Annotated in this window: 54 protein-coding genes (2 of these 54 running past the window's edge); 7 read left to right on the plus strand and 47 right to left on the minus strand. The window is 74.1% G+C overall.

What is annotated here, in order from left to right; translation table 11 throughout:
- The 7 genes in view from GCU60_RS01365 to GCU60_RS01395 are tightly spaced (at most 25 nt apart) and all read right to left on the minus strand, a layout consistent with a single transcriptional unit that may run on beyond the window.
- A protein-coding gene (locus tag GCU60_RS01365; RefSeq protein ID WP_345770314.1) for an anthranilate synthase component I crosses the window boundary here: on the minus strand, window positions 1-1396 show its 5' portion. Its footprint begins 95 nt before the window's first position; 1396 of the gene's 1491 nt are visible here — the first part of the coding sequence; it begins with the start codon at window positions 1394-1396; its stop codon lies off the left edge, out of view.
- A gap of 8 nt (window positions 1397-1404) precedes the next feature.
- Complete coding sequence (gene hisI, locus GCU60_RS01370; RefSeq protein ID WP_163201843.1) at window positions 1405-1782, minus strand: phosphoribosyl-AMP cyclohydrolase; 378 nt, start codon at window positions 1780-1782, stop codon at window positions 1405-1407.
- Window positions 1783-1807: 25 nt separating this feature from the next.
- Window positions 1808-2509 (minus strand): hypothetical protein, encoded by a 702-nt coding sequence (locus GCU60_RS20855; RefSeq protein ID WP_163201844.1) that lies wholly within the window; start codon window positions 2507-2509, stop codon window positions 1808-1810.
- The gene (locus GCU60_RS01380; RefSeq protein ID WP_163201845.1) at window positions 2506-4176 is read right to left on the minus strand and encodes an FAD-binding dehydrogenase; all 1671 of its coding nucleotides are present in this window, start codon (window positions 4174-4176) and stop codon (window positions 2506-2508) included. The genes GCU60_RS20855 and GCU60_RS01380 overlap by 4 nt, the downstream gene beginning before the upstream one ends.
- A gap of 10 nt (window positions 4177-4186) precedes the next feature.
- Window positions 4187-4627, minus strand: a complete 441-nt coding sequence (locus tag GCU60_RS01385) for a hypothetical protein (RefSeq protein ID WP_163201846.1) — start codon at window positions 4625-4627, stop codon at window positions 4187-4189.
- A gap of 24 nt (window positions 4628-4651) precedes the next feature.
- Complete coding sequence (locus tag GCU60_RS01390) at window positions 4652-6478, minus strand: ABC transporter ATP-binding protein (protein WP_163201847.1); 1827 nt, start codon at window positions 6476-6478, stop codon at window positions 4652-4654.
- Window positions 6475-8250, minus strand: coding sequence for an ABC transporter transmembrane domain-containing protein (locus GCU60_RS01395; RefSeq protein WP_163201848.1), 1776 nt, complete (start codon window positions 8248-8250; stop codon window positions 6475-6477). The genes GCU60_RS01390 and GCU60_RS01395 overlap by 4 nt, the downstream gene beginning before the upstream one ends.
- 147 nt (window positions 8251-8397) lie before the next feature.
- On the opposite strand from GCU60_RS01395, the gene GCU60_RS01400 reads away from it, so the two are divergent.
- The gene (locus GCU60_RS01400; RefSeq protein ID WP_163201849.1) at window positions 8398-9015 is read left to right on the plus strand and encodes a TIGR03085 family metal-binding protein; all 618 of its coding nucleotides are present in this window, start codon (window positions 8398-8400) and stop codon (window positions 9013-9015) included.
- Here GCU60_RS01400 and hisF read toward each other — a convergent pair.
- From hisF to GCU60_RS01420, 4 genes are read right to left on the minus strand one after another with little or no spacing between them, the layout of a single operon-like run.
- The gene (gene hisF, locus GCU60_RS01405) at window positions 9008-9802 is read right to left on the minus strand and encodes an imidazole glycerol phosphate synthase subunit HisF (protein WP_163201850.1); all 795 of its coding nucleotides are present in this window, start codon (window positions 9800-9802) and stop codon (window positions 9008-9010) included. The genes GCU60_RS01400 and hisF overlap by 8 nt on opposite strands.
- Window positions 9799-10191: a Rid family hydrolase gene (locus tag GCU60_RS01410; protein WP_163201851.1), complete on the minus strand. Its 393-nt coding sequence runs from the start codon at window positions 10189-10191 to the stop codon at window positions 9799-9801. The genes hisF and GCU60_RS01410 overlap by 4 nt, the downstream gene beginning before the upstream one ends.
- Entirely contained in the window at window positions 10188-10919 is a 732-nt protein-coding gene (priA, locus tag GCU60_RS01415) for a bifunctional 1-(5-phosphoribosyl)-5-((5-phosphoribosylamino)methylideneamino)imidazole-4-carboxamide isomerase/phosphoribosylanthranilate isomerase PriA (protein ID WP_163201852.1), read from the minus strand. The genes GCU60_RS01410 and priA overlap by 4 nt, the downstream gene beginning before the upstream one ends.
- Window positions 10920-10957: 38 nt before the next feature.
- Window positions 10958-11806, minus strand: a complete 849-nt coding sequence (locus GCU60_RS01420; protein ID WP_163201853.1) for a helix-turn-helix domain-containing protein — start codon at window positions 11804-11806, stop codon at window positions 10958-10960.
- 38 nt (window positions 11807-11844) lie between these two features.
- Here GCU60_RS01420 and GCU60_RS01425 point away from each other — a divergent pair, with 38 nt between their 5' ends.
- From GCU60_RS01425 to GCU60_RS01440, 4 genes are all read left to right on the plus strand, one after another.
- The gene (locus tag GCU60_RS01425) at window positions 11845-12393 is read left to right on the plus strand and encodes a TIGR03086 family metal-binding protein (RefSeq protein ID WP_163201854.1); all 549 of its coding nucleotides are present in this window, start codon (window positions 11845-11847) and stop codon (window positions 12391-12393) included.
- A gap of 28 nt (window positions 12394-12421) precedes the next feature.
- Window positions 12422-13021 (plus strand): nitroreductase family protein, encoded by a 600-nt coding sequence (locus tag GCU60_RS01430; RefSeq protein ID WP_163201855.1) that lies wholly within the window; start codon window positions 12422-12424, stop codon window positions 13019-13021.
- A gap of 72 nt (window positions 13022-13093) precedes the next feature.
- Entirely contained in the window at window positions 13094-14317 is a 1224-nt protein-coding gene (locus GCU60_RS01435) for an aminoglycoside phosphotransferase family protein (protein WP_163201856.1), read from the plus strand.
- A 111-nt stretch (window positions 14318-14428) separates the two neighbouring features.
- Complete coding sequence (locus GCU60_RS01440; RefSeq protein ID WP_204261203.1) at window positions 14429-14782, plus strand: hypothetical protein; 354 nt, start codon at window positions 14429-14431, stop codon at window positions 14780-14782.
- A gap of 61 nt (window positions 14783-14843) precedes the next feature.
- Here GCU60_RS01440 and GCU60_RS01445 read toward each other — a convergent pair whose 3' ends face one another.
- The 10 genes from GCU60_RS01445 to hisD all read right to left on the minus strand — a co-directional run bounded on the left by GCU60_RS01445 (window position 14844) and on the right by hisD (window position 24609).
- Window positions 14844-15506 carry a winged helix-turn-helix domain-containing protein gene (locus tag GCU60_RS01445; protein WP_163201857.1) on the minus strand — a complete coding sequence of 221 codons (663 nt, stop codon included), beginning with the start codon at window positions 15504-15506 and terminating at the stop codon, window positions 14844-14846.
- On the minus strand, window positions 15503-17086 hold the full coding sequence (locus GCU60_RS01450; RefSeq protein ID WP_345770315.1) for a sensor histidine kinase: 1584 nt from the start codon (window positions 17084-17086) through the stop codon (window positions 15503-15505). The genes GCU60_RS01445 and GCU60_RS01450 overlap by 4 nt, the downstream gene beginning before the upstream one ends.
- Window positions 17087-17089: 3 nt before the next feature.
- Window positions 17090-17437, minus strand: coding sequence for a hypothetical protein (locus GCU60_RS01455; RefSeq protein WP_204261204.1), 348 nt, complete (start codon window positions 17435-17437; stop codon window positions 17090-17092).
- An 85-nt stretch (window positions 17438-17522) separates the two neighbouring features.
- Window positions 17523-19865 carry a M28 family peptidase gene (locus GCU60_RS01460; RefSeq protein WP_163201858.1) on the minus strand — a complete coding sequence of 781 codons (2343 nt, stop codon included), beginning with the start codon at window positions 19863-19865 and terminating at the stop codon, window positions 17523-17525.
- An 82-nt stretch (window positions 19866-19947) separates the two neighbouring features.
- Entirely contained in the window at window positions 19948-20586 is a 639-nt protein-coding gene (hisH, locus tag GCU60_RS01465; RefSeq protein WP_163201859.1) for an imidazole glycerol phosphate synthase subunit HisH, read from the minus strand.
- A 170-nt stretch (window positions 20587-20756) separates the two neighbouring features.
- The gene (locus GCU60_RS01470) at window positions 20757-21347 is read right to left on the minus strand and encodes a nucleotidyltransferase family protein (RefSeq protein ID WP_163201860.1); all 591 of its coding nucleotides are present in this window, start codon (window positions 21345-21347) and stop codon (window positions 20757-20759) included.
- Window positions 21344-21520, minus strand: coding sequence for a hypothetical protein (locus GCU60_RS19750; protein ID WP_204261205.1), 177 nt, complete (start codon window positions 21518-21520; stop codon window positions 21344-21346). Before GCU60_RS19750 ends, GCU60_RS01470 begins: the two co-directional genes overlap by 4 nt.
- A 5-nt stretch (window positions 21521-21525) precedes the next feature.
- Complete coding sequence (gene hisB, locus GCU60_RS01475) at window positions 21526-22122, minus strand: imidazoleglycerol-phosphate dehydratase HisB (protein WP_135095638.1); 597 nt, start codon at window positions 22120-22122, stop codon at window positions 21526-21528.
- 79 nt (window positions 22123-22201) lie between these two features.
- Window positions 22202-23308 carry a histidinol-phosphate transaminase gene (locus GCU60_RS01480; protein ID WP_163201861.1) on the minus strand — a complete coding sequence of 369 codons (1107 nt, stop codon included), beginning with the start codon at window positions 23306-23308 and terminating at the stop codon, window positions 22202-22204.
- Window positions 23305-24609, minus strand: a complete 1305-nt coding sequence (gene hisD / locus GCU60_RS01485) for a histidinol dehydrogenase (protein ID WP_163201862.1) — start codon at window positions 24607-24609, stop codon at window positions 23305-23307. Before hisD ends, GCU60_RS01480 begins: the two co-directional genes overlap by 4 nt.
- 118 nt (window positions 24610-24727) lie before the next feature.
- Between hisD and GCU60_RS01490 the strand changes: the two genes are divergently transcribed.
- Window positions 24728-25528: an LON peptidase substrate-binding domain-containing protein gene (locus GCU60_RS01490; protein ID WP_163201863.1), complete on the plus strand. Its 801-nt coding sequence runs from the start codon at window positions 24728-24730 to the stop codon at window positions 25526-25528.
- An 18-nt stretch (window positions 25529-25546) separates the two neighbouring features.
- Here GCU60_RS01490 and GCU60_RS01495 read toward each other — a convergent pair whose 3' ends face one another.
- The 13 genes from GCU60_RS01495 to GCU60_RS01555 all read right to left on the minus strand — a co-directional run bounded on the left by GCU60_RS01495 (window position 25547) and on the right by GCU60_RS01555 (window position 41185).
- Window positions 25547-26164 carry a hypothetical protein gene (locus GCU60_RS01495; RefSeq protein WP_163201864.1) on the minus strand — a complete coding sequence of 206 codons (618 nt, stop codon included), beginning with the start codon at window positions 26162-26164 and terminating at the stop codon, window positions 25547-25549.
- A gap of 76 nt (window positions 26165-26240) precedes the next feature.
- Window positions 26241-29807: a DNA polymerase III subunit alpha gene (dnaE, locus tag GCU60_RS01500; RefSeq protein WP_345770316.1), complete on the minus strand. Its 3567-nt coding sequence runs from the start codon at window positions 29805-29807 to the stop codon at window positions 26241-26243.
- A gap of 199 nt (window positions 29808-30006) precedes the next feature.
- A complete protein-coding gene (locus tag GCU60_RS01505; protein WP_163201865.1) occupies window positions 30007-30462 on the minus strand; it encodes a GNAT family N-acetyltransferase in 456 nt (151 codons plus the stop codon).
- Window positions 30463-30489: 27 nt separating this feature from the next.
- Window positions 30490-31293, minus strand: a complete 804-nt coding sequence (locus GCU60_RS01510; protein ID WP_163201866.1) for a CPBP family glutamic-type intramembrane protease — start codon at window positions 31291-31293, stop codon at window positions 30490-30492.
- Window positions 31294-31304: 11 nt separating this feature from the next.
- Window positions 31305-32252, minus strand: a complete 948-nt coding sequence (locus tag GCU60_RS01515) for an RluA family pseudouridine synthase (RefSeq protein WP_163201867.1) — start codon at window positions 32250-32252, stop codon at window positions 31305-31307.
- Window positions 32253-32290: 38 nt separating this feature from the next.
- Window positions 32291-32860, minus strand: a complete 570-nt coding sequence (gene lspA, locus GCU60_RS01520) for a signal peptidase II (protein ID WP_345770317.1) — start codon at window positions 32858-32860, stop codon at window positions 32291-32293.
- 103 nt (window positions 32861-32963) lie between these two features.
- On the minus strand, window positions 32964-34241 hold the full coding sequence (locus GCU60_RS01525; RefSeq protein WP_163201868.1) for an ABC transporter ATP-binding protein: 1278 nt from the start codon (window positions 34239-34241) through the stop codon (window positions 32964-32966).
- 55 nt (window positions 34242-34296) lie between these two features.
- Entirely contained in the window at window positions 34297-35130 is an 834-nt protein-coding gene (locus tag GCU60_RS01530) for a carbohydrate ABC transporter permease (RefSeq protein WP_163201869.1), read from the minus strand.
- A 3-nt stretch (window positions 35131-35133) separates the two neighbouring features.
- Window positions 35134-36093, minus strand: coding sequence for an ABC transporter permease subunit (locus GCU60_RS20010; protein ID WP_163201870.1), 960 nt, complete (start codon window positions 36091-36093; stop codon window positions 35134-35136).
- The gene (locus tag GCU60_RS01540; protein ID WP_345770318.1) at window positions 36090-37451 is read right to left on the minus strand and encodes an extracellular solute-binding protein; all 1362 of its coding nucleotides are present in this window, start codon (window positions 37449-37451) and stop codon (window positions 36090-36092) included. The genes GCU60_RS20010 and GCU60_RS01540 overlap by 4 nt, the downstream gene beginning before the upstream one ends.
- A 168-nt stretch (window positions 37452-37619) precedes the next feature.
- On the minus strand, window positions 37620-38849 hold the full coding sequence (locus tag GCU60_RS01545; RefSeq protein WP_163201871.1) for a DUF4032 domain-containing protein: 1230 nt from the start codon (window positions 38847-38849) through the stop codon (window positions 37620-37622).
- Window positions 38850-39039: 190 nt separating this feature from the next.
- The gene (locus GCU60_RS01550) at window positions 39040-39636 is read right to left on the minus strand and encodes a hypothetical protein (protein ID WP_163201872.1); all 597 of its coding nucleotides are present in this window, start codon (window positions 39634-39636) and stop codon (window positions 39040-39042) included.
- A 37-nt stretch (window positions 39637-39673) separates the two neighbouring features.
- Complete coding sequence (locus GCU60_RS01555) at window positions 39674-41185, minus strand: potassium/proton antiporter (RefSeq protein ID WP_163201873.1); 1512 nt, start codon at window positions 41183-41185, stop codon at window positions 39674-39676.
- A gap of 86 nt (window positions 41186-41271) precedes the next feature.
- Here GCU60_RS01555 and ileS point away from each other — a divergent pair, with 86 nt between their 5' ends.
- Window positions 41272-44436, plus strand: coding sequence for an isoleucine--tRNA ligase (ileS, locus tag GCU60_RS01560; protein WP_204261207.1), 3165 nt, complete (start codon window positions 41272-41274; stop codon window positions 44434-44436).
- On the opposite strand, the gene GCU60_RS01565 is transcribed toward ileS, so the two are convergent.
- The 13 genes from GCU60_RS01565 to mraY form a co-directional block, all read right to left on the minus strand.
- A complete protein-coding gene (locus tag GCU60_RS01565) occupies window positions 44433-45038 on the minus strand; it encodes a hypothetical protein (RefSeq protein ID WP_163201874.1) in 606 nt (201 codons plus the stop codon). The two genes, ileS and GCU60_RS01565, sit on opposite strands and share 4 nt — an antisense overlap.
- Before the next feature lie 159 nt (window positions 45039-45197).
- Window positions 45198-45929, minus strand: a complete 732-nt coding sequence (wag31, locus tag GCU60_RS01570; protein ID WP_163201875.1) for a DivIVA-like cell division protein Wag31 — start codon at window positions 45927-45929, stop codon at window positions 45198-45200.
- 99 nt (window positions 45930-46028) lie between these two features.
- Window positions 46029-46319, minus strand: a complete 291-nt coding sequence (locus tag GCU60_RS01575; protein WP_163201876.1) for a YggT family protein — start codon at window positions 46317-46319, stop codon at window positions 46029-46031.
- A 63-nt stretch (window positions 46320-46382) separates the two neighbouring features.
- Window positions 46383-47099, minus strand: coding sequence for a cell division protein SepF (locus GCU60_RS01580; protein WP_163201877.1), 717 nt, complete (start codon window positions 47097-47099; stop codon window positions 46383-46385).
- Window positions 47100-47146: 47 nt separating this feature from the next.
- On the minus strand, window positions 47147-47881 hold the full coding sequence (locus tag GCU60_RS01585; protein ID WP_163201878.1) for a YggS family pyridoxal phosphate-dependent enzyme: 735 nt from the start codon (window positions 47879-47881) through the stop codon (window positions 47147-47149).
- A gap of 20 nt (window positions 47882-47901) precedes the next feature.
- A complete protein-coding gene (gene pgeF / locus GCU60_RS01590) occupies window positions 47902-48660 on the minus strand; it encodes a peptidoglycan editing factor PgeF (protein WP_204261208.1) in 759 nt (252 codons plus the stop codon).
- A 94-nt stretch (window positions 48661-48754) separates the two neighbouring features.
- Window positions 48755-50050: a cell division protein FtsZ gene (gene ftsZ / locus GCU60_RS01595; protein ID WP_163201879.1), complete on the minus strand. Its 1296-nt coding sequence runs from the start codon at window positions 50048-50050 to the stop codon at window positions 48755-48757.
- A gap of 381 nt (window positions 50051-50431) precedes the next feature.
- On the minus strand, window positions 50432-51235 hold the full coding sequence (locus GCU60_RS01600; protein WP_163201880.1) for an FtsQ-type POTRA domain-containing protein: 804 nt from the start codon (window positions 51233-51235) through the stop codon (window positions 50432-50434).
- Complete coding sequence (murC, locus tag GCU60_RS01605; protein ID WP_163201881.1) at window positions 51232-52686, minus strand: UDP-N-acetylmuramate--L-alanine ligase; 1455 nt, start codon at window positions 52684-52686, stop codon at window positions 51232-51234. Before murC ends, GCU60_RS01600 begins: the two co-directional genes overlap by 4 nt.
- On the minus strand, window positions 52683-53795 hold the full coding sequence (murG, locus tag GCU60_RS01610; RefSeq protein ID WP_163201882.1) for an undecaprenyldiphospho-muramoylpentapeptide beta-N-acetylglucosaminyltransferase: 1113 nt from the start codon (window positions 53793-53795) through the stop codon (window positions 52683-52685). The genes murC and murG overlap by 4 nt, the downstream gene beginning before the upstream one ends.
- Window positions 53792-55360, minus strand: coding sequence for a putative lipid II flippase FtsW (ftsW, locus tag GCU60_RS01615; protein ID WP_239520277.1), 1569 nt, complete (start codon window positions 55358-55360; stop codon window positions 53792-53794). The genes murG and ftsW overlap by 4 nt, the downstream gene beginning before the upstream one ends.
- Window positions 55361-55364: 4 nt before the next feature.
- A complete protein-coding gene (murD, locus tag GCU60_RS01620; RefSeq protein ID WP_163201883.1) occupies window positions 55365-56798 on the minus strand; it encodes a UDP-N-acetylmuramoyl-L-alanine--D-glutamate ligase in 1434 nt (477 codons plus the stop codon).
- Window positions 56799-56950: 152 nt separating this feature from the next.
- Window positions 56951-57671 carry the 3' portion of a phospho-N-acetylmuramoyl-pentapeptide-transferase gene (gene mraY, locus GCU60_RS01625; protein WP_163201884.1) on the minus strand. The gene runs 356 nt beyond the window's last position, so 721 of the gene's 1077 nt are visible here — the last part of the coding sequence; the start codon falls outside the window, past its right edge — the gene reads right to left on this strand; its stop codon occupies window positions 56951-56953.

Below are 57671 nucleotides of genomic sequence, written 5' to 3' on the forward strand. Positions count from 1 at the left end.
TGTCGGCCACGACGCCGGCGCCGGCCTGCACGTAGGCGTGCCCCTCGTGCAGCACGGCGGTGCGGATGGCGATCGCCATGTCCATGTCACCGCTGGCGTCGACGTAGCCGACCGTGCCGGCGTAGAGCGCCCGGCGGGTGGGCTCCAGCGACTCGATGATCGTCATCGCGCTCGGCTTGGGCGCACCGGAGACGGTGCCGGCCGGGAAGGTGGCGTCGAAGACGTCGAGCGCGTCGCACCCCGGGCTGACCTCGCCCGCGACGGTGGACACCAGGTGCATGACGTGGCTGTAGAGCTCCACCCGCATGAAGTCCGGCACCTCGACGCTGCCGGGCACGCAGACCCGTCCCAGGTCGTTGCGGGCCAGGTCGACGAGCATGACGTGCTCGGCCCGCTCCTTGGGATCGGCCAGCAGACCCTCGGCCAGCCGGAGGTCCTCCTCCTCGGTCGCCCCGCGGGGCCGGGTGCCGGCCGGCGGGTGGACCACGGCGGAGGACCCGGTCACCGTGACCAGCGCCTCCGGCGAGGACCCGACGACGTCGAACGGTGTCTCGCGCCCGGCGAAGCGCAGCAGGTACATGTACGGCGAGGGGTTCGTCGCGCGCAGCACCCGGTAGAGGTCCAGCGCCTCGACGTCGGTCTCGACCTCGAACCGCTGGGCGAGGACCACCTGGAACGCGTCACCGGCGCGGATGTGCTCGCGCACGACCTCGACACCCGCCTCGTACGCGCCGGGGGCGAGGTTGCTGCGCACCGGTGGGGCGTCGGCCCGCTCGAACACGGCCACCCCGGGGGCCCCGGCGGCGGTGAGGGCGGCGGTCATCCCGTCGAGCCGGGCGACGGCGTCGTCGTACCCCTGCACGCCGGCACCGCCGAGCACGTTGGCGATCAGCAGCACCGAGCCGTCGCTGTGGTCGAGCACGACGAGATCGGTCACCAGCATCATCGCCAGCTCCGGCATGCCCAGGTCGTCGGTGCTCGTCTCCGGCAGCCGCTCGAGCCGGCGCACGACGTCGTAGCCGAGGTAGCCCACCAGGCCGCCGGTCAGCGGCGGCAGCCCCACCCGGCGCGGCGAGCGCAACCGGCGGGCCAGCACGCGGACGGCGTCCAGCGGGTCGGCCGGCAGGTCGTCGGTCAGCCCGGGGACGGCGTCCCCGAGCCACTGCGTGCGGCCGTCGCGCTCGGTGAGCACGCCCGCGCTGCGGACGCCGATGAAGCTGTACCGCGCCCAGCGCTTGCCCTGCTCGGCGGACTCCAGCAGCACCGTCCCCGGCCGGTTGCCGGCCAGCGCCCGGTAGATGCCGACGGCGGTCTGCCCGTCGGCGAGCAGCCGGCGGGTGACCGGGACGACCGGTCCCTCGACGGCCGCGAACTCCTCGCGGGACGGGCTGGTCACCCCGAACCTCACGGCCGCGCCCCCGTCTCCGCGGGCAGGGCCCGGTAGAAGCAGCTGCGTTCGCCGGTGTGGCAGGCGGCGCCCTCCTGGTCGACGAGCACCAGCAGCGCGTCGCCGTCGCAGTCGACCCGCACCTCGCGCACCCACTGACGGTTGCCCGAGGTCTCACCCTTCACCCAGTACTCACCCCGGCTGCGCGACCAGTAGGTCGCCCGGCCGGTCGTCAGGGTGCGGCGCAGCGCCTCGTCGTCCATCCAGGCGACCATGAGCACCTCGAGGCTGTCGTGCTGCTGGACGACCGCGGCGACGAGACCGGCCGGGTCCCGGGACAGCAGTTCGGCCACCTGCGGGTCGAGCGCGGGTTCGGCGGGTGGGACGGCGGACATGCCGCCAGTGTGCCGTGCGCGCCGGTCAGACCTGCGGGGCGGTGAACCAGCGCCGTCCGTTGCCGATCAACAGCAGGCCCAGGGCGACGAGCGGGACGGCGGAGAAGAACAGGCTGAACACGGCGAGCACGCCCCCGACCCCCTCGGCCGCCGCGGCGGGGCCCAGGAGGTCGTTGAGCCGCATCAGCCAGTACAGCGCCAGCGCCACCTGGACGGCGTGCGCCGTCACCACCGTCGCGAAGGCGACCCTCGAGCGCCGGGTCAGCGCCAGGATGCCGCCGACGACGAGCAGCACGACCGTGCCGATCTGGATGATCGCCAGGGTGGTCCCGAGCCGGGTGAACTCGTGAGCCATGGCGGGGGCCGCACCCGGGTTCTCCTCCACCGCCAGGCCGGCGATGGAGGCGAAGAACCAGACGTACAGCGAGGCGACGAGCACGATGGCGCCCTGCACGAAGCTGAGCACCGCGGCGCCGACGACCTGCCCCGGGCGCTGCGGGCCGCGCGGCTGGGCCCCGTACCCCGGCGGACCGAACGTCGGGTAGGGCGAGCCGTAGGGCGGCGGAGCGTAGGGCGGCGGCGCGCCGTACGGGGAGCCGTAGGGCGCGGTCGGGCCGTAGCCGTAGGGCGTGCCGTAGCCGGGCGGGGGCGCGGTGGGCGGCGGCCCGGCGTACCCGGGTTCGGCCTGGGTCGAGGGATCGGCCCAGGGGTCGCGGGGTCCGCTCACAGCGCCGCCGCGAGCGAGCGGCCCGCGGTCCGCCCGCTGAACAGGCAGCCGCCGAGGAACGTGCCCTCCAGCGACCGGTAGCCGTGCACGCCGCCGCCACCGAAGCCGGCCACCTCGCCCGCCGCGTACAGGCCGGGGAACACCTCGCCGCCCGGGCGCAGCACCCGGCCGGACAGATCGGTCTCCAGCCCGCCCAGGCTCTTGCGGGTGATGATGTTGAGCCGGACCGCGATCAGCGGTCCCGCCTCGGGGTCGAGGATCCGGTGCGGCTGCGCGACCCGGATCAGCTTGTCGCCGAGGTAGTTGCGCGCCGCCCGCATCGCGTTGACCTGCATGTCCTTGCCGAACTCGTGGGCGATCTCCCGGTCGCGGGCGACGATCTCCCGCTCGATCCGGCCCAGGTCGAGCTCCGGCGTCCCCCCGGTGATCCGGTTCATCCCGGCGACGAGCTGCGGCAGCGTGTCGGCCACGACGAAGTCCTCGCCCTTGTCGAGGAACGCCTGCACGGGCGGGGCCATGCCGGCCTTCACCCGCGTCGCGAGCAGGCGGACGTCCTTGCCGGTGAGATCGGGGTTCTGCTCGGACCCCGACAGGCCGAACTCCTTCTCGACGATCTTCTTGGTCGCGATGAACCAGGTGTGGTCGTAGCCGGTCGTCCCGATGTGGGCGAGGGTGCCCAGGGTGTCGAACCCCGGGAACAGCGGCACCGGGAGGCGGTTCCCGGTCGCGTCGAACCACAGCGACGACGGGCCGGGCAGGATGCGGATGCCGTGCTGCGCCCACACCGGCGAGTGGTTGGCGATGCCCTCCGTGTAGTGCCACATCCGGTCGCCGTTGACCATGCTGGCGCCGGCCGCGACGGCGGCCTGCTGCATGCGGCCGTCGACGTGCGCCGGCACGCCCGACAGCATCCGCTGCGGTGCCGGGCCGAGCCGGGCCGGCCAGTTCTGCCGCACCAGCTCGTGGTTGCCGCCGATGCCGCCGGAGGTGACGACGACGGCCTGCGCGGCGAACTCGAAGTCCCCGACCTCGGTGCGGGAGCTGGCCTCACCGCGGGCCACGGCGCTGGGCTCCAGGACCGAGCCACGGACGCCGGTGACCGCCCCGCCGCTGACGACGAGCTCGGAGACGCGGTGCCGGAAGCGCAGCTGCACCAGGCCGGACTCGGCGGCGGCGCGGACCCGCCGCTCGAACGGCGCGACGATGGCCGGGCCGGTGCCCCAGACGATGTGGAAGCGCGGCACCGAGTTGCCGTGGCCGGTGGCGGTGTAGCCGCCGCGCTCGGCCCAGCCGACGATGGGGAAGAAGCCGATGCCCTGCGACTTCAGCCAGGACCGCTTCTCCCCGGCGGCGAACTGCAGGTAGGCCTCGGCCCACTGCCGGGGCCAGTGGTCGCTGTCCCGGTCGAAGCCGGCGGTGCCGAACCAGTCCTGCCGGGCCAGCTCGAGGGAGTCGTGCACCCGCAGCCGGCGCTGCTCCGGGGAGTCGACGAGGAACAGCCCGCCGAAGGACCACCACGCCTGCCCGCCGAGGGACTGCTCGGGCTCCTGGTCGACCAGGATCACCCGCTTGCCCGCGTCGGCCAGTTCGGCGGTGGCCACGAGGCCGGCCAGCCCCGCCCCCACCACGACGACGTCGGCCTCGAAGCTGTCGGTGTGCGCGCTCACACCGGCGACGCTAGCGGGCGGGACGGGCGCTGCGCGTCCCCCCTGCCGGGCGAGTTGCCGCGCGCCGGGCCGCCACCCACCGACGGACGCCGGGCAGGGCGGCGAGGACGGTGGCCACCAGCGGGACCAGGACGGCCAGCTCCAGGAATCCACCGCCCAGCCCACCGGTCACGTACCCGACGGTCACCAGCACCGCCATCGTGCCGGTGAAGACCGCGAGCACCAGCCAGGAGCGGCCGAGCAGGAGCAGCACGGCGCCGACCACCAGCCCGACCAGGTATCCGAGCGGCACGACGACCACCGCCCAGCCACCGCCGTCGAACCGCCCGCCGGAGAAGGCCACGGCGAGGAAAGCGATGAGCGCGGGCACCGCCGCGCTGAGCAGGCCGAGCACCGCCGCGGCGAGCGCCGCTGCGGGCGGGGTCCGGCGGGGAGCCGTCGTGGGATGCACGGGCGCAGCGTAGGGCCCGGCTGGTCAGGCGACCCGTTCCGGTTCGCCCGCCGAGGAGCGGCGCCACGAGGCGTGCAGCCGCGCGTAGGGGCCCTCGGCGTCCACCAGCTCGGCGTGCGAGCCGCGCTGGACGACGTGGCCGGCGTCCACGACCAGCACCTCGTCGGCCCGCTCGGCGGTGGACAGCCGGTGGGCGATGGTGAGCGTCGTCCGGCCGGCGGTCAGCGCGTCCAGGGCGCGGGTGAGCCGCTGCTCCGTGGCCGGGTCGACCGCGCTGGTCGCCTCGTCGAGCACCAGCAGGTGCGGGTCGGCGACGTAGGCCCGGGCGACGGCGACCAGCTGCCGCTCCCCCGCCGACAGCGACTCGCCCCGCTGGTCGACCGGCGTCGAGACCCCGGCCGCCAGCCCCTGCACCCAGTCGGTGAGCCCCAGCTCGTCGAACGCGGCGGCCACCTCCGCGTCGGTCATGCCCGGCCGCCCGTAGCGCACGTTCTCGGCCACCGAGGCGTCGAAGAGGAAACCGTCCTGCGGGACCATCACCACCCGCGAGCGCAGCGAGGAGAAGGCGACGTCGGCCAGCGGCACCCAGCCGGCCGCGTCCGAACCCAGCAGCACCCGGCCCTCGACCGGGTCCATCAGCCGGGTGACGAGCTTGGCGAAGGTCGTCTTGCCCGAACCGGTCTCGCCCACGATCGCCACCCGGCGGCGCGGCTCGATGGTCAGGTCGACGGAGTCCAGGGCCGCACGGGCGCCCGGCGCGTACCGGAAGGTGACCGAGTCGAACCGGACGCCCAGCGGGCCGTCCGGCAGCTGCCGGGCGCGGTCGGGGGTGGCGACGGCCGGGTCGCGGACGTCGGGCTCGGTGTCGAGCACGTCCAGCACCCGGCGGAACCCGGCGACGGCGTTCTGCGCCTCGTTGAGCACCTCGCTGGCGGTCTGCACCGGCGCGACGAACAGCGTGACGAGGAAGAGGAAGGCGACCAGCGTGCCCGGGGTGATGTCGCCGGCCAGGCCGAGCAGCACGCCGACCACGACGACGGCGGCGTTGGCCAGCGCCGCGACGAACTCCCCGCTCACGAACACCGCCGCGGTGACCCGCTGCGCCTGCACCTGGGCGCGGTAGTGCCGGTCGATCGCCGCGTCGATCCGGGCCGCGGTGCGGGCCCGGACCCCGTAGGCGCGCACCGTCGGGGCGCCGACGACGGACTCGGCGACGGCGGCCAGCACGTCACCGACCCGGACGCGGACGACGCCGTAGACGCGGACCAGCCGCCGCGCGAAGGCCTTGATGGCGATCGCCAGCGGCACGAAGCACAGCAGCACCAGCAGGGTGAGCTGCCACGAGTAGACGGCCATGACGACGGTCGCGACGACGAGCTGGCCGACGCTGACCAGGCCGAGCACGCCGCCCCACTGCATGAACACCGACAGCTGGTCGACGTCGCTGGTCACCCGCGAGACGAGGGAACCGCGGCGCTCGCCCTGCTGGTGGAGCACCGACAGGTCGTGCACGTGCCGGAAGGCGCGCACCCGCAGGTTGGCCAGGGCGGTCTCGGTGGTCCGGAACAGCCGGACGTTCATCCGGTAGACGGCGACGGCGGTGAGCACGACGACGACCGCGCACACCAGCACGAGGTTGCGGACCAGGTCGAGGTCGGCGCCCCCGTCGCTCAGGCCGCGGTCGATGACCTGCTGCACGGCGATCGGCACGACCACCCGGCCGGCCGTGGCCACCAGGGCGAGGGCGAAGGTTCCCGGGAGGCCGCGCCGGAACTCCGGCATCATCCGCAGCCCGCGCCGCAGCGTGGCGAAGCTGCCCTCGGTGCGCTCCCCGGTCGCCGCGAGGCTCATGCCGGCACCTCCTCGTGCGAGTAGGCCCGCACGAGCGCGGCGTAGCCGGGCACCTCGGCGAGCAGCTCGTCGTGGCTGCCGCGGGCGACGACCCGGCCGTCGGCCAGCCACACCACCTCGTCGGCCAGGGCGATGGTCGCCTGCCGGTAGGCGACCACCACGACCGTCGTCGGCGTCTCGCTGCCGCGCAGCGCGTCGAGGATCCTCGCCTCCACGGAGGGGTCGACGGCGCTGGTCGCGTCGTCCAGGACGAGCAGGCGGGGCCGCCGGACGACGGCGCGGGCGAGTGCCAGCCGCTGCCGCTGCCCGCCCGAGAGCGAGGCCCCGCGCTCCCCCACCTGGGTGTCCAGCCCCGCGGGGAGGGCGGCGACGAACTCGTCGGCGGCGGCCACGCGGAGCGCCGCCCACACGTCGTCGTCGCCGTACGGACCGCCCAGGGTGACGTTGTCGCGGACGGTGTCGTCGAAGAGGAAGGCGCTCTGGGCGACGAACGCGGCCTGGCCGCTGACCTCGCCCTCGCGCAGCCGGCGGACGTCCACGCCGTCGAGCAGCACCTCCCCGCCGGTGGGGTCGACCAGGCGCACCAGCAGCCCGGCCAGCGTCGACTTGCCCGACCCGGTCGGGCCGACGACGGCGACGGTGCGCCCGGCCGCCACGTCGAAGGTGACCTCGTGCAGCGTCGGGCGCTCGGCGCCGTCGAAGGCGAAGCCGACGTCGCGCAGCGCCACGCCGGCGCCGGCGGCGTGCGCGACCGCGGCGTCGGGGCCGTGCGGCGTCTCGCCGGTGGCCTCCAGCACGGGGGTGACCCGGTCGAAGCCGGCCAGGGCGCGGGGCAGGTCGGCCAGCACCCAGCCGATGGCGCGGATCGGCAGCGCGAGCAGGGTGAACAGGTAGGCGACCGAGACCAGGCTGCCGGCGTCGGTGGCGCCGTCGGCGACCCGGCCGGCGCCGATGAGCAGCACCGCGAGGGTGCCCAGGTTGGGCAGCGCCTCCATCATCGGGTCGAACAGGCCGCGGACCCGGCCGACGGCGACCAGGCCGTCGCGCAGCTCCTCGGCCCGGGTGCCGAAGCGGGACGTCTCGCTGTCCTCGCGGCCGAGGGTCTTCACGACCAGCCCGGCGTCGAAGCTCTCGTGGGCGATCTCGCTGACCTCGGCCCGCAGCTGCTGGGCCCGCTGCATCCGCGGGCTCATGACCTGCGAGTACACGACGTTGGCCACGAAGACGAGCGGGAAGACGACGAGGCCGACCAGCGCCAGCATCGGGTCGGTGAGCACCAGCGCGACGCTGGTGATGGCGATCATGACCAGCGCCCCGCAGGCGAAGGGCAGCGGGGCGACGAAGAACCACGCCGCCTCGACGTCGGAGTTGGCGTTGGACAGCAGCTGGCCGGTGGGGTGCCGCTGGTGCCAGGACAGCGGCAGCCGCAGGTACTGGCCGGTGACCCGGCGCCGGTACTCCGCCTGGAGCCGGTAGCTCATGACCCCGGCGAACAGCCGGCGGCCGATGATGCCGACGATCTTGAGGACGGCGACGCCGAGGATGGCCAGCGCGGCGAGGGTGAGCGCGGCGGCGGTGGTGGCGCCGTCGGCGAAGGACGGCAGCAGCACCCGGTCGGTGATCTCGCCGATGACCCAGGCGCTGGCGACGGTCATGGCGCCGTAGAGGCTGCTGGCGGTCAGCGCCAGGGTGAACATGCCCGGCTGCTCGCGCACGGCCCGGCCGATGTGGCGGAGCCCGCGGCGCACGACGGCGTCTCGGCGGCGGGACACGGAACTCCTCGGGGTCGGGGCCCGTCCAGCATGACCGTCGATCGTTAGACGCGCTAAGCGGGCCTGCGGACAAACATCGGCCGGCGCCCCCTTCTTCCCGCTCGCGGCCAGGTTTGGCCAGGTGGCGCTCCTCGGTAACTTCGGCCGATGAGCGCCACGCCCCCGTCCCTGCCCGACCGCGAGCGATCGGCGCTGGCCGATCTGCTGGAGGAGCTCGGGCCGGACGCGCCCACGTGCTGCGAGGGGTGGAGCACGGCGCACCTCGCCGCGCACCTCGCCGTCCGCGACCGGCGCCCCGACGCCCTCCCGGGGTACGGGTTGGAGATGCTCCCCGGGGGTGAGCGGCTCGCGTGGTGGTCGCACCGGCTGGAGGACCGCCTCCGCACCTCCGCCTCCTACGCCGAGGTGGTGCAGCAGGTGCGCAACGGGCCGCCGTCGTGGTCCCCGATGGCGCTGCCGGCGGCGGCGAAGGCCTTCAACGTCGCGGAGTTCGCCATCCACCACGAGGACGTCCGGCGCGCCCAGCCGGGCTGGGAGCCGCGCCGGCTCCCCCGGGAGGAGCAGGACCAGCTGTGGTCGGGCCTGGCGCTCCACGCCCGCCGCGCCGCCGGGCGCCGAGGCCTGGTGCTGCGCCGCAGCGACGTCCCCGGTGTCGAGAAGCGCGTCGGCGCGGGCGGCCGGACGGTCACCGGAGAGCCGCTGGAGCTGATGCTGTGGGCCTCCGGGCGCCGCGACGTGGCCCGGGTGGACGTCACCGTCAGCTGAGCGGGGTGTCGGCCTCGGAGCGGACCGGGATGCCGGCCGCCGCGAGGCCGGCCTTCACGTCACCGACGCGGAGCTGCCCGAAGTGGAAGACGCTGGCGGCCAGGACGGCGTCGGCACCGGCCTCGACGGCGGGCGGGAAGTGCTCGACCGCACCCGCTCCCCCGCTGGCGATCAGCGGCACCCTCACCTCGCGGCGCGCCATCCGGATGAGATCGGTGTCGAAGCCGGCGCGGGTGCCGTCGGCGTCCATCGAGTTGAGCAGGATCTCCCCCACCCCGAGCTCCGCGGCCCGCACGCACCACTCGACGGCGTCCCGGCCGGTGCCGCGCCGCCCGCCGTGGGTGGTGATCTCGAAGCCGGAGTCGGTGACCGCGCCGTCGCGCACCCGCCGGGCGTCCAGGGACAGCACGAGCACCTGGCTGCCGAAGCGGTGCGCGATCTCGGCGATGAGCTCGGGCCGGGCCACGGCCGCGGTGTTGACCGCGACCTTGTCGGCGCCGGCCCGCAGCAGCTTGTCGACGTCGTCGGCGCTGCGCACGCCGCCGCCGACCGTGAGCGGGATGAACACGCTCTCGGCGGTGCGGCGGACGACGTCGTAGGTCGTCTCCCGGTCCCCCGAGCTGGCGGTGATGTCGAGGAAGGTGAGCTCGTCGGCGCCCTCGGCGTCGTACACCCGGGCCATCTCGACCGGGTCCCCGGCGTCGCGCAGGTCGACGAAGTTGACGCCCTTCACGACCCGGCCGGCGTCGACGTCCAGGCACGGGATCACGCGGACGGCGAGGCTCACGCTGCCGGCTCCCGCACCGCGTCGGCCTCGATCTCGACCAGCAGGTCCGGGTCGATCAGCGCCGACACCTCGACCATCGTGGCGGCCGGCCGGATGTCGCCGAAGAACTCCCCGTGCACCCGCCCGACCTCCTCCCAGCGGCCGATGTCGGTCACGTAGATCCGGGTCCGGACGACGTCGGCGAGGGTGAACCCGGCCCGCTCCAGCGACCGCTCGATGGTGGTCAGGACCTGGCGGGTCTGCGCCGCGGCGTCTCCCGGGTGGGCGACCGCGCCGTCGACCATCGACGTCGTCCCGCTGATCCAGGCGGTGTCGCCACGCACGACGATCCGGCTGTAGCCGACCACCGGCTCCCAGGGGTTGGCCGACCCCAGGTTGAGGACCGTCACGCCAGCTCCTCGGTCACCCGCAGCGCCTCCGGCAGGGTGAACGCGCCCGCGTACAGCGCCTTGCCGACGATGGCGCCCTCGACGCCGATCGTGGTCAGCCCGGCCAGCGCCCGGATGTCGTCCAGGGAGCTGACGCCACCGGAGGCGATGACCGGCCGGGGCGTGGCGGCGCAGACCTCGCGCAGCAGCTCCAGGTTCGGGCCCTTGAGCGTGCCGTCCTTGGTGATGTCGGTGACGACGTAGCGGGCGCAGCCCTCGGCGTCGAGGCGGGCCAGGGTCTCGTAGAGCTCCCCGCCCTCCTGGGTCCAGCCGCGGGCGGCCAGCCGGGTGCCCCGCACGTCCAGGCCGACGGCGATCCGGTCGCCGTGCTCGGCGATCGCGCGGGCGCACCACTCCGGCGACTCCAGCGCGGCGGTGCCCAGGTTCACCCGGCGGCAGCCCGTCGCCAGGGCCGCGGCGAGGGACTCGTCGTCGCGGATGCCTCCGGAGAGCTCCACGTCGACGTCGAGCTCGCCGACGACGCGGGCCAGCAGCTCCCGGTTGCTGCCCCGGCCGAAGGCGGCGTCGAGGTCGACCAGATGCACCCACTCGGCACCGTCGCGCTGCCACTGCAACGCGGCCTCGAGGGGGTCGCCGTAGGAGGTCTCGCTCCCGGCCTCCCCCTGCACCAGGCGGACGGCCTGGCCGTCGGCGACGTCGACGGCGGGGAGCAGCTGCAGCTTCGGCACGCCGGACAGCCTAGGGACCGGTCCTCCGGCGCCCGGCGTCAGCTCCCGGAGGCGTGCGTGGCGGCGAACCGGCCGGGGGTCATGGCGGTCGCCCGGGTGAAGTCGCGGCTGAAGTGGGCCTGGTCGGCGTAGCCGAGCAGTGCCGCGACCTCGCCGATGCTGGACGGGTTGCCGCGCAGCCGCTCGGCCGCCTCCTGGAGGCGGCGGCGCTGGATCAGCCACTTCGGCGTCAGCCCCAGCCGCCGGTGCACCAGCCGCTGCAGCGCCCGCTCGGACAGCCCGAAGCGCTCGCACACCTGCGCGACGCGGACGACGTCGCGGTCCGCCTCGACGAAGGCCACCACCTCGTTGACCAACCGACCGTCGTCGTCGATCGGCAGGAAGGGCCGCAGCGCGTCGGTGAACGCGGTCATCGCCGCGCCCTGCGCCTCCGGGGAGTGCGGATCGGCCGCCATCGCGGCGCGGACGCGCGCGGTCAGCTCCTCCCCGGCGGCGCCCAGGACCTCGGGAAGGTCGACGTGCCGGTCGGTGAACGCGCTCATCGGCCCGCCGGCGACCAGGGCGCCCGCGGCGGGGGCGCACATCACGCCGACCGCCCAGCCGGATCCGGTCAGCGTGGTCGTCGACATGCCGGAGACCACGCCGTAGAAGCGGGCGTAGTCGGCGGCGACGACCACCAGCGCGACCGGGTACTGCAGGACCCGCTGCGGGGCCTCCTCGCCGGGGGGCACCGTCCACACCGGGATCCAGAACCGCTGGAGCAGGCCGTCGAACCCGGCGTCGGCGGGGTACCGGTACATCACGTGCGAGGCGTCGCCGGGCTCCACGAGGTGCGCGCGCTCGATCAGGTCCATCGCGGCCGGCACCGGGCGGCTGTCGGGTTTCATCAAGACGGAGCCTGCCGCACCGGCCTACGTTCCGGTGCATGAACGCTCCCGCCGCCAGCTTCGCCGCCACCGACCGACCGCTCACCGCGCTGCTCGACACCGTCCCCCCGGCCGGCTGGGCCGCCCCCTCCCCCTGCGAGGGGTGGACGGCCGCCGACGTCGTCGGGCACCTGCTCCAGACGCAACGGGACTTCCTCACCACGCACGGCGTGGACCTCGGCACGGCGCCGGACGTCGCCGCCGACCCGGCCGCCGCCTGGCGCGCACACGCGCAGCGGGTGGCCGCCGCGCTGGCCGACGACGCGGTGCCGGCCCGGGAGTTCGACGGCTTCTTCGGTCCCACCACGGTGGGCGCGGCCTTCGAGCAGTTCTACGTCTGGGACATGGTCGTGCACCGCTGGGACGTCGCCCGCGCCGTCGGTGCCGACCCCGGGCTCACCGACGCGGAACTGGACCGGATCGAAGCCGGTGCGGACAGCTTCGGGCCGGCCCTGCACATGGACGGCATCTGCCGTCCGGCCGTCGAGGTGCCCGCCGACGCCGACCGGCAGACCCGCGCGCTGGCGAGGCTGGGCCGCGCCGCCTGAGCCCGGCCGGGGTGACAGGCTGGAGGGCGTGGAGTTCGCCGACGTCGTCCGCCGCCGCCGCATGGTGCGCGACTACGACCCCGACCGCCCGGTGCCGCCGGAGGTCCGGGACCGCCTGCTCGAGCACGCGATCCGGGCGCCCTCGGCGGGGTTCAGCCAGGGCTGGGCGTTCCTCGTCCTGGAGACCGACGACGAGCGCGACCGCTTCTGGTCGGCCACCACCACCGACAGCGCTCCCGACGCCTGGCTCACCCGCATGCGCCGGGCGCCGCTGTTGGTCGTGCCGCTCGCCAACAAGTCGGCCTACCTCGACCGCTACGCCGAGCCGGACAAGGGCTGGACCGACCGGGACGAGGCCCGCTGGCCGGTGCCCTACTGGGACGTCGACGCCGGCATGGCCAGCCTGCTGATGCTGCTCACTGCGGTCGACGAGGGCCTCGGCGCCTGCTTCTTCGGGGTCCCCGCCGAGCGGGTGGACGCCTTCCGGGCGGCGTTCGGCGTCCCTGACGAGTACCGGCCCGTCGGCTGCGTGTCGGTCGGCTACCCGGGGGACGAGGACCGCCGCTCGCCGTCGCTGCGCCGCGGCCGGCGCGGCGTCGACGAGGTCGTCCACCGCGGCAGGTGGTGAGGCGGCCGTTCCGTGAGAGCCTGCTCATCCGGCTCTCACCGGCCGCTCACCCCGGGCCCGGACGCTGACGCGGTGGACACCGCCCGCTCCCTGCCCCACCGTCCGCCGGCGTGGCCGCCGTCGCTGCAGCTGCTGCTCGGCGAGTCCGCCGCCGAGCTGTGGGCCGCGGTCCTCGCTCCGCTGGCCGGCCGGCTGCGCAGCCTGACGGCGACCTCGGTGACCCTGCGCCCGGACTCGGCGGCCACGGTCCGCCACACCGCCGTCGTGGACTGGGCCGACGGACGCAGCACCCGGGAGTTCCTGGCCGCGACGACCGGCGCCGCGATCCCGGCCGGCGCGGCGGTGGTGGAGGGCTCGACCGCCGACGGACCGGTCGCCGTGGGGCTGTGGCGATGGCCGCTGGATCCCGCCCTCCCGGGGCTGGCCTGGGCGACGTCGGCCGCGGGGGTGTCCGGGCGGTTGACCTCCCTGGGCATCGACCCGGGCGCCGCCCGGCTGCGGCTGCGCGCCTACCGGCCGGGCCGGCGGGCGGTGGTGGAGGTCAGCTCGCCGGCCGGCCGGTGGTTCCTCAAGGTCGTGCGGCCGACGGCAGCGGCGGGCCTCGCGGCCCGGCACACCGCGATCGCGGCCGTCGTGCCCGCGCCCCCGGTGCTGGCCGCCACCGACGACGGCGTGCTCGTGCTGCCGGGGCTGCCGGGCACACCCATGCGGGTGGCGTTGAGCGGGGACGCGCAGCAGCTGCCCGACCCGCTCGCCCTCGAGGCACTGCTGGACCGGTTGCCCGTGATCGGCGGCCCGGCGCGCCGGACCCGGCCGGGCGACCCGCTCCCTCCGATGCGGGCGCACAGCACCGTGCTCCGGATGGTGTGCCCGGACCTGGCACATCGGCTGGAGCGGCTCGACGCGGCCGTGGCGGCGTCGGCCGGCGAGCACCCGCTCGTCCCGGTGCACGGCGACTTCTACGAGTCGCAGCTGCTCGTGCGGGCGGGTGCCGTCACCGGCCTGCTGGACGTGGACACCGCCGGGCCGGGCGCACGGATCGACGACTGGGCGACCCTGGTGGCCCACCTCGCCCTGCTCGAGCGGCTCGTGGACGCGCCCGCGCCCGTCGCCGCCTACCGGCGCAGGGCGCTGGACCTCCTGGCCGGGCGCTGGCCGGCCGGACAGCTCGAGGCCCGGGTGGCCGGTGTGCTCGTCGGGCTCGCCACCGGCCCTTTCCGGGTCCAGCAGGCGGAGTGGGCGGTCGCGACGGAGGCCAGGGTGGCGCTCGCCGAGGAGTGGGCCGGGCTGCGATGAGGCGGCTCTCATGCGGATGAGAGGGGGCTCATCGCCTTCTCCCCGGGGCCTCACGGGCCGTGGGGATGGTGGATCCCGACAGCGCAGGACCGACCACCCGAGGAGAAACCCATGACCAGCACCCCGGCCACCTGGAAGATCGTCACCTTCGGTACCGCGCTCACCGGCCTCGGCATCGTCGGCGTCGGCGTGGCCACCGCCGACGACGGCCCCACGACCGCCCAGCCGGCGGGCATCTCCGTCGCCGTGGACGCCGACCGCGACGGCGGGTCCGACGCCTCCCCGGAGTCGGCCGACAGCCCGGCGGAGAGCGCGACCGACAGCCCCGACGTGCAGACGCCGGACGTCGACAGCCCGGACGTCCAGACCCCCGACGTCGACAGCCCCGACGTCCAGACCCCCGACGTCGACAGCCCCGACGTCCAGACCCCCGACGTCGACAGCCCGGACCGCGACGACGACTGAGGCGCGCGACGGCCGGCGGCCCTGGTCCCCGCGCGGGGTCCGGGGCCGTCGGCCGTTCCGGTCAGGCGGTGACGAGGCGGTAACCCATCCCGCGCACCGTCTCGATGCGGTCGGCTCCGAGCTTCTTGCGCAGGTAGCGCACGTAGACGTCGACGACGTTGGAGCCCGGGTCGAAGTCGTAGCCCCAGACGTGGCTGAGCAACTGCTCGCGCGCCAGCACCTGGCCCGGGTGCCGGAGGAAGGTCTCCGCGAGGGCGAACTCCCGGGCGGAGAGGTCCACGCTGCGGCCGCCGACGCTCGCCCGGCGGGTGCGGAGGTCCAGGGACAGGCCGCCGGCCGTCAGCACGGTCACCTCGCCGTCACGCGGCCCGGCCAAGCGCAGGCGCACCCGCGCCAGCAGCTCCTCGAACCGGAACGGCTTGGCCATGTAGTCGTCCGCGCCACCCTCCAGCCCGGCCACCGTGTCCTGCACGCTGTCACGGGCGGTCAGGACGATGACCGGCACCGGGCAGCGTTCCGCCCGCAGCCCGCGCAGGACCGCGAACCCGTCCAGGACCGGGAGCCCGATGTCCAGCACCACCAGGTCGAAGTCGCCGCTGCGCGCCCGGTCCAGCGCGGACAGACCGTCACCCACGACGGCGGTGACGAAGCCGTTGGCCTTGAGGCCCTTCTCGATGAACGCCGCGATGCGCGGCTCGTCCTCGGCGATCAGGACCCGGCTCACCGGTCTCCTCCCTCGGTCGGTGCGGTGGCGGTCCCGGCCAGCAGGGACGGCGTCGACAGCGCGTCGTCGACGGTGTCGCCCGGGTCGGCTCGCAGGTCGTCCGGCACGGCGTCCGGCGGTGGCGCCGGCCGGGCGGGCAGCACCAGCGTGAAGGTCGCCCCCTCCCCCGGACGGCTGTGCAGCTCGACGTGCCCGCCGTGCCCCGCGGCGATGGCCTGGACGATGGACAGGCCCAGTCCGGCGCCGTCGCCGCGCCGGGCCCCGGAGCTGCCCCGGGCGAAACGCTCGAACACCCGCTCCTGGTCCCCGACCGGGATGCCCGTCCCGGTGTCGTCGACCCACACGAGCAGGGAGTCCCCGCTGAGCCGGCTGCCGAGGACGATGCGGTCCCCGGGGCGGGTGTGCTGGACGGCGTTGTCGGCCAGCGCCACCACGGCCTGGGCCAGCCGCTGCGGATCGAGCAGCAGGTCCGCGCGGGCGACCGCCCCGAGCTGCCAGTCCCGGTCGCCCAGCCGCCGGACGTTGCCGAACACCTCGGCGGTCAGCGCGGCCACGTCGGCCGGCTGCAGGCGGACGAACTGCGGCTGCTCGGCGCGGGCGAGCAGCAGCAGCTCGGTGACCATGCGGTTCATCCGCTCCAGCTCGTCGTCCACGAGGGCGACGGTCTGCCGGACGTCGTCCGGATCGGCCGGATCGAGCACCTCGAGGTGGCCGCGCACGATCGTGATCGGGGTGCGCAGCTCGTGGCCGGCGTCGTCGAGGAAGCGGCGCTGGGCGGCGACCCCGCCCGCCACCCGGTCGAGCATCGCGTTGACCGCGACGGCCAGGTCGGTCAGTTCGTCGGCCGGGCGCCCCTCGACGGGGATCCGGCCGGACAGGTCGGTCTCGGTGATGCCCTGGGCGGTCGTCGCGACCGCCCGTACCGGCGCGAGGACCCGGCCGGCGACGACCCACGCGCCCGCGGCGGCGAGCAGGACGGTCACCGCGCCGACGCCCAGCATGAGCTGGGCCGTGTCGTCGGCGGCCTGCCGCTCCTGGTCGGCGAAGTAGGCGACGAGCGCGACGCCCGGGGTGGGGTCGCCCTCCAGGGTGACCGGCACCGCCAGGTAGCGGACCTCACCGGCACCGCTGTCGTAGCGGCCGGCCCGGGTGTCGGTCACCGACCCCACCAGCTCGGTGAACGCGGCGTCCTCGCTGAGCAGGACCGGCGCCTCGATGCGGCTCTGGAAGCGGTACTCGCCGTCGACGTAGCCGAGGAACTTCTCGTTGGGCCGGGCCAGGTTGTAGGTGATCACCGTCCGCAGCACGTCGTCGACCGAGGCGAACGGCTCGCCCGTGCCCGGGTCCACGTTGCCCTCGACGATCTGCGAGAACTCCTCCACCTCGGCCCGCAGCGCCAGGTCCATCCGCTCGTCGGTGGCCCGGATCAGCAGCCGCCAGGTGACCAGGGTGACCAGCGCCAGGGCGAGGAGCACGAGCAGCAGGACCCAGCCGATGATCCGTGTCCGGGCAGCTCGCGGGACCAGGCGGCGCACGATGCGGTCGCGCCGGCTGGTCGTCGTGCCCATCTCGCTGCTCACGGTTCAGTCGTCACCGTCGTCGTCAACGTCCGAGTCGTCGTCGCTGTCCCCGGGGTCGTCGTCGGCGTCCTCGTCGTCGTCCTCGTCGTCGGTGTCGTCGTCGGGCAGCGGGGGCGGCGGGACGACGTCCGTGGGCGCCACCTCCGGCGGCGGGACGACGGACGACGGGGGCATCGGACCCGGATCCGGGGACGGACGCGGGGCGGGTTCGTCTCGGGCGGGGACGTCGATGGGCGCAGGCACCGGCCGGTCACCAGCGCCGGCGGGGCGCAGCAGGACCCACGCCGTCCCGCAGACGAGGAGGACGGCGACCAGCGCGGCGAGCACGGCGGGCGCGGGGCGCGGACGCATGCGGACCAGCCTCCGGCACGCGCGTGGCCGGCCGGTGAGAGGCGGATGAGAGGCCTCTCATCCGCCTCCTGGGCGCCCCGCCCGTTCAGCCGAGGTCGGTGGTCTCCGTGACCAGCACCAGGTCCGCGCCGTGCACGCCGGCCACGTCGACCTCCTCGGGCCGCGGCTGGAAGCCCGGCAGCCCGGCGAGCCCGTCGACGGCGTCGGTCACCCGCAGCCGCACCGGGCCCTCGCCCTCCACGGTGAGGCCGACCTGCAGCCCATCGGCCGGCGGTGCGTGGAACGTGATCCGCAGCGAGTCCCCGCCCACGGCGGCGTCGGGCACCGGGCGCCCGCCCACGCGGGCCCGCACCACGGTGCCGCCGTCGACGGTGACGGTCAGGTCCACGAGGCGCACGTCGTCGCGCCGGGGCAGCACCCGCAGGCTGAGCTCCCGGCGCCCGCCGAGCTCCTCGTCGGACTGCACGGTGACCTCCGGGGCCGCCAGCGCCGCCGCCTCCGCCGGGCCCGTCTGCACGTCCCTCCCGGTCAGGTACGGGTAGTCGGCGCCCAGGCTGCCGGGGCCGTCGACGAAGCGGCCGGTCCACTCCCCCGGCGAGGACTCGGTGCTCACCCAGCGGGCCTCGCCGCGGTCGGAGTCGAGCAGGTAGGCCAGCCGCGAGGGCACGGGGTGGGCGGCGTCGAACCGGTCGACACCCAGTCCGGCCACGGCGCAGGCGGCGGCCACTCCGACCGCCGTCGCGGGCACCGCCATCGCACCCAGCCGCGACCGGCCCGCCTCGGGGTCGGGGAACAGCAGCTCGAGGGCCGGCAGCAGGGCCAGGGCGGCGAGCACGACGACGACCGACGGCGCCGCCGCCTGCGACAGGCCGAGGGCCGGGAGGAACAGCGCCGCCGTCGGCGCCAGGACCAGTACGGCCGCCGCCCCCGTGACCGCCGCGCCGAGGACGTGCACGGCCCGCGACCGCGCCAGGACGCTCACCGTTCCGGTCAGCGCCCCCACCAGCGCCGGCCACGCCGCCAGGTAGGACCCGCCCGGCGCCACCGCGGCCAGGACAGCGGCGATCACGGCCAGCCAGCCCAGCGCGCCGGCCGCCAGCGGCGCCGGCCCCACCCGGCGGCGGAGCAGCGCGTACCAGACCAGCACCACGGCGAGCACCGTCGCGACGGCGGCCACCCGGAACCAGCCCGGGCGCCAGGGGTCGAGCATGCCGGCGTAGCCGGGGCGCACCGCGACCAGCGCCGCCCACAGCCCCTGGGCGGCCAGCGGCGCCAGCGCGAGCGGGACCACGGCCAGCAGCGCGGCCGCACCGGTCCGGCGCAGCGAGCTCACCCCGCGGGACCGCAGCGCCAGGACCAGCCCGGCGACGGCGACCAGCGCGGCCCCCGCCAGCGGCCACACGAACGTGCCGGGATAGCGCACCAGGGACCCGGGCAGCGGGAAGTAGGTGGCGTCCCCGGCGGCCGGCTCGGCGAGAGCGGCCAGGTCCCGTCCGCCCAGCTCGCGGGCCAGGGCGAGGGCGTTGTCGCCGAGTGCCTGCAGCGTGCGCCGGTCCAGCCGCTCCGGGGTGTCCTGTGGCGAGTGGTACCCGGCGGCGCCGTCGATGAAGGCGGTGTTCATGCCGGTGAAGTCGCCGTCGTCGAGGAGCACGCTGAAGTCGGTGTCGTTGGGCAGCGCCCGGTAGACCTCGACGGCGAAGCTGCTGGCCACCGGGTGCGGTGCGGCGTCGGCGAAGGCGGCGGCGAGGTCGGCGTTCCCCAGCGACGTCTCGAACATGATCGGCGGCCCGCTGGTGCCCCGGGCCTCGAAGTTCAGCACCACTCCCCCGCCGGCCAGCGGGTGCGACGCGGCGAACGCCTCGGCGCCGCACAGGCACGCCTCCTCGGCGTCGGTGAGGACGACGACGACGTCGTTGCGCAGCGGCGGCCCCGCCGTCAGCGCGCGGACCGACTCCAGGAGCGCGGCCACCCCCGCGGCGTCGTCGGCGGCGCCCGGCCCGGCCTCGGCGGAGTCGTGGTGGGCCATCAGGTACAGCCGGCCGGTGGGGTCGGTGCCGGGCAGCACGCCGACGACGTTGCGCACCCGGGCCATGCGGACCTCACCGGCGCCGCCCTCGCGCACGCCGACGGCGTTCTGCACGCGGGTGTCGAGGCCCAGGCCGGTGAGCGTGCCGACCAGGTCCTCGACGACCCGGTCGTTCTCCGGGCTGCCGGCCACGTGCACGTCCGCGGCGGTCCGCTCGACGTGGGCGAAGGCCCGGGTGGCGCTGAACTCCCCGGCCGGGGCGTCGGCCGGCCGGGGGTCCGGGGGCTGCAGGCCGACCACGGTCCAGGCGGCCAGGCCCAGCAGCAGGACCACGACGACGAGGCCGAGGAGCCGACCGGGCCGGTCGGCGCGGCCGGTCCGGGGGGAACGCTCGGCGGGCACGCCGACCTCCTGGGAACACCGGGACGGGACCTGGGAACCCTAGGTGGCGATCACTCCGGCGCCGGGCAGGCCGGCCGGACCGTCAGCGGAGGGTGCCCAGCCAGTTGGTCAGCAGCTGGGCGCCGGCGTCGCCGCTCTTCTCCGGGTGGAACTGGGTCGCCGACAGCGCGGCGTTCTCCACGCCGGCGACGAAGCGGTCGCCGTGCTCGGCCCAGGTGACCTTGGGTGGCGCCAGCGGCGTGTCCCCGCCCTCGGAGCCCAGCGGGAACTCCCGCACGCCGTAGGAGTGCACGAAGTAGAAGCGCTCGTCCTCCAGGCCGGCGAACAGCGTGCTGCCCGGGGCGGCCTGGACGGTGTTCCAGCCCATGTGCGGCAGGACCGGGGCCTCCAGCTGCTCGACGACGCCGGGCCACTCGCCGCAGCCCTCGGCGTCCACGCCGTGCTCCACGCCGCGCTCGAACAGGATCTGCATGCCGACGCAGATGCCGAGCACCGGGCGGCCGCCGGCCAGCCGCCGGCCGATGATGCGCCGCCCCTGGACGGCGTCCAGGCCCGCCATGCAGGCGGCGAACGCACCGACGCCGGGGACGACGAGCCCGTCGGCATCGAGCGCCACGTCCATGTCGGAGGTCACCGTCACGTCCGCGCCGACGCGGGACAGCGCCCGCTCGGCCGACCGCAGGTTGCCCGACCCGTAGTCGAGGACCGCCACCTTCTTCACGCCTGCCACGCTACCGACCAGCACGGCAGCGCCCCGAAGTGTTCCCGGCGACCCGAGAGCGTGGGTGACCTGGACGACCCAGCAGCCGGCGGAGACCTGTGCCGCGAGTTCTACGAACCCGTGGCCGTCGACCGGTGATGACCACGAGTTGTAGCACTCGAGGTGGCCGGTCAGCGGACGGCCTCGTCCGCCCACGGGAGGACGGTCAGCTCGGGCCACTGCTGCTGCCAGCGTTCGGTCTTGGCCTCGTAGACGTGCCGGGGCGCCAGGCGCCGGTTGGGCCGCACGACGAGGCCGAAGAGGTCGTCGTAGCCGTGCGGCGCGTACACCTCCAACGCCCCCGCCCCGTCCACCCGGACGCCGTAGCAGCAGCAGACCGCCGCGAAGGAGTCGATGGCATCGGCGCAGTCGCGGAACGGCGCGGCCGGCACCCCGAACTTCTGCTCGTACCAGAGGTGCACGCGCGCCTCGTTGCGGATCTCCACCGGCACCGGGAGATCGGCGAACAGCTGCTCGCCGGCCCGGATGACCGCGTCCTCCGCCGCCCACGAGGTGTCGGCATCGAAGTAGAAGAAGTCGGCGTCGCGGATGCCGGTGCCCGGTGACCGCCCGGTGAGGGAGTTCCACACGGTCTGGAACAGCACCCCGGCGGTGAGCCACCAGTCCGACAGGCCGAGGGCCGGCGCCCGCTCCAGCACCGCCCGCACCGTCGGGTCGGCGGTGACCAGCGCGAGGAAGCGCTCCTCGTCGGCCGCGCTCACACCAGGCGGAGGATGCCTGCCGCGCTGGCGAGCACGGCCGACAGCAGCAGGATGACCGCGAAGGCCACCTGCGGACCGGTGCGCCCGGCGGTGTCGGAGTCCGACCGCCAGATGCTCCAGGCGCCGCCGAGGAGGAACCCGCCCAGCAGCAGCAGGGCCAGACCGAAGTTCATGCCGGTTACAGCGCGCCCTTGGTGGAGGGCACGTCGGTGACCCGCGGGTCGATGGCCACGGCCTGGCGCAGGGCGCGGGCCAGCGCCTTGAACTGGCCCTCGACGATGTGGTGGGCGTCGCGGCCGGCGTAGAGCACCCGCACGTGCAGGCTGATCCGCGCGTTGAAGGCGAAGGACTCCAGCACGTGCTTGGTGAGGGACGTCGGGTAGTCCGGGCCGATCATCGGCGTCATGTTCTCGGGCTCGGCGTGCACGAAGTACGGCCGGCCGGAGAGGTCGACGGCGGCCTGGGCCAGCACCTCGTCCATCGGGATCGTCGCGTCGCCGTAGCGGGTGATGCCCCGCTTGTCCCCCAGCGCCTGCGCGAACGCCTGGCCCAGGGCGATCGCGACGTCCTCGACGGTGTGGTGGGCGTCGATGTGCAGGTCGCCGTCGGCCTGCACGGTGAGGTCGATCCCGCTGTGCTTGCTCAGCGCGGTGAGCATGTGGTCGTAGAAGCCCACGCCCGTGCTGATGGAGCTGGTGCCGGTGCCGTCGAGGTCCAGCTCGACCACGAGCTTGGTCTCGTTGGTCTGTCGCTCGACGCGTGCGGTGCGGGTCATGTGCGTCAGTCTCCCAGAGTCCTGCGGTGGTCCGGCGCGATCTCACCCAGCGTGGTGGCCGGAGGCGAGTCGGGGGCCGTCAGAGCCGGCCTCCGGACTCGGCGACAACAGCCTCCAGGGCCGTGAGGAAAGCGCTCGTCTCCGCCGGCGTCCCGGCGGTCACCCGGAGCCAGCCGGGCAGGCCGACGTCGCGGACGAGCACCCCCCGGTCGAGCAGCGCCTGCCACACGGCGGGGGCGTCGGCGAAGTGGCCGAAGAGCACGAAGTTGGCGTCGCTGGGCACGCTGGTCAGGCCCATGGCCGGCAGCGCGTCGACGATCCGGTCCCGCTGGGCCTTGACCGCGTCCACCGTGGCCAGCAGCGCGTCGGTGTGCGCCAGCGCCGCGCGCGCGGCGGCCTGGGTGAGCGAGCTGAGGTGGTAGGGCAGCCGCACCAGCTGGATCGCGTCGACGACGGCGGGATCTGCGGCCAGGTAGCCCAGCCGCAGCCCCGCCATGCCGAACGCCTTGCTCATGGTCCGGCTGACGATCAGCCGCGGCCGGCCCGGCAGCAGGCCGAGCGCCGAGGGCGTGCCGCTGCGCGCGAACTCGGTGTAGGCCTCGTCGACCACGAGCACCCCGTCGGTGACGTCGTACAGCTCGACGATCGTCTCCAGGTCGACCGCGGTGCCGGTGGGGTTGTTCGGGCTGGTCACGAAGACGACGTCGGGCGCCACCTCGCGCAGCTGCGCCACCGCCGCGGCGGGGTCGATGGTGAAGTCGGCGGACCGGTGCCCGTCGACCCAGGTCGTGCCGGTGCCGGCCGAGATGATCGGGTGCATCGAGTACGACGGCGTGAAGCCCAGCGCCGTCCGGCCGGCCCCACCGAACACCTGCAGGACCTGCTGCAGCACCTCGTTGGACCCGTTGGCCGCCCACACCTGCTCCGGCCCGACCCGCTCCCCGCTGGTGCGGCTCAGGTAGCCGGCGAGGTCGGCCCGCAGGGCGACGGCGTCGCGGTCGGGGTACCGGTTGAGCTCCAGCGCCGCGGAGCCGAGCGCCGCACCGAGGTCGGCGAGGAGCTCGGCAGGCAGCGGGTGCGGGTTCTCGTTGGTGTTGAGCCGGTGCGTGGCCGGCACCTGCGGGGCGCCGTAGGGCGTGCGGCCGCGAAGCTCCGGCCGCAGCGGGAGGTCCTCCAGCGACGTCATCGTGTCTGCCGGATCCGCACCGCCGCCGCGTGCGCCGGCAGGTCCTCGGCCCCGGCGAGGGCGTCGATGTGCGGAGCGACCTCGGCCAGCGCCTGCTCGTCGTACTCCACGACGTGGATGCCGCGCAGGAAGGACTGCACCGACAGGCCGCTCTGGTGCCGGGCGCAGCCACCGGTGGGCAGCACGTGGTTGGACCCGGCGGCGTAGTCGCCCAGCGAGACCGGCGACCAGGCACCGACGAAGATCGCCCCGGCGTTGCGCACCCGGTCGGCGATCGCGCGCGGGTTCCGGGTCTGGATCTCCAGGTGCTCGGCGGCGTAGGCGTCCACGACGCGCAGCCCGTCCTCCAGGTCGTCGACGAGCACGACCCCCGACTGGGTGCCGTCGAGCGCGGTGGTGATCCGGTCGGAGTGCTTGGTGGCCGCGACCTGGCCGGGCACGAGCGCCAGGACGGCGTCGGCGAGCTCCTCGCTGGTGGTGACCAGCACGGCGCCGGCCAGCGGGTCGTGCTCGGCCTGGCTGATCAGGTCGGCGGCGACGTGCGCGGGATCGGCGGTGTCGTCGGCGAGGATCGCGACCTCGGTGGGGCCGGCCTCGGAGTCGATGCCGATCATCCCGCGCAGCAGCCGCTTGGCGGCGGTGACGTAGACGTTGCCCGGGCCGGTGACCATGTCGACCGGCTCGCAGGACCCGGCGCCGTAGCCGAAGACGGCGATCGCCTGGGCGCCACCGACGGCGTACACCTCGGTGACGCCGAGCAGCGCGCAGGCGGCGAGCACGCCCGGGTCGGGCAGACCGCCGTGGTCGCGCTGCGGCGGCGAGGCGACGGCGATGGACTCCACGCCGGCGATCTGCGCGGGCACGACGTTCATGACGACGCTGGACAGCAGCGGGGCCAAGCCGCCGGGCACGTAGAGGCCCACCCGGCGCACCGGCAGCCAGCGCTCGGTGACCGTGCCACCGGGGACCACCTGGGTGGTGACGTCGGTGCGGCGCTGGTCGGCGTGCACCTTCTGAACCCGGGAGATGGCCTCCTCCAGCGCCGCGCGGAGCGTGGGGGCGCACTCGGCCAGCGCGCGGTCGAGCGCCTCCTGCGGAACGGCGAAGTCCTGGGCGTCCACGCCGTCGAGCCGGGCGGTGATCTCGCGGACCGCCTGGGCGCCGCGGACGCGCACGTCCTCGCAGAGCGGGCGGACCGTCGCCATGACCGAGTCGATGTCGGTGGCCGCACGCGGCAGCAGGCCGGTGAGCTCCCGGACGCCGGGCAGCGGGTTACCGCGCAGGTCGATGCGGGCGAGCACGGGCTGCCTCCGGGGCTGGACGGGACTGGTGCGGCGGGTTCCCAGCGTAGCCAGCGGCGCCGGTCACCCCCGGGGCGCCTGGGCGGCCCCGGTTCGCGGGGCCCGTACGCTTGCCGGGATGGGTGAGCTGATCCCGCTGTTCCCGCTGGGCCGGCCGCTGTTCCCCGGGGCGGTGCTGCCCCTGCAGATCTTCGAGCCGCGGTACCGCCGGCTGATGCGCGACCTGATGGTTCTGCCCGAGCACGGCGACCGCCGGTTCTTCGGCGTGGTCGCGATCCGGCAGGGCTGGGAGGTCGAGCGGGTGGCTCCCGCGGCGGCGCTCTACGACATCGGCTGCACCGCGCGACTGCGCCGGGTCCAGCCGCAGCCCGACGGCGGTTTCCGCGTCGTGACCGTCGGCGGTGAGCGGTTCCGGCTGCTCGACGTCGTCGTCGGGGACGACCCGCCCTACCTCCAGGCCGAGGTCGAGTGGCTGGCCGAGGAGGAGGCGGCCGAGGAGGCCGCCGGGGACGCCGAGTCGGTCGCCGACGGGCCGGCCCGGGTGGTCCCGCCGGCCGACGACCTCGCCGCCGAGGTGGCCCGCGGTTCGCTGGACGTGCTGGCCCGCGGGGTGGGCGAGCTGTTCACCGAGTACGTCGCGGAGGTGGCGGAGCTCGGCGCCGGGGCTGCCGGGGACGAGGCGGAGGCCGCGGTGCGGCTGGCCGCGGCCGCGGACGACCCGTGCGCGCTGTCGTGGCTGGTGGCCTCCTCCGCGCTGCTCACCACGGAGGACCGGCAGGCGCTGCTGGCCGAGTCGGCGACCCGGCGGCGGCTGGCGGCCGAGTCCCGGTTGCTGCGCCGTGAGCTGACGCTGCTCCAGACGCTGGGCGCCGTGCCCGCTCCGCTGCAGCAGTTCACCACCCCCATGACGGTGAACTGAAGAAGGACCCCGTCCCTCTCACCCCTCGCCAGCTCGGGGCGAGCCTCCGGACGGGGCCACCTCGCGACCCAGCCCGTCGTCGGCGGTGCCCAGCACGCAGGCGAGGTAGGCCAGCAGCGCGGCGAACGGGGCCGCGGCGAGCACCGGCAGCGCCCGCAGGGTGAGCCCGGTGGTCACCGTGGATCCGACGGCCGTGAGGTCGGCCTCGGTGGGCCCCTGCCCCAGGAGCGCACCGACCTGCCAGGCGCCGACCGCGGCCAGCGATGCGCCCAGGGCCAGGACGAGGAGCATCCCGACGCCGCGGGCACCGCGCCGCAGCCAGGCGAGGACCCCGGCGACCAGCCCCAGCCCGAGGAGCACCAGCAGCAGCACCGAGTCGTCGCCGACGGGCACCTCGGCGGCGGGCAGGCCGACGGCGACCGGCCCGTCCGCGGTGATCCGGTAGTCCGCGCGCGGGGCCAGCAGCCACCACAGGACGCCCGCGGGGATGCCGGCCAGGGCGAGGCCGGCCAGCACCCAGCGACCGCGCTGCAGGTCCTGCTGGACCTCGGGCCATCCCCGCCAGAAGACGTCCCGGGACGGCGCGGGGCCGGGCGGGGCCTGCAGGGGCGGGGCAGGCGTCGGCGACGTGCTCACCGGTCCAGTGAACCCCATGGCCCCCGGCAGGGACCCGCCGCGAGCTCGCGATCGCCGGGGGCCAGGGGCTCCGCCGTCAGAGCAGCGCCACGCTGGTCGGGCCGAGCAGCGCCTTGATGTCACCCATGAGCGCGGTGCTGGGGCGCACCCGCAGCCCCTGGTCCAGCCGCAGCACCGTCTCCCGGCTGCCGTTGACCAGCTTGAGCTGGACCTCGGTGGTGCCCGGGTGGCTGCCGAGCACCTCGCGCAGCCGCTCGACCACCGGCGGGGTGCACCGGGCCGCGGCCATGGACACCAGCACCGGCCCGCGCGGGCCCTCGGTGAGCTCGGGGACGGTCACCTCGGAGCCGAACAGCGAGGGCTGGTCGTCCCGCCGACTGATCCGCCCCTTGACCACGACGATCTGGTCGCGGAGCACCTTCTCCGAGACCTCGATCCAGGTCTTGGGGAAGAACAGCACCTCGATGCCGGACTCGAGGTCTTCGACCGTGGCGATCGCCCACGGGGCGCCCTGCTTGTTGGTGCGCGGTGACACCGAGGTGAGGATGCCGGCGATGGTGACGTTGGCGCCGTCCTCCACTCCTCCGGCGTTGATCTCCGCGATCGGGGTGTCGGCGTGCGAGGTCAGCACGTGCTCGACCCCGTGCAGCGGGTGGTCGGAGACGTAGAGGCCGAGCATGTCGCGCTCGAACATCAGCCGCTCGCTCTTCGACCAGTCCGCGGTGGGGATGGTGATGTCCAGCGCGCCGGCGAACGGGTCGTCCGCCGCGGCCTCGTCGCCGAAGCTGCCGAAGAGGTCGAACTGGCCCTCGGCCTCCTTGCGCTTGAGGCCCATCGCGGAGTCGACGGCCTGCGCGTGGATGGCGACGATGCCCTGCCGGGAGTGGCCGAGGGAGTCGAAGGCCCCGGCCTTGGCGAGGGACTCGATGACCTTCTTGTTGCAGGCCACCGTGTCGATCTTGCGCATGAAGTCGGCGAAGTCCTTGAACGCGCCCTTCTCCTCGCGCGCCTTGACGATCGACTCCACGACGTTGGTGCCGACGTTGCGCACCGACGCCAGCCCGAAGCGGATGTCGGTGCCGACGGCGGTGAAGTCCCAGGAGGACTCGTTGACGTCCGGCGGGAGCACCTTGATGCCCATGCGGCGGCACTCGGCCAGGTAGATCGGCCGGCGGTCCTTGTCGTCCTGGACGCTGGTGAGCAGGCCGGCCATGTACTCGGCCGGGTAGTTCGCCTTGAGGTAGGCGGTCCAGTAGGACACCAGGCCGTAGGCGGCGGAGTGCGCCTTGTTGAACGCGTAGTCGGCGAACGGGACGAGGATGTCCCACAGCGTCTTGATCGCGGCGGCGGAGAAGCCGTTGGCCTTCATGCCGGCCTCGAAGCCGACGAACTCGGCGTCCAGGACGGACTTCTTCTTCTTGCCCATCGCGCGGCGCAGCAGGTCGGCCTTGCCGAGCGAGTACCCGGCGACCTTCTGCGCGATCGCCATGACCTGCTCCTGGTAGACGATCAGGCCGTAGGTCTGGCCGAGGATCTCCTCCAGCGGCTCGGCCAGCTCCGGGTGGATCGGCGTGATCTCCTGCTGGCCGTTCTTGCGGAGCGCGTAGTTGGTGTGCGAGTTCGCACCCATCGGGCCCGGTCGGTAGAGGGCACCGACGGCCGAGATGTCCTCGAAGTTGTCCGGCCGCATGAGCCGCAGCAGGGACCGCATCGGGCCGCCGTCGAACTGGAAGACGCCCAGGGTGTCGCCGCGGGAGAGCAGGGCGTACGTCGCCGGGTCGGTGAGGTCCTTGCTGATCTCGTCGAGGTCGACCGGCTCCTTGCCGTTGATCACGATGTTGCGCAGCGCGTCGTCGATGACCGTGAGGTTGCGCAGGCCCAGGAAGTCCATCTTGAGCAGGCCGAGCGTCTCGCAGGTCGGGTAGTCGAACTGCGTGATGATCGCGCCGTCGGCCTCGCGGCGCATGATCGGGATGGAGTCGATCAGCGGGTAGCGGCCGATGATGACGCCGGCGGCGTGCACGCCCCACTGGCGCTTCAGGCCCTCGAGCTTGCGCGCCTGGTCCACGACCTCGGCGGCGCCCGGGTCGGACTCGTAGCGGGCCCGGAACTCCGTGGCCTCCTTGTAGCGCGGGTGCGCCGGGTCGAACACCCCGGTCAGCGGGATGCCCTTGCCCATGACGTCCGGCGGCATCAGCTTGGTGAGCTCGTCGCCGACGGAGTAGGGGCGGTCGAGCACGCGGGCGGCGTCCTTGATCGCGGCCTTGGCCTTGATCGTGCCGTAGGTGACGATCTGGCTGACCCGCTCCTCGCCGTACTTCTGCGAGACGTACTGGATGACCTCGCCGCGGCGGCGGTCGTCGAAGTCGATGTCGACGTCGGGCATCGAGACGCGCTCGGGGTTGAGGAACCGCTCGAAGATCAGCCCGTGCTGCAGTGGGTCGAGGTCGGTGATCCCCATGGCGAAGGCGGCCAGCGACCCGGCCGCCGAACCACGGCCCGGACCGACGCGGATGCCGTTGTCCTTGGCCCAGTTGATGAAGTCGGCGACCACGAGGAAGTACCCCGGGAAGCCCATCTGGCAGATGATCCCGGTCTCGTAGTCGGCCTGCTTGCGCACGTGGTCGGGGATGCCGTTCGGGTACCGCTTGTGCAGGCCGCGCTCGACCTCCTTGATGAACCAGGAGGTCTCGTCCTCCCCCGGCGGCAGCGGGAAGCGCGGCATCAGGTCCGCGCCCTCGGTGAACTCCACCTCGCACTGCTCGGCGACGAGCAGGGTGTTGTCGCAGGCGACCGACAGGTCGCCGGAGAACAGCGCGCGCATCTCGGCGGCGGACTTCAGGTAGTAGCCGTCCCCGTTGAAGCGGAAGCGGTTGGTCTCGTTGAGCCGGGACCCGGTCTGGATGCACAGGAGCGCGTCGTGCGCGGCGGCGTCCTCCTTGTGCGTGTAGTGCAGGTCGTTGGTGGCCAGCAGCGGGATGCCGAGGTCCTTGGCGATGGACATCAGCGCCGGCCGGGTCTTCTTCTCGATCGAGAGCCCGTGGTCCATCAGCTCGGCGTAGAAGTTCTCCCGCCCGAAGATGTCCTGGAAGTCGGCCGCGGCCGCCCGCGCCTTGTCCTCCTTGCCGGCGCGCAGCCACATGTTCACCTCGCCCGACGGGCAGCCGGTGGTGGCGATGAGGCCCTTGCCGTACCTCTCCAGCAGGTCGCGGTCGAAGCGCGGCTTGCGGTACTGACCCTCGAGGCTGGCCAGCGAGGAGATGCGGAAGAGGTTGTGCATCCCCTCGGTGGTGCGGGCCAGCAGCGTCATGTGCGTGTACGCGGCCTTGCCCCGGTTGTTCCCGCCGTCGCCCTCCTCGTCGAGGAGCTTGTCGCCGAAGTCGAACGGCGCGCGGTCGAACCGGGACCCCGGGGTGTAGTAGCCCTCCATGCCGATGATCGGCTTGACGCCGGCGTTCTTGGCCTGCTTGTAGAAGTCGTAGGCGCCGAACACGTTGCCGTGGTCGGTCATCGCCAGCGCCGGCATCCCCTGCGCCGCCGCCGCCGCGGTGACCTCCGGCAGCTTCGCCGCACCGTCCAGCATCGAGTACTCGGTGTGCACGTGCAGGTGCACGAAGTTCTCGTCACGGGACGGGCTGCTCACGGTGCGGGGTGCTCCTCACGGGTCTCGACGGCCCGGCCGGCGCGAGGCAGGCAGTGGCGACGGGGTGGTTCTCATGACCGGCGGGGAAGGCCGTTCGGCGGTGACGTTCCAGCGGTGACCGGTGGCCCGATCCTCGCACCTCGACAGGTGTACCGGCGACCACCGACAGGTTCGTGTCTCGGCGATCCGGACCACTCCGTCACACGGTTCCCGCAGGCCCCTCGCCGAGCCGGCGCCGCATGGTGACGTGCGCGATACCGGCCTCCTCGTACACGTCGCCGACGGCCGCGTAGCCCTCGCGCTCGTAGAAGCGGCGGGCCGGCAGCTGCGCGTGCAGCTCCACCTGCGTGGCGCCGAGGGCGACCGCCTGGCGGTGCAGCTCGGCGAGCACGGCGGCGCCATGGCCTCTCCCCCGCACCTCGGCTGCTGCCGCCATCCTTCCGATCCGGGCCGTCGTCTCCTCCAGCAGCAGCCGCCCGGTGGCCACGACGCGGCCGCTGCCGTCCCGGCTCAGCACGTGGACGGCGGTCGCGTCGGCGGCGTCCTGCTCGATCTCCGGCGGGACGCCCTGCTCCGCGACGAACACGCCGGTGCGCAGGGCGGCGACCTCCGGCCAGTCCGCAGGGCCGGCGACGGAAGCGGTGGGACTCGGCACGGAGGACATTCTCCGCGCGCCCTCCGCTCAGCCCTCCGGGGGCTCCTGCTCCCCCGGCGACGAGGCGGGCAGCGCGCTCGCCGGCACGAGGAGGAAGCGCAGGTCGATGACCGCGTGCAGCAGGACCGGCCACAGCAGCGAGCCGGTGTCCAGGTAGAGGGCGGCCATGATCCCGCCGAGCACGCCGGTGAGGACGATGCCCGCCCGCCCCTGGTACGCGTGCGCCAGCCCGAAGGCGACAGCCGCGACGACGACGAGCACGAACGACGGCGCGCCCCCGAGCACCGCGGCGACCACGGCGAGGAAGAAGCCGCGGTAGAGCCACTCCTCGCAGACGCCGGCGGTGATCCCGACGACGGTGAACAACCGCCGCTCGTCGTCGGTGCGCGGGAGCAGGGCCAGCGTCGACTGCCCGGGCGGCTCGGCGTGCCGGCCGTCCCCCGGGCGGCGCGTGGGCCGGACCATCTCCAGCAGCGCGCCGGCCCGCAGCTGGCGGGTGGAGGCGACGACGAACAGCAGCACGACCACGACGACGACCGCGGTGAACGGCCCCGGCCACTCCTGCGGCCAGCGCAGCCCCACGGCCCCGGCGGAGACGTCGGTGGCGAACAGCCAGACGACGAAGGCGAGCACGGCCAGCCCCCACTCGAGGACCAGCAGCCGCCGGTAGAAGGACCGCCGCGCCCCGGCGTCGGTGCGCAGCCGCCCCTCGAACCGCCGGTGCAGCACGTGCCCGGCCACCGGCTCCCCCACGACCAGGTAGGCCGCGACCACGACCGCCGCCAGCGCGGCGGGACCGAAGTCGGCGAGGGAGTCCGGCAGGCCGGTCACCGCAGGTGTGGTCAGGCCTCGGCGCGCAGGACGGCCAGCGCGCCGGCGAGGTCGGGCGGGTACTCGCTGGTGAACTCCACCCAGCTCCCGTCGGCGGGGTGCGGGAACCCGAGCCGCACCGCGTGCAGCCACTGGCGCGACACCCCCAGCCGGGCGGCCAGCGTGGGGTCGGCGCCGTAGGTCGTGTCACCGACGCAGGGGTGGCGCAGGGCGGAGAAGTGCACGCGGATCTGGTGGGTGCGTCCGGTCTCGAGCCTGATGTCGACCAGGCTGGCGGCGGCGAAGGCTTCCATCACCTCGTAGTGGGTCACCGAGGGACGGCCGCCCTGGACGACCGCGAACCGCCAGTCGTGCTTGGGGTGCCGGTCGATCGGGGCGTCGATGGTGCCGCGGGAGGGGTCGGGGTGGCCCTGGACGAGGGCGTTGTAGCCCTTCTCGACCGTGCGCTCCTTGAACGCGGCCTTGAGCGCGGTGTAGGCCCGCTCGCTCTTGGCCACCACCATCACCCCGGTGGTGGCGGCGTCCAGCCGGTGCACGACGCCCTGCCGCTCGGCGGCGCCGGAGGTGGAGATCCGGAAGCCGGCGGCGGCCAGCCCGCCGATCACCGTGGGCCCGTCCCAGCCTGGGCTGGGGTGGGCGGCGACGCCGACGGGCTTGTCGACGACGACCAGGTCGTCGTCGTCGTGCAGGACCGTCATGCCCTCGACCGGCTTCGGCGGGGCGGGCTCACCCGGCGGGGCCGGCAGCTCGACCTCCAACCAGCTGCCGCCGGAGAGCCGGTCGCCCTTGCCGCGCACCCGGCCGTCGACGACCACGAGGCCGGCGTCGGCCACCTCGGCGGCGGCGGTGCGGGACAGCCCGAAGAGCCGGGTGAGCGCCTGGTCCACCCGCTGCCCCTCCAGCCCGTCGGGCACCGGAAGGGCCCGGTGGAGGCCGGGAGTGCTGGTCACGGGCTCCATTGTGCGGGTCGGGCCGGACAGGGGTGTGCAGCCGGACGTCAGGCGGTGTCGGCGGGGTCCTTGCCGGTGCTGCGGGTGCCGTCGAACTCGATGCCGCGCAGGGCGAGCACCACACCCAGGATCCCGCCGCAGACGATCGCCGAGTCGGCCACGTTGAAGACCGGCCAGATGCGACCGTCGGGGCCGAACACCGACAGGAAGTCGACGACGCCGCCGCGCAGGAACCCGGGGTCGCGGAAGATCCGGTCGATCAGGTTGCCCAGCGCCCCGCCGAGCACCAGTCCCAGCGCCACGGCCCAGCCGGTGGAGAACAGCCGGCGGGCGGTGCGCACGATCACCACGACCACGGCCAGCGCGACCAGGGTGAACACCACGGTGAAGCCCTCGGCGAAGGAGAAGGCGGCACCGGTGTTGCGCAGGTTCGTCAGGTAGAGGGCGCCACCGAGGACGCGGATGTCCTCCCCCGGCTCGATCGTGGCCACCACGATCAGCTTGGTGACCAGGTCGGCCAGCAGCACGACAGAGGCCAGCGACAGCAGCAGCCGCGTCCGCGAGGGACCGCGCGGCGGCTCCGCCACGGCGGAGGCGCCGCCCGTCGGCTCGTCCACCGGCTCGGCGTGCTCGGTCAGCGCGGGCTCCTCGATCGATCGGCACCGGGGGCGGACGGCCCCCGGTGCCGACGACGATAGCCGCGGTCCGGCACGGTGCCGATCAGCCGACGCCGACGGCCGTCGCGCCCCCGCGTGCGTCGGTGTCCCGGCCGCCGGCCTCCTCCGCCTGCTCCAGCCGGTCCTGGGTGGCGAGCCGGGTCAGCTCCGCGCCGGCCTCGGCGTCCCGGGTGAGGTTCTCGCCCGACTGCGGGTCGAACACGTGGATCTTGCGGCTGTCCAGCCAGAACTCGGCCTCGCGCCCCTCCCGGATCCGGCTGGTGGCGTCGATGGAGACGATCGCCTGGGTGCGCAGCTCCTCGGAGTCCAGCTCCTTGGACAGTTCGCGGAGCTGGCTGCGGATGGAGTCGGGGGCCTCGTAGGGGATGTAGGCGTACTGGGAGTCGCCGAGCCACTCGGTCACGTCGACCTTCGCCCGGAAGGTGGAGCCGAGCGGCCGCTTGGCCTCGTCGACGAGCGAGGCGTCGTCGAAGTACTCGGGGCGGATGCCGACCAGCAGGAGGTCGTGGCCGGCCACCGCGGCGGCCCGCTTCTCGTCCAGCTCGATCTCGCCGAACGGCGTCCTCAGCCGGTTGCCCTCCGGCGTCGCCGGCAGGAAGTTCATCGGCGGGGAGCCGATGAAGCCCGCGACGAAGAGGTTGACCGGCTGCTCGTAGAGCTCCCGCGGGGAGGCGACCTGCTGGATCTTGCCCTTCCGGAGCACGCAGACCCGGTCGCCGAGGGTCATGGCCTCGGTCTGGTCGTGGGTGACGTAGACGGTCGTGATCCCCAGCCGGCGCTGCAGCCGGGAGATCTCGGTGCGCATCTGGCCGCGCAGCTTCGCGTCGAGGTTGGAGAGTGGCTCGTCGAAGAGGAACGCGTCGGCCTGCCGGACGATGGCCCGCCCCATGGCGACCCGCTGGCGCTGACCCCCGGAGAGATTGGCCGGCTTGCGCTCCAGGTGCTCCTTGAGCTCGAGCACGTCGGAGGCCTCGGTGACGCGGCGGCGGACCTCGTCGTCGGGGGTCTTGGACAGCCGCAACGGGAAGGCGATGTTCTCGTACACCGTCATGTGCGGGTACAGGGCGTAGTTCTGGAAGACCATCGACAGGTTCCGGTCGCGGGGCGCCAGGTCGTTGACCCGCTTGCCGCCGATGACCATGTCGCCGCTGGTGATGTCCTCCAGCCCGACGATCATCCGCAGCAGCGTCGACTTACCGCAGCCGGACGGCCCGACGAGGATCATGAACTCCCCGTCGGCGATGTCCAGGCTGACGTCGTTGACCGCCGGGAACCCGTCGCCGTACTTCTTGACGATGTTCTTCATGTCGATGGAGGCCATCAGTGTTCGTCCTCTCGGGAGGTCGATGAGGTGAGGCTGGTCGGCGTCATGGCGGTCAGCCCTTGACCGCGCCGTTGGTGAGGCCGGCGACGATGCGCCGCTGGAAGAGCAGGACGAGCACGACGACCGGGATCGTCACGATGACCGCCGCCGCCGAGATGGCGCCGGTGGGCTCCTCGAACTGCGAGGCGCCGGTGAACAGGCCGAGCGCCGCGGGCACCGGGCGGGCCGCCTCGGTGGAGGTCAGCGAGATCCCGTAGATGAAGTCGTTCCAGGCGATGAAGAAGGCGATGATCGCCGTGGTGAAGACACCCGGCGCGGCCAGCGGCACGATCACCTTGCGGAACGCCTGCCAGGTGGTGGCGCCGTCCACCTGGGCGGCCTGCTCCATCTCCCAGGGGATCTCCCGGAAGAACGCCGACATGGTCCAGATCGAGATCGGCAGCGTCAGCGACAGGTACGGGATGATCAGGCCCGGCCAGGTGTCGTAGAGGCCGATGTTCCGCCAGAGGTTGAACAGCGGAGTCACGATCGAGATGACCGGGAAGATCGCCACCGCCAGGGCGGTGGACAGGATCAGCTTCTTGCCGGGGAAGTCAAGCCGCGCGATGGCGTAGGCGGCGAACATGGCCAGCAGGCACGAGATCGCCGTGGCGATCAGGCAGATGCCGAAGGAGTTGACCAGCGCTGGCAGGAACAGGTCGCTCGCCCCGCCGAACAGGATCAGGTCGTAGTTCTGCCAGGTGAGCTCCGACGGCAGGAAACTGCCGTTGGCGAGGTCGCTCGGCGCCTTGAACGACACCGACACGATCCAGGCGATCGGGAAGAGGCAGTAGACGACGATGAAGAACGCGCCGATGCCCCAGAGGATCTTCTTCCGCGTGGTCATGGACTACTCCCCCCGGGCCTGGGCCAGGTCGACCTTGAAGAGCTTGATGAAGGAGAAGGCGATCGCGACCACGCACAGGAAGAGCAGCACGGAGACGGCGGAGCCGAGCCCGATCTCCAGCCGCGCGATGGTCTGCCGGTAGGCGAGGAACGACACCGACTCGGTGCCGTTGGCCCCGTTGGTCATGATGAAGATGGTGTCGAAGACCCGGAACGCGTCGAGCGTGCGGAACAGCAGGGCGACCATGATCGCCGCCTTCATGTTGGGGATGGTCACCCGCCACATCCGCTGCCACCGGGTCGCGCCGTCGACCTTGGCCGCCTCCTGGAGCACCTCGGGCACCTGGGCCAGGCCGGCCAGCAGGAGCAGCGAGATGAAGGGCGTGGTCTTCCAGATCTCGGCCAGGCAGATGACCAGCAGCGCCGTCCACCGGTCGCCGAACCAGTCGGTGTTCTCCGAGACCCCGGGGAGCCAGGTGAACCACGAGTTCACGAACCCGGAGTTGATGTCGAAGGCGAACTGCCAGGCGAAGGCCGACACCACGGTGATGACCGCGTACGGGATGAGGATCGCCGCCCGGAGCACCGGCCGCAGCGCCCGCAGGGCCTTGACCATCACCAGCGCGAGGCCGAAGCCGAGGACCAGCTCGACGGCGACGGTGACCACGGTGATGAACGCCGTCACGCCGATCGACTGCCACCACAGCGAGTCGGTGAGGATGACCCAGTAGTTGGTCAGCCCGACGAAGGAGCGGTTCTCCGGGTCGGTGAGCCGGTAGTCGAACAGCGACTCGTAGGTGGCCTGCACGATCGGGTAGGCGGTGACCAGCAGCATCACCGCGAACGCCGGGCCGGCCAGCAGCCAGCCGAGCTTCCGCTCGCTGCGCGCGCGGTCGGTGATCCCGTTCTTGGGCGCGGAGACCGGTTCGGTCTTCTTGCCCGGCGGGAGCGTCGTCGTCGTCACAGCAGGTCCTCCTTCGCCAGAACCGCCTTGATGAGCTCCGTGGCCGCCTCGCCGGTCTGCCCGGGATCGACGCCCGACGGCGGGTGGTAGGCGCGCTGGATGCCGACCGAGATCTCGTTGTAGTACGGCGTCTGCGGCCGCGGCGCGGCCAGTTCCAGGGACTCCTGGATGACCGGGGCCATCGGGAAGGCCTCCAGGACCTCCGGGTCGTCGTACACCGAGGTCGCCGACGCCGGGTTGCCGTTGGTCACGAAGTAGTACGCCTGGTTCTCGTCCGAGACGATGCACTCCGCGGCCTCGTAGGCCAGCTCGGGGCTCTCGCTGAAGGCGCCGACGCCGAGGTTGATCCCGCCGTAGGGCGGTGCGGCCGGCTCGTCCTCGTTCACCCGCGGGAAGATCGCCGCGGCGTAGTCCTCGGGCACGGAGGGGTCCATGGTCCCGGCCTCGACGGCGCCCAGCGCGCGGGGGTAGACGAACGGGTAGTTGACGTTGAAACCGCCGTTCTCGCTCTCCAGCCCGGTGGCGCTGGAGTCCTCGTTGGAGGTGGAGAACGCCGGCCCCGCGGCGTCGGACTCCGCGACCATCTTCATCACCTCGGCGGCCCGCCGGCCGGCCTCGGAGGTGAGCCCCAGCTCGATCTGGGCGGGGTCCTCGGGCGAGGCGTCGGTGATGATCGAGCCGCCGGCGGACTCGATGAGGGCGTTGAACCAGACGGTCAGCGACTCGGCGCGCGCTCCCTGGGCGCCGACCAGCGTGCCGGTCTCCTCGGCGGCCTGGACGATCTGCTCCCAGGTCACCGGCTCGTCCATGTTCAATCCCGCCGCCTCGGCGACGGACTTGCGGTACCAGAGCACCTGGGTGTTGGCCCAGAACGGGACCGCGACGAGCTCGCCGTCCCAGGTCGAGCCCTCGACGGCGCTCTCCACGACGTCCTCGGCGACGCGCTCGGCGACGTCCTCGGGCACCGGGGCCAGGAAGCCCGCCTGCGCGAACTCGGGGATGAACGGCGGGTCCAGGCTCATCAGGTCGATCGAGGCGTCGTTGGCCGCCAGGCGCCGGATGAGCTGCTCCCGCTGGGAGGCCGCGTCACGGGGCAGCAGCGCCGTCTCGATCGTGTATCGACCGTCGGCCGCCTCGGTGCACCGGGCGGCGATCTCGGCCTGCCCGCCCGCGTCGGGGTTGATGTACCAGGTGAGGGTCGAGGCTCCCCCGCCGTCGCCGCCGCACGCGGCGAGCGTCCCGGCGGTGACGAGGAGGGCGGCGGCCGCGGCGACCGGTCTGCCCGGCCTCCTCCGCGCGGCCGGTCGGATCGTGGTCGCCCGCGTCCCGGGCTCTGTTCTGCCAGCCGCGTAGGGCACTGCGCATCGCCTCCGTTGGCGCGACGGCGACGGTTGATCGCCGTGATCTTCGCAGCGTGGTGCAGGTCACAGGGGGTGTCAATTCGAACCGGTGCCGGGCCGTGGATCGCGATCGGACCGAGACGTACCGCTGCGCTGCGGACCGCCGGGCGGACTCCCGGATGCGGCTCAGCCGCGGCCGGCGATGACCGACGGCGTGGTCAGTTCCTGTGGTGTCCGCGGCAGCACGGTGTCGAAGTAGGAGCGGGCGGCCTTCGTCGTCCCGACGTCCCGGCCGGCCTGCTCGGACAGGAACCAGCGGTGCTCGAGCACCTCGTGGAAGACCTCGGCCGGCTCCAGCCGGCCACGCAGGTCCTCCGGGATGGCGTCGACGACGGGCTGGTACACCTCGGCGAGCCAGCGGTGCCCGGCGATCGTCTCCGGGACCGGGCTGCCCGACTTCTGCTCCAGGTAGGCGCGGAATGCCCGGACGTCGTTGAGCAGCCGCTGGGCCTGCCGCTCCTGCACCTCCAGGCCGGTGAGGCGGAACAGCTCGTGCCGGTTCTGCCCGGGCCCGGCCACCCGGGTCTCCACCCGCAGCCGGGTGCCCGCGTCGGTAGTCCGGAGCTCCACCTCGCCGACGTCGAAGCCGAGGTCGTTGAGCCGCCGGAGCCGCTCGGCGACGCGGTAGCGCTGCTCGTCGGTGCGGAAGACCTCCTCGCGGGTGACCTCCTCCCACAGCGACTCGTAGCGCCGGGGCAGGCTCTCGGCGACCTCGATCGGGTCGATGTCGGCGGGCAGCAGCCCGCCGAACTGCAGGTCCAGCAGCTCCGCGCCGACCCGCTCGCGAGCGAGGTCGACGTCGTAGGCCCGCTGGCCCGGCGACAGGCTCGGGTGGCGCTCCACGGTCTCGGCGTCGACCAGGTAGGCGGCGAAGGTGCCGGCGTCGAGCCGGAAGAGGGTGTTGGACAGCGAGCAGTCGCCCCAGAAGACGCCGGCCAGGTGCAGCCGGACCAGCAGCACGACCATCGTGTCCAGCAGCTGCTCGGCCGAGTGCGCCCCGCGTGGCCGGGAGAACAGCCAGCGGTAGGACATCGAGTACTCGAGGTAGCGGGTGACCAGGACCGCCGGCTGGTCGTCCGGGCGGTCGACGCAGATGCCGAGCACCGAGACCGCGGGCAGGCCCTCGCCCTCGAACTGGGCCAGCAGGGCGTACTCGTGCCGGGCCAGCCGCTCGTCGATCTCCTTGAGCGCGTAGACCCGGTCCTCGACGGCGACGAACCGGACGACGTGCCGGGAGATGCCCCGCGAGGGGACGTCGAGCAGCAGCTCGTCGTCCCACTCCTCGAGTGGCTGGTCCCACGGCAGGACCAGCAGGCCCGTCGCGTCCGCGGCCGGTGGCCGGAAGAGGTACCTCATGGCGCGCTCCCGGGGAGGCTGGATCTGCTCGTCACGATGCCACGCGAGGAGCGCCCGCGCCTGCAGGGCACACGCGGGCTGGCAGATCGCCGGAGAAGCGGAGGCGTTGTCCCGCCACCGGTCATCCCCGACTGCAGGATGTCCGTTCGCGGGCCAATGCTCACCCCCTCTCCGGTGGGCCCGACGGCGATCACGCCTGATTCAGCACCACGGTCACCGCGACCAGCAGCACTCCCGACAGGAGAGCAACCAGCATCTCGCCGCCTCGCAGCCCGACGGAGCACTCCGACCCTCCGCGACCGTTCCCGTCTGCCTCCATCCGGTGGCAGAACTCGGTGATCCGATCCGACGCCCTCCTGGACCGCGGACAGCCCGCCACCTCACCGATCAGCGACTGCCCGTAGGCGATGGAGCGGACACGGCGACCGGAGGCCGTGCGGATGGCCAGGGGTCCCCGCGGCGCCAGTTCCACGATCTCGTGGACGGGGACCCGATGCACCACGAACAAGCCGATCACCACCACGTGTCCCGTCGAGCTCCCGACGATCCTGGCGGTGGCCAGGAGACCGAGGACGATCACTCCCAGCACCAGCGGCAGCAGCGTGACCAGCATGTCCCCCGGTGGGGTCGGGAGGTCGTCGGCGATCCAGCCCCAGGCGAACACGAACGAGCCCACGATCCCGAGGGCGGAGAACACGATCAGCGGCGTGCCGCACCGCCCCAGGAGCACCCGGACCTCACCCGGGACGGCCGGGGTGCCGTCCGTGGACGCCCGGCGATCCGTCATCGGGACCTCGCCGCCGGTGGGCTGCCGCCGGCCACCCTCAGTCCTCGTCGTCGGGGCGGCCCGACTCGCCGCGCCACATCGCCAGCCGGCCGGCGCGGCTGACCGCGCGCAGCCGGCGCTCGGCCTCGGGGCGCGAGCGCCGCGCAGACACCAGCAGCGCCTGGTCCCCGCGCATGAGGCGGGTGGTCTCGTCGGGCACGAACGAGCGGCGGTGCCGCACGATCAGCACGACGGCAGCGTCCTCGGGCAGCCGCAGCTCGGGCAGGTAGACGCCGTGCAGCCGCGACCCGGCCGGCACCGTCATCTGCATGAGCTCGGCGTCCAGCTCCTCCAACGGCGCGGCCTCCACCTGGATCTCCCGCGGCGCCAGCGGCGCGGCGATGCCCAGCCGCCGCGCCACCCACGGCAGCGACCAGCCCTGCACCAGGGTGAAGACGAGGACCAGCACGAAGACGGTGTCGAACACCGTCGTGGCCCCGGGCACCTGCGCGGTCAGCGGGAAGGTGGCGACGACGATCGGAACGGCGCCGCGCAGCCCGGCCCAGGCGATGAACACCTGCTGCCGCGCCGGGAAGCGGAACCACACCAGGCTGGCCAGCACCGACAGCGGCCGGGCGAGCAGCAGCAGCGCGCCGCCCACCACCAGCGCCGGACCGACCGCCTCGGGCAGCCGGGACGGCGAGACCAGCAGTCCCAGCATCACGAACAGGCCGATCTGGGCGAGCGAGGCCATGCCCTCGGCGAACCCGATGCTGGCCGAGCGGTGCGGCAGCGTGGCGTTGCCCAGCACCAGCCCGCACAGGTAGACGGCGACGAACCCGGAGGCGTGCAGCAGGTCGGCGCCGGCGAAGGCCAGGACGCACAGCGCCAGGGTGGCCAGCGGGTAGAAGCCCGACAGCGGCAGCGCGACCCGGCGGAGCAGCTCCGCGCCGCCGAAGCCGACGGCCAGCCCCAGGGCCGCTCCTCCGGCGAGCTCGGCGAGGACGACCACCGGAACCAGCCACCAGGGCCCGGAGGCCTCGCCGGTGAGGATGTCGGAGAGGACGACGACGAGCAGGATCACCGGGGCGTCGTTCAGCCCGCTCTCGGTCTCCAGCGAGGCGGCCAGGCGCCGGGGCAGCGGCAGCCGGCGCAGCGTCGCGAAGACGGCGGCGGCGTCGGTGGAGCTGATCACCGCGGCCACCAGGAAGGCGAACCCCCAGCTCCAGCCGAGCAGCCAGACGGTCACCGCCCCGGTGACGCCGATGCTCACCATGACGCCGACGGTCGCCAGGCTCAGCCCGGGCCCCAGCGCGCGGCGGACGTCGGCCCAGCGGGTGGTCAGCCCACCCTCGGCCAGGATCACCAGCAGCGCCGCGACACCCAGGGTCTGGGCGAGCGAGTAGTCCTCGAACTCCACGCCCAGACCGCTCTCGCCGAGGACGACCCCGATGGCGAGGTAGAGCAGCAGGCTGGGCAGGCCCAGCCGGTCGGCCAGGCGCAGCGCGATCGCGGCCAGGAGCACCACACCGGCGCCGATGGCCAGGGCGACGGTCACCGTGGTGTTCACCGCGCCCCCGCCATGGGGGCAGTCTTCCGTACCGCCGCGCGGGCGCAGGGGACGCACCGGCGAACCCGTTTGCCGGTTCGGGGAGAATGGACGGCGTGAGCGCCCCCACCGGTCCCTTCGCCGCGCTGCCCCCGCAGGTCGACCTGCCCGCCCTCGAGCACCGCATCCTCGAGCGCTGGGAGAGCGAGAAGGTCTTCGACCGGTCGCTGGAGGCCTCGCAGGGCCGGCCGCAGTGGAACTTCTACGAGGGCCCGCCCACCGCCAACGGCCGCCCCGGCACCCACCACATCGAGGCGCGCGCGTTCAAGGACGTCTTCCCCCGGTTCAAGACGATGCAGGGCTGGCACGTGCCCCGCCGCGCCGGCTGGGACTGCCACGGCCTGCCGGTGGAGATCGCCGTGGAGAAGGAGCTGGGCTTCGCCGGCAAGCCCGACATCGAGCGCTACGGCATCGCCGAGTTCAACGACCGCTGCCGGGAGTCGGTGCTCCGGCACGTCGACTCGTTCACCGAGCTCACGCAGCGGATGGGCTACTGGGTCGACATGTCCACCGCCTACTGGACGATGGACCCCGCCTACATCGAGAGCGTCTGGTGGTCGCTCAAGCAGGTGTTCGACAAGGGCCTGCTGGTCGAGGACCACCGCGTGGCGCCCTACTGCCCGCGCTGCGGCACCGGCTTGAGCGACCACGAGGTCGCCCAGGGGTACGAGACCATCACCGACCCCTCGGTGTACGTCCGCCTGCCGATCACCGACGGGGAGTGGGCCGGCCGGGCCGACCTGCTGGTGTGGACGACGACGCCGTGGACGCTGCCCAGCAACACCGCCGTCGCCGTGAACCCCGAGGTGACCTACGTCGTCGCCCGGGCCGCCGGCACCGACGACGTCCCCGTGGTCGTGGCCGAGCCGCTGCTGGCCGCCGTCCTCGGGGAGGGCGCCGAGGTGCTCGGCAGCGCGCCGGGCCGCGACTGGGAGCGCACGCACTACCAGCGCCCGTTCGAGCTGGTCGAGTTCCCCGAGGGTGACGCGCACTTCGTCGTCCTCGCCGAGTACGTGACCGTCGACGACGGCACCGGCCTGGTGCACCAGTCCCCCGCGTTCGGCGCCGACGACCTCGCCGTCTGCCGCGGCTACGGCCTGCCCGTGGTGAACCCCATCGACGGCACCGGCCACTTCCTCGCCGAGGTGCCGCTCGTGGGCGGCCACTTCTTCAAGGCCGCCGACCCCGCGCTCGTGGAGGACCTGCTGGCGCGCGGCGTGCTCTTCCGGGAGATCCGGTACGAGCACAGCTATCCGCACTGCTGGCGCTGCCACACCCCGCTCATGTACTACGCGCAGCCGTCCTGGTACATCCGCACCAGCCAGATCAAGGACCAGCTGCTCGCCGAGAACGAGAAGACCAACTGGTTCCCGGAGAGCATCAAGACCGGCCGCTACGGCGACTGGCTGACCAACAACATCGACTGGGCGCTCTCCCGTGACCGGTACTGGGGCACGCCGCTGCCGATCTGGCGCAACGACGCCGACCCGTCGAGGCTCGTCGCCGTCGGCTCGCTGGCCGAGCTCTCCGAGCTGACCGGCCGGGACCTGTCCGACCTGGACCCCCACCGGCCCTTCATCGACGACGTCACCTTCACCCGCCCCGGCGAGGAGGGCACCTACCGCCGGGTCCGCCAGGTCATCGACGCCTGGTACGACTCCGGGTCGATGCCCTTCGCCCAGTGGGGCGCGCCGCACCGCAACCAGGAGCAGTTCCAGGCCGCCTACCCGGCGCAGTTCATCGCCGAGGCGATCGACCAGACGCGTGGCTGGTTCTACACGCTGATGGCCGTCGGCACGCTGGTGTTCGAGAAGAGTTCCTACGAGAACGTGCTCTGCCTGGGCCACATCCTGGCCGAGGACGGCCGGAAGATGAGCAAGCACCTGGGCAACATCCTCGAGCCCATCCCGCTGATGGACCGGCACGGCGCCGACGCCGTCCGCTGGTTCATGCTGGCCGGCGGTTCGCCCTGGTCGGCGCGCCGGGTGGGCCACGAGACGCTGTCGGAGGTCGTCCGCAAGGTCCTGCTGACCTACTGGAACACCGCGAGCTTCTTCACCCTGTACGCCGAGACCAACGGCTGGGACCCGGCCGCCTCCCCCGCCCCGGCGCGGGCCGAGCGGCCGCTGCTGGACCGCTGGGCCCTGGCGGAGCTCGCCGCGGTCACCCGCGACGTCACCGCGGCGCTGGAGGTGTTCGACACCCAGGGCGCCGGGCGGATGCTCGCCCAGTTCGTCGACGACCTGTCCAACTGGTACGTGCGACGGTCCCGGCGTCGCTTCTGGGACGGCGACGCCTCCGCCCTTGGCACGCTGCACGAGGTGCTCGACGGGCTGACCCGGCTCATGGCGCCGTTCACCCCGTTCGTCACCGACGAGGTGTGGTCCCGCGCGGTCGTCCCCGGCCTCGTCGGCGGCGACGCCCCCGACTCGGTGCACCTGGCGACGTGGCCGACGGTGGACGAGGCGGCGCTGGACGATCCGCTGGTCGAGCAGATGGCCCTGGTCCGCCGGCTGGTGGAGCTCGGCCGCTCCGCCCGCACGTCGTCGAAGATGCGCACCCGGCAGCCGCTGGCCCGCGCGGTCGTCGCGGCGGCGGGCTGGTCCACGCTCCCCCGCGACCTGGTGGGCGAGGTGGCCGACGAGCTCAACGTCACCGAGGTGCTGGAGCTCGCCGCGGTCGGCGGGGACCTGGTCGACGTCAGCGTGAAGATCGACTTCCGCGCGGTGGGCCGACGGATGGGCAAGCAGGTGCAGGCCGTCGCCAAGGCCGTCGCCGCCACCGACCCCGCGGCCCTGGTGAGCGCCTACCGGGCGGGCACCGCGACCGTGGAGGTCGACGGCGCACCGGTCGTCCTGGAGGACGGCGATCTGATCGTCACCGAGACCCCGCGCGAGGGCTGGACCGTGGCCAGCACGGGTGGGCTCACCGTGGCGCTGGACCTGACCCTCACCCCGGAGCTGGAGCGTGCCGGGCTGGTGCGCGAGGTGGTCCGTCTGGTGCAGGAGGCCCGCAAGAACTCCGGCCTGGAGGTCAGCGACCGCATCGAGCTCCGCTGGACGGCCGGCGGACAGCTGGCGCAGGCGCTCGACGAGCACGCCGAGCAACTGGCCGGCGAGGTGCTCGCGGTGGCGGTGCACCCGGCGACCCCGGGCACCGGCGAGGGCGTCGAAGGACCCGAGGGCTCGCGGTTCTGGGTGACGAAGGCCTAGCGGCGGGAGCGGGCCCGGTCGGCGAGCGTGCGGTCGGGCCGGCACACCGCGCAGGGCGTGAACCCGTCCCCGCGGGCCTCGTCCAGCGGGATCGGGATCGTCTCCCGGTCGCCGAGCCAGGCGCACCCGGCGACGTGGTAGCGCGGGTGCTCGTCGACGACGAGCACCTCGTCGGTGAGGTCGACGACCAGGAGCAGGTCGGTGACCTCCACCTCCTCGATCTCCGGGTCGGTCTCGTCCCGGGCGACCGCCCCGCCGCCCCCGGAGGGAACCTGCACCGTCGCTGGCCGGGCGTCGCGCGTCTCCGCGACGCTCGCTGCCGACGGTCCCTGCGCACCTGCAGCCGTGGCGCCACCCCGGGCGGCCGGGCCCGCGGGGACCGTGGCCGTGGGGGTGGAGGCCGCGGGGGTGGTGGTGCCGCCTCCGGCGCCCGCGGGTGATCCCGACCGCGCGCTCATGCCCCGGCGCGCCGCGACCAGCAGACCGGCGGCGAGCGCGCAGGCGGCCACGCAGCCCCAGTAGAGCGCGTCCACGCCGGTGAGCAGCGCGGCCACGAACAACCCGAGCCCGACCAGCACGAGCAGACCGGCACCGAGGATCACGCCTGCACCTTAGGGCGGCGGGCGGCCGCGGCGCCCGTCGGACCGCCCGGGCGGTGATGCCCGGGGGCCCCGGAACGGACGAGAGGGCCACCGGAGCGAACTCCGGTGACCCTCTCGGTCCGCCCCGCGCGGGGCGCGTGCTCTGGTGCCGTCGACCCGTCAGGCGGGGGCGTGCTGGTTCTGCCGACCGGCGGCAGCCGGCTCGGCGGAGCCGCGGCTGTCCAGGTCCCGCAGGTGCGACTCCAGGTAGGAGCGCAGCCGCGTGCGGTACTCCCGCTCGAAGGTGCGCAGCTCCTCGATCTTGCGGTCGAGGCTGTTGCGCTTCTCCTCCAGGGTGCCCATGACCTCGACGTGCCGGCGCTCGGCGTCCTGCTCCAGCGCGGCGGCCTTGGCGCGGGCCTCGCGCTCCACCGTCTCGGCCCGCGTGCGGGCGTCGCCGATCATCGAGTCGGCCCGGTGCTTGGCCTCGGTGACCATCTGCTCGCTCTTGGCGCGGGCGTCGGTCATGAGGCGCTCGCTGTTGGTCTTGGCGCTGCCGAGCATCTGCTCGGCCTGGGCCTTGGCCTCGTTGACGTACCGGTCGGCCGTCTCGGTGGCCAGTGCCAGCATCCGGGAGGCCCGCGCGCTGTCGTCCTCGCGCGGCTGCTGCACCGGCGGCGGCGCGGCGGCGACCGGGGCGGGTGCCGGGGCCGGGGGCTCCGGCCGCTCCTCGGCGCGGGCACCGGCCCGGCCGGCGCCGGCGCGCAGCTCGTTGTTCTCCTCGATCAAGCGGGCCAGCTCGGCCTCCACGACGTCGAGGAAGGCGTCCACCTCGTCCTCGTCGTAGCCCCGCTTGCCGATGGGCGGCTTCTTGAAGACGACGTTGTGCACGTCGGCAGGCGTGAGTGGCATCAGGTCACCTTAGAGGTACGGCGGGACTGGTGGACTGCGAGCGGTGAGCGGAGGACCGAGTCCCTGTCGCGGCCCGCCACCGGGGAAGTATCGCTCAACCTAGTAGGCGAGGCTCTGCGCGATCCCGCGGAGGATCACCACGGCGATCAGCAGCACCATGAACCCGAGGTCGAGTCGGATCGACCCCAGGTTCAAGGGCGGGATGACCTTGCGCACGGCCTTGAGCGGCGGGTCGGTCGTGGAGTACACGACCTCCAGGCCTGCGGCGACGAGACCGGAGGGGCGCCAGCTGCGCGCCAGCACCATCACCCAGTCCACGACGAACCGCGCGAAGAGCAGCACGAGGAACACGAGCAGCACCGACGAGACGATCGACCAGAAGAGAGCCACAGTCCTCGTTCGTTCAGGGCACCTCTGGTGCCGCCTCCACCGGTGTCACCACTCCGCCACCGATCAGGACTTGTCGGAGAACCCGCCCTCGCGGATCTTCGCCTTGTCCTCGGCGGTGACGGCGACGTCCTGCGGGCTGAGCAGGAACACCTTGGCCGTGACGCGCTCGATACTACCGCGCAGGCCGAAGCTCAGACCGGCGGCGAAGTCGACGAGCCGCTTCGCGTCGGCGTCGTCCATCTCGGTGAGGTTCATGATGACCGGCATGCCGTCGCGGAACCGCTCGCCGATGGTGCGCGCCTCGTTGTAGGTGCGCGGGTTCAGCGTCGTGATCCGGTAGTTCTTCGACACGGGCGCGGCGGCCGGGGCCGGCTCGGGCTCCGGCTCGGCGACGGGCTCGCGCATGGCCAGCCCGGCCGCGGCCACGGGGCCGCTGCTCATGCTGCCCGCGCGGGCACCGATGGGGCCCGACGAGGACGCGCCGCTGGGTGCCAGACCCAGGGTGCGGGGTGCGACGCGGCGCACGGCGAGCGGCTCGGGGTCGCGCGCCGGCGTCGCGGCGGGCGCCGGCTCGTCCTCGGCGTACCCACCGCGGGAGTAGTCGTCGTCGGCGTAGCCGCGGTCGGCGTAGTCGTCGTCGTAGCGCTCGTCGCCGTACCGGCCGTACCGGTGGTCGTCGAGACCCTCGGACGCCCGGGGGTCGTAGCGCCCGTAGGCCCGGGTGTCGTCGTCCTCGACGAGCCCCAGGTAGATCCCCATTCTCCGCATGGCTCCAGCCATCGGACCTCCCCCTCTGCCGGCGTCCTCAGCAACGCGTGTGCCCCGCGTTACCGGTGTGACTCGCGTGGCTGGTGTTCCTCGAACTCACCGCAGGGTAGGGGGCGCGATCCGAACAACGCGGTACCGACACGCACCAGCGTGGCGCCGGCCGCGACGGCCGCCTCCAGGTCGCCGCTCATGCCGGCGGACACCCCGTCGGCCTCCGGGTGGTCGGCGCGCACCCGTTCGGCCAGCGCGGCCAGCCGGGCGAAGGCCGGGGCCGGCTCGGCACCGCGGGGTGCCACCGCCATGAGACCGCGCAGGCGCAGCCCCGCGGCCCCGGCGACCGCATCGGCCAGGGCGGGGACGTCGTCGGGTCGGGCGCCCCCCCGAGCCGCGGCCTCACCCTCGGGACCGCCCAGGTCGACCTGCACGTACACCTCGACGGGCGCCTCGGCCGACCGACCGGCCCGGTCCAGGGTGTCGACCAGGGCGAGCCGGTCCACGGAGTGCACGACGGCCCCGGTGCGGGCCACGGCGGCGGCCTTGTTGCGCTGCAGCTGGCCCACGAAGTGCCAGCGCAGCGCGACGTCGTCGAGCTCCGCGGCCTTGCCGAGGAGCTCCTGCACCCGGTTCTCGCCGAAGTCGACCTGGCCGAGGGCGGCCAGGGCCCGCACGTCCGCGGCGGGCCAGGTCTTGCTGACGGCGAGCAGCCGCACGGTCGCGGGGTCGCGCCCCGCCGCCCGGGCCGCCGCGTCGATCCGCGCGCGGACGGCGCTCAGGTTCTCCTCGAGGCCAGCCATGCTGCGCATCCTCCCGCGCGTCAGCGGGTGGGCGCGTCGGCGGCCCCCTCGTCCAGCCAGACCAGCCCGGCCTGCCGGCCCGTGACGCCCTCGCGGCGGTGGGAGAACAGCGTGGGGTCCTCGACGGTGCACCGCGGGTCCTGGACGACCTCCTGGATGCCCGCCTTGCGGAGGATCTCGGCGACGCCGGCCCGCAGGTCGAGGCCGGGCGTGCCGGCCCGGGTGCGCGCGACGGCGGCCGGCGCCACGCGGGCCACGTCGTCCTGCATGTGCTGCGGCACCTCGTAGCACTCCCCGCACACCGCGGGGCCCAGCAGCGCCGTCACGTGCCGCGCGCGGGCGCCCAGGCTCGCCATGGCCGAGAGCGCGGCGGGCACCACCCCCGTCCGGACACCTTCCCGCCCGGCGTGCACGGCGGCGACGACCCCGGTCTCGTGGTCGGCGAGCAGGATCGGCACGCAGTCGGCCGCCAGCACCCCCAGGACCAAACCGGGGGTGGCGGTCACCAGCGCGTCGACCTCCGGGACGGGACCGTCGGAGGGGCCGTCGACGACCGCCACACCCGCGCCGTGCACCTGGTTCATCCAGACCAGGCGCCCCTCCCCCACGCCGAGCTCGCGGGCGACCCGCGCCCGGTTGGCGGCGACGTCGGCCGGGTCGTCGCCGACGTGGTCACCGAGGTTGAAGGAGTCGTACGGGGAACGGGAGCGGCCGCCCCGTCGGTCGGTGACGACCCGTCGGGGTCGCACCGCCGACGAGGCGGCCGGATTCGTGCTCATGTAGGCGAAGCCTACGAGGTGAGGCGATGGAACGGCCCCCTCGCAGGGTCCCACGCCGAGCGTGCGAGGCGTGGGGGGCGAGGGGGTCCTTCGATCAGCCCTTGAGGAACTCCGGGATGTCGAGCTCTTCCTCGAAGTCCTCGTTCGACAGCGGGCGACGCCCGTTGGTCGACCCCTGGATCGGCGGCAGCGGAGGGACGGTGATCCCGCCGCCCTGCCGCGGCGGGGTGGACCCTCCGCCCGTGGCCGACGGGGCCAGCCGCTCCCCCGTGGCCACCGGCGCGGGAGCCGGCTGCGCGGGCTGCGGGGCCGGCGGCGGCGTGGTGGCCACCGGCGGCGCCGCGACCGGGCGGCGGCTCGGCGAGAACGGCGAGGCGCCCCCACCGGACATGCCGCCCGGGCTGCCGGCCATCGTCGTCGCGCCGTCCTTGCGCGAGCTCGGCCGACCGCCGTCGAAGCCGGCCGCGATCACCGTGACCCGGACCTCGTCACCCAGGGCGTCGTCGATGACGGCACCGAAGATGATGTTGGCGTCGGCGTGCGCGGCGTCGGAGACCAGCGAGGCGGCCTCGTTGATCTCGAACAGGCCGAGGTCCGACCCGCCGGAGATCGACAGCAGGACGCCGTGGGCGCCCTCCATCGAGGCCTCCAGCAGGGGCGAGGCGATGGCCTGCTCCGCGGCCAGCAGCGCCCGGTTGTCACCGCGTGCGCTGCCGATGCCCATCAGCGCCGAGCCCGCCCCGGACATGACCGACTTGACGTCGGCGAAGTCCAGGTTGATCAGGCCGGGCGTGGTGATCAGGTCGGTGATGCCCTGGACACCGGACAGCAGCACCTGGTCGGCGGTCCGGAACGCGTCCATGACGCTGACGTTCCGGTCGCCCAGCTGCAGCAGCCGGTCGTTCGGGATCACGATCAGCGTGTCGCACTCGTTGCGCAGCTCGTCGATGCCCGACTCGGCCTGCACCGCGCGCCGCTTCCCCTCGAAGGAGAACGGGCGGGTGACGACGCCGATGGTCAGCGCGCCCAGCTTGCGGGCGATCGAGGCGACGACGGGCGCGCCACCGGTACCGGTGCCACCGCCCTCGCCGGCCGTCACGAAGACCATGTCGGCCCCCTTGAGGACCTCCTCGATCTCCTCGCGGTGGTCCTCGGCGGCCTGGCGGCCCACGTCGGGCTGCGCGCCCGCGCCGAGCCCGCGCGTGAGCTCGCGCCCGACGTCGAGCTTGACGTCGGCGTCGCTCATGAGCAGCGCCTGGGCGTCGGTGTTGATCGCGATGAACTCGACCCCCTTGAGGCCGACTTCGATCATGCGGTTGACCGCGTTCACCCCGCCGCCGCCGATGCCGACGACCTTGATGACCGCTAGATAGTTGTGCGGAGGTGTCATGCGGCGCTCCCCAACTGGACCCTCATCCTCAAGTTCAGCCTTACAGTTATGTCAACTCGGTCGACGGGGATGAAGTTAGGTGGGGGCGGAGAGGCGTCACAAGCACCACCGTCGGACCGGCGTGTCGGTGTGGCCGGATCGCACCAATCCCTGGCGACTCAGTGGTCACAACAGCACCACGAGCTGTGACGACTCGCGCCCGCGATCTCTCATCCCGGGCTTCAGCGACGGCTGACGCGCGAGCGGAGAAACATCCGAAGACGAGTTGCGTGTCGGGCGTGTCGGAACCCTCGGCGTGTCGGTCGACGTGCCGGCCGCAACCGGTGCGGAGCCGCCCGGCGACGGTGCGCCACCACGCCGGCCCGGGACCCGCTGCGGAGGTCAGCGGAGGACGACGGCGTCCGGCGCGCTGACGTCGATGACCGCGGCCGGCTCCAGCGCGCCGTCGGCGATGCGGTCGAGCAGCGCGACCAGGACCTGCCCCTTCGTCGCCGACTCGTCGGGACCGCCCCACACCACGACGGTGCCGTCGGTCATGGTGAGCTCGACCCGCTCGGGACCGGGCACGGCCACCCGCTCGACGTCCTCCCGCAGACCGACCGGCAGCGCGCGGATCGCGCCGAGCCCCGCCACCGTGGCGGCGTCGTCCGGGCCGGGGTCGGCCACCTCCAGCTCGACGACGCCGCGGGGTGGGTCCCCGGTGACCGTGTCGAACAGGATCCCCTCGGCGTCGACCAGCGAGCGCCGCCCGGGGGTGCCGACCACCGCGACGGGCACCCGCTCGGCGACGGTGACGACGATGCGGTCGGGCCAGCCGCGGGCGGCCTGCACGGAGCGCACCTGCGGCAGCGTGGCGACCCGCTGCTCCACCGCGTCGACGTCGACGCGCAGCAGGGGGACGTCGTCGGGGATGCGCGCCACCTCCCGCACCTGCTCGACGGTGAGCGTGTCCAGCCCGTCGACCTGGACGGTGCGGACGGCCAGGACCGGGCCCAGCCACAGCAGCCAGCCGATCACGGCCAGCACGGTGAGCAGGACGGCGACCCGCAGCGACCAGCGCTGCCGCGGCCGCAGCGGTGGACGTCGCCGGCGGTTGGGCAGCGGCGCCGGCCGGGCGCCGCCGCGTTCGCGTGACCGCCGTCCGCCGCGCACCCGGTCCCGGGTGGTGCTGCCGGAACGGTTCACCTCCCGGCGTCCGCCGCGTCGTCCTCCCCGCCCGCCGCGGCGCGCAGGGCGTCGAGCACCTCCGGCCCCACCATCGAGACGTCGCCGGCGCCCATCGTCATGACCAGGTCACCGGGGCGCGCGCGGGCGGCCAGGGCGGGTCCGGCCGCCGACCACGAGGGCTCGAAGAGCACGCGGTCGGGTGGCAGGGGCACGGCATCGGCGACCATCGCACCGGTCACGCCGGGCACCGGGTCCTCCCGGGCGCCGTACACGTCCATCACCACGACGTCGTCGGCCAGACCGAGCGCGGCACCGAACGCCTGCGCGAACTCCTGGGTGCGGCTGTACAGGTGCGGCTGGAAGGCCACGACCAGGCGGCCCTCCCCCGCCACCGCGCGCGCCGCCCGCAACTGGGCGGAGACCTCGGTGGGGTGGTGGGCGTAGTCGTCGTAGACGCGGACGCCGCCGGCCACACCCTTGAGCTCGAACCGCCGGTGCACGCCGCCGAACCGGCCCAGCCCCTCGATCAGGGCCGCCGCCGGCAGCCCGAGCTCCAGCCCGGCCAGCAGCGCCGCCGCGCTGTTGCGGGCCATGTGCTCGCCGGGCACCTGGATGCGGACCCGCCCGAGGTCGACGCCGTCGAGCACCGCGGTGTAGCTCGTCCCGTCCGCGGCGACCTCCAGCCCGGTCAGCCGGAGGTCGGCGTCGGCCGCCGTGCCGTAGGTGCGCAGCCGCGCCGGCGTGGGCACCGTCCGCAGCCGGGCGGCCCCCGGGTCGTCGACGCAGACGACGACGAAACCGGCCGGGTCGACGGTCTGCAGGAAGCGGTCGAACGCGGCCTCGACCGCGGCCAGGTCGCCGTAGTTGTCCAGGTGGTCGGCCTCGACGTTGGTCACGATCGCGGCGAACGGGGCCAGGAGCAGGAAGGAGCGGTCGCTCTCGTCGGCCTCGGCGACGAAGACGTCGCCCTCGCCGGCGTGCGCGTTGCTGCCCGACTCGTTGAGCGTGCCGCCGATGGCGAACGACGGGTCCACCCCGCAGGCCTGCACCGCGACGGTGAGCATCGAGGTGGTGGAGGTCTTCCCGTGCGTGCCGGCGACGGCGATGCTCCGCCGGCCGGCCATCACCGCGGCGAGCGCGACCGCCCGCGGCAGCACCCGCAGCCCGCGCCCGCGCGCCGCCACCAGCTCGGGGTTGTCGCCCCGGATCGCGGTCGAGACCACGGCCGTGTCGGCGTCGCCGAGGTGGGCGCCGTCGTGGCCCAGCTCGACCCGCGCGCCCAGCGCGCGCAGACCCAGCAGCGTGGGGCTGTCCCGTCGGTCGCTGCCCGACACGCGCACGCCGCGGGCCAGCAGGATCCGGGCGATGCCGCTCATCCCGGCACCGCCGATGCCGATGAAGTGCACCGCGCCCAGCTCGGGCAGGGACGGCACGGGGCCGCTCCAGGCGGCGACGTCGTCAGCGCTCATCGGCTCGCCACCTCGCAGACGATGTCGGCCAGCCGCTCGTCGGCATCGGGCACGCCGGCCGCCGCAGCGTGGCGGGCCAGCCCGGCGAGCGCCTGGGGGTCGGTCAGCAGAGGGAGGAGATTACCGGTGATCCACCCGGGGCCGAGGTCGGCGTCCTCCACGAGGAGCCCGCCGCCCGCCTCGATGACCGGCAGCGCGTTGCGGCGCTGCTCGCCGTTGCCGATGGGCAGCGGCACGAAGGCGCCCGGGAGCCCGACGGCCGAGAGCTCGGCCACGGTCACCGCGCCGGACCGGCACAGCGCCAGGTCGGCCGCGGCGTAGGCCAGGTCCATCCGCTCCAGGTAGTCGACGACGACGTAGGGCGCGCGCCCGGCCGGCCGCTCGGGCACCACGACGCCGGTGTTCTTGGGACCGCGGGCGTGCAGCACCTGGACCCCGGCGTCGGTGAGCGCGTCGGCGGCGGCGACGGCCGCCCGGTTGAGCGAGGCCGCGCCCTGCGAGCCGCCGAAGACCAGCAGCGTGGGGCGGTCGGCGTCCAGCCCGAACTCCGCGCGCGCCTCGGCCCGCACCGCGGCGCGGTCCAGCGAGGAGATGCTCCGGCGCAGCGGCATCCCGACGTGCTCACCGCGGTGCAGCGGCGTGCCGGGCACCGTCACGGCCACCCGCGCGGCGAGGCGCGCGCCGATCCGGTTGGCCAGTCCGGGCAGCGCGTTCTGCTCGTGCACGACGATCGGTGTCCCCGCCCGCCCCCACGACCTCCGGGCGGCCAGGTACGCCGGCAGGGCGACGTACCCGCCGAAGCCCACCACGACGTCGGCCTCGAGCTCGTCGAGCAGGGCGCGCGTCTCGCTCACCGAGCGGCGCACGCGGCCGGGGACGCGGAGCAGCTCGGGGGTGGGCTTGCGCGGCAGCGGCACCGGCGGGATCAGCCGCAGGTCGTAGCCGCGGGCGGGCACGAGCCGGGTCTCCATGCCGCGGGCGGTGCCCAGGCAGGTGATCCGGAGGTCGTCGCCGCCACGGCGGCGCAGGGCGTCGGCGAGGGCGAGCATCGGCTCGATGTGCCCGCCGGTGCCGCCGCCGGCCAGGACGACCGAGCGCAGGCCGCTCACCGGTCGTCCCGGGGACGACGGCGTGGCTCGGGCTCGCGTCGCAGCGGGGCGCCGGACCGCGGCGCACCGGCCCGCGGCGCACCGGCCCGGGGGGCGCCGTCGGTGCGCGGGGCACGGTCGGGCCGCACGGCACGGTCGGGCCGGGGGGCGCGCGGCGTCCCGGTGCGCGCCGGCGTGCGCCGGGCCTCGGCCCCGCGGGCGTGCAGCAGGGTGCGGACGGCGCCGACGACGGGCAGCACCGGCTCCGCCGACCCGTCGAACCGGCGGGGGCGCACCGGGTCGACCGCCGTGGCCGGGGCGGGCAGCAGCAGCCGGGCCAGCCGGCCGCGCTCGACCGTGCGCAGGTGCTCGACGGCGGCGGGCTCGGAGCAGGCGAAGCGCACCAGCAGGCCGACGATGAACAGGGTGAGGATCAGCGACGTGCCACCCGCCGAGATCAGCGGCAGCGTCACGCCGGTCACCGGCAGCAGGCCCACCACGTAGCCCATGTTCATGGTCGCCTGGCCGATCAGCCACACCGTGATGGCCGCCGACGCCAGCTGCACGAAGCGGTCGGCCGAGCGACGGGCGATGCGGAAGCCCGCGTAGGCGAGCACGCCGTACAGGGTGACCACCACCAGGCAGCCCAGGAAACCCAGTTCCTCGCCGATGATCGCGAAGATGTAGTCGGACTCCGCCTCGGGCAGGATCTTCCACTTCATCTTGCTGTTGCCCAGGCCCACGCCCCACAGCCCGCCGGTGGCCAGCGCGTACATGCCGCGGATGGCCTGGAACCCGGTGTTGGTCGGGTCGGCGAACGGGTCGAGGAAGGCGGTGATCCGCTCCATCCGGTACGGCGCCACCCAGACCATGAGGGCGACCAGCACCGCCGCGACGCCGGCGAAGGCGCCGAACCAGCGCATCGGCATGCCGCCGGCCCAGAGCAGCCCGACCAGCACCAGGCCCAGGCTGACGACGCCGCCGAAGTCGGGCTCGGCGATCAGCAGCAGCGACAGCACGCCGAACACCGGCAGGACCGGCACCAGCAGCGACTGGGTGGTCAGGTAGCGCTCGCGCAGCGCCAGGACGTGCGCCCCCCACAGGGCGAACACCAGCTTGCCGAGCTCGGAGGGCTGGAAGTCGGTGACGCCCAGCGGGATCCACTGCCGGGCGCCGTTGCGCTCCTGGCCGATCCCCGGGATGAGCACGATCAGCAGCAGCCCGACGACGACGAGCAGGGCGACCGGTGCCCAGCGGCGGATCAGCCCGACCGGCAACCGCATGGCGACGACCATCGCGCCCAGGCCGATGCAGGCCAGCACCAGCTGCTTCACGCCGGGCGCCCACGCCGGCTCGTCGTCCAGCGCCGCCTCGATGGCGGACGCGGAGAAGACCATGGTCAGGCCGATGAGCAGCAGCAGCCCGGCGGAGCCGAGCACGAGGTGGCAGCTGGTCATCGGCCCGTCGAGCCACGCCGGGCCCGTCCAGCGGGGCGGGCGCCGGGCGGCGCTCGAGCCTCCCGGGCGGGCCCCGGCGCGGAGCCGGGCGGTCCGGGGTTGGCGCAGCGGTGTCCGGGTGCTGGTCATCGGCTCACCCCAGGGCCCGCACGGCGTCGGCGAAGGCCTGGCCGCGGTGGCCGTAGTCGCGGAAGACGTCCATGGACGCAGCGGCCGGGGCCAGCAGCACCGTGTCGCCGGGCCGGGCCAGCGACGCGGCGGCGGTGACCACGCGGGTCATCGTCGTCGCGGCGTCCTCCCGGCCTGCGTCCATCCGGCCATCGTTCCCGCTGGGGATGTCGACCACCGGGACCGACGGCGCGTGTCGGGCCAGGGAACGGGCGATCAGCTCCCGGTCGCGGCCGAGCAGGACCACCCCCGCCAGGCGCGGGGCGACGGCGGCGACCAGCGGGTCGACGTCCGCGCCCTTGAGCAGTCCGCCGGCGATCCAGACCACCCGCGGGTAGGCCGCCAGCGAGGCGCCGGCCGCGTGCGGGTTGGTCGCCTTGCTGTCGTCGACCCAGTCGACGCCGTCCCGCGTGGCCACGAGCACGTTGCGGTGCGCGCCGCCGGTGAACCCGGCCAGGCCGCGGGCGACCGACGACGCCGGCACGCCCAGCGCGCGGGCGAGGGCGGCGGCGGCCAGCGCGTTGACGGTGTTGTGCGGACCGGGCACCGGCAGGTCGGCGCGCTCCATGAGCACCTCACCGGCCGGGTCGTCGGCGAACGCGCGATCGAGCAGCGCGCCGGCCCGGACCCCCAGCTGACCGGGGCGGGGCTCGTCCAGCGTCACCGTCACCGCACCCGGGTGGCCCTCCACCAGCCGGGCCGCGACCGGGTCACCCGCGTCCCCGACCGCCACCGGCGAGCGCTCCAGGATGCGCGCCTTGGCGTCGCGGTAGGCAGCGAACGAGCCGTGCCAGTCGGTGTGGTCGTCGGCGACGTTCAGGACGGCGGCCGCGGCGGGGGCCAGCGAGGACGACCAGTGCAGCTGGAAGCTCGACAGCTCAACGGCGACGACGTCGAAGGCGGGGGTGCCGTCGTCGTCCTTCGCGGTGACCACCTCGACGAGGGGTCGGCCGACGTTCCCGGCCGCCACCGCCCGCCGTCCGTCGGCCAGCAGGATCGCCTCGAGCATCGTGACCGTGGTCGTCTTGCCGTTGGTGCCGGTGACCGCCAGCCAGGGGGCCGGCGTCCCGCCGGGGCCCGCGATGCGCATCCGCCAGGCCAGCTCCGGCTCGCCGACGACCTCCACGCCGCGCTCGGCGGCGTCGAGCAGCAGCGGCGAGTCGGGGCGCCAGCCCGGCGATGTGACCACCAGGTCCACGCCCGGCGGCACGGTGTCGGTGACCCCCAGCCAGGTGGCGCCGCCCGCGGTCAGCTCGGCGACGGCCGGCAGCTGGGCGGCGTCGGTGAGCAGCACACCCGCACCGTCGGCCAGCAGCGCCCGGGCGGCGGCGACGCCGGAGACGCCGAGCCCGGCGACGAGGACGGTGCGGCCGGCGAACGAGCTGCCTGCCCCGCTCACAGCACTGTCCGGTTCGCTCCCGCGGTGCGCTCCGCTCCTCGCTCGGACATCCAGGCCGACTCCGCGATCGCTCCGCTCCTCGCTCGTTCCTCGCTGCGATGCTCGCTCACTGTCGTCGGCCGCCTCGCTGCGATGCTCACGCCCCTGTCCGCTCACAGGCCCACGAAGTTGAGCCAGTCGGCGTAGAACAGGCCGAGCCCGAAGGCGACCGCCATGCCGGTGACGAGCCAGAACCGGACGATGACGGTGTTCTCCGTCCAGCCGGCAAGCTCGAAGTGGTGGTGCAACGGGGCCATGCGGAAGACCCGGCGGCGGGTGGCCCGGAAGAAGGCCACCTGGATCACCACCGACAGGGTGACCGCGACGAACAGGCCACCGAGCACGACGAGCAGCAGCTCGGTGCGGGTGACGATCGCCAGCCCGGCGATCAGGCCGCCGAGCGCCAGCGAGCCGGTGTCGCCCATGAAGATCCGCGCCGGGCTGGTGTTCCACCACAGGAAGCCCAGGCAGGCCCCCATGCCGGCGGCCGCCACGAGCGTGACGTCCAGCGGGTCGCGCACGGTGTAGCAGCCCGTGATCAGCTCGTTGGCGCAGTCGTGGGTGAACTGCCAGAACGAGATGACGATGTAGGAGGCCAGCACCATGGCCGAGGAGCCGGCGGCCAGCCCGTCCAGGCCGTCGGTCAGGTTCACGGCGTTGGAGAACCCGGCGATGAAGAGGTAGGCCAGGATCACGAACGCGATCGGGCCCAGGGCCAGCGGCGCGATGTCGCGGACGTAGGAGACCACCGTGGACGCCGGGGTGATCCCGTCGTTGGGGAAGTTGATCGCCAGCACGGCGAAGGTCACGCCCACCACCAGCTGACCGACCAGC

It is taken from the genome of Blastococcus saxobsidens (assembly GCF_010682065.1).
Classification (GTDB): Bacteria; Actinomycetota; Actinomycetes; order Mycobacteriales; family Geodermatophilaceae; genus Blastococcus; species Blastococcus saxobsidens_B.

Coding starts and splice junctions, on each gene's coding strand:
- hisB (WP_135095638.1), bottom strand. CDS start 22,122: ATGACCCGCACCGCACGCGTCGAGCGACAGACCAACGAGACCAAGCTC.
- GCU60_RS19750 (WP_204261205.1), bottom strand. CDS start 21,520: ATGAACTTCGGTCTGGCCCTGCTGCTGCTGGGCGGGTTCCTCCTCGGC.
- GCU60_RS01390 (WP_163201847.1), bottom strand. CDS start 6,478: ATGAGCCTCGCGGCGACCGGGGAGCGCACCGAGGGCAGCTTCGCCACG.
- GCU60_RS01585 (WP_163201878.1), bottom strand. CDS start 47,881: ATGGCTGGCCTCGAGGAGAACCTGAGCGCCGTCCGCGCGCGGATCGAC.
- GCU60_RS01425 (WP_163201854.1), top strand. CDS start 11,845: ATGAACGCTCCCGCCGCCAGCTTCGCCGCCACCGACCGACCGCTCACC.
- GCU60_RS01515 (WP_163201867.1), bottom strand. CDS start 32,252: ATGGAGCCCGTGACCAGCACTCCCGGCCTCCACCGGGCCCTTCCGGTG.
- ileS (WP_204261207.1), top strand. CDS start 41,272: ATGGACGGCGTGAGCGCCCCCACCGGTCCCTTCGCCGCGCTGCCCCCG.
- GCU60_RS01525 (WP_163201868.1), bottom strand. CDS start 34,241: ATGGCCTCCATCGACATGAAGAACATCGTCAAGAAGTACGGCGACGGG.
- GCU60_RS01455 (WP_204261204.1), bottom strand. CDS start 17,437: ATGCGTCCGCGCCCCGCGCCCGCCGTGCTCGCCGCGCTGGTCGCCGTC.
- ftsW (WP_239520277.1), bottom strand. CDS start 55,360: ATGACCAGCACCCGGACACCGCTGCGCCAACCCCGGACCGCCCGGCTC.
- GCU60_RS01400 (WP_163201849.1), top strand. CDS start 8,398: ATGAGCGCCACGCCCCCGTCCCTGCCCGACCGCGAGCGATCGGCGCTG.
- GCU60_RS01420 (WP_163201853.1), bottom strand. CDS start 11,806: ATGAAACCCGACAGCCGCCCGGTGCCGGCCGCGATGGACCTGATCGAG.
- GCU60_RS01545 (WP_163201871.1), bottom strand. CDS start 38,849: ATGAGGTACCTCTTCCGGCCACCGGCCGCGGACGCGACGGGCCTGCTG.
- GCU60_RS01480 (WP_163201861.1), bottom strand. CDS start 23,308: ATGACGTCGCTGGAGGACCTCCCGCTGCGGCCGGAGCTTCGCGGCCGC.
- ftsZ (WP_163201879.1), bottom strand. CDS start 50,050: ATGACACCTCCGCACAACTATCTAGCGGTCATCAAGGTCGTCGGCATC.
- pgeF (WP_204261208.1), bottom strand. CDS start 48,660: ATGAGCACGAATCCGGCCGCCTCGTCGGCGGTGCGACCCCGACGGGTC.
- wag31 (WP_163201875.1), bottom strand. CDS start 45,929: ATGCCACTCACGCCTGCCGACGTGCACAACGTCGTCTTCAAGAAGCCG.
- GCU60_RS01580 (WP_163201877.1), bottom strand. CDS start 47,099: ATGGCTGGAGCCATGCGGAGAATGGGGATCTACCTGGGGCTCGTCGAG.
- GCU60_RS01440 (WP_204261203.1), top strand. CDS start 14,429: ATGACCAGCACCCCGGCCACCTGGAAGATCGTCACCTTCGGTACCGCG.
- murC (WP_163201881.1), bottom strand. CDS start 52,686: ATGAGCGCTGACGACGTCGCCGCCTGGAGCGGCCCCGTGCCGTCCCTG.
- GCU60_RS01490 (WP_163201863.1), top strand. CDS start 24,728: ATGGGTGAGCTGATCCCGCTGTTCCCGCTGGGCCGGCCGCTGTTCCCC.
- hisI (WP_163201843.1), bottom strand. CDS start 1,782: ATGTCCGCCGTCCCACCCGCCGAACCCGCGCTCGACCCGCAGGTGGCC.
- GCU60_RS01530 (WP_163201869.1), bottom strand. CDS start 35,130: ATGACCACGCGGAAGAAGATCCTCTGGGGCATCGGCGCGTTCTTCATC.
- GCU60_RS01550 (WP_163201872.1), bottom strand. CDS start 39,636: ATGACGGATCGCCGGGCGTCCACGGACGGCACCCCGGCCGTCCCGGGT.